Origin of the sequence: Streptomyces gottesmaniae (assembly GCF_031845845.1) — a bacterium.
Lineage (GTDB): Bacteria > Actinomycetota > Actinomycetes > Streptomycetales > Streptomycetaceae > Streptomyces > Streptomyces akebiae.
The window spans coordinates 1-56,057 of sequence record NZ_JAVRFJ010000006.1 but is presented as its reverse complement, the minus strand read 5'-3'; the positions used below and the strand labels follow the sequence as shown (position 1 = coordinate 56,057).

Here is a 56,057-nt window from a genome sequence, read left to right as displayed (position 1 = left end):
GCATCGACCCGCCGACCCCGAGACCCATCGCCGCCGGCGCCCGGGACGGGGCCGCGGAAGCGCTGCGCCGCGGGGCCGCGCCCGGCGCCGCCATCGGGTACGCGGCACCCGGGGGCATCGGCCCGCCACCCGGCGCGGGCGGCAGGGGGGCACTGCCCGGCGCCGGCGGCATCGGAGCGCCGGTGGCCGGAGGTGCCATGGGCATGGCACCCGGCGGCGGCATCGGGACCGGGGCCGCGCCCTCGTAGCCTCCGTATCCACCGACCGGGCCGACGGCCCGCTCCCGCTCGGCCCGCAGCCGCTCCTCCCTGCGCCACACGGCGAGCTGCCGGTCGTTCAGCGGGAACGACTGGAGCTGGACCCCGCCGAACACCTCCTCGCCGGTGACCTGGCCCTCGACCGTGGCACCGAGGCCGAGGGGGACGGCCACGAACTGCCTGACCGTGCCCTTGCCCGAGTTGATGCCGTCCAGCCACGGCTGACGTGGGAGTACGACGTAGTTCTGCGGATCACGGGCGAGCGCACCGGTCCACGGCTTGCCCGACACCGCGCACACCTTGCCGACGCCGACCTGGAGCGCGGCCGGTTCCGTGGAACCGCCGAAGTGCAGCCACATCGCCTCGCGCAGATACACGGGGAGCATCACCCCACCGCGTGCCCGCATCTCCGCGGAAGCGGTGTGCGGATGGTCCTCGACCCGGCGGATCGGGAAGTCGCCCAGCCCGGGCGGGAGTTGGTGCGTGCCCGTCTCCGGCAGGCGCAGGGTGCGGATGAAGCGCACCCGTACGCCACCCGGCAGATGGAGTGTGGTCCCGTCGATCCGCACGGTGCCTTCGGCCATTCCGTACGCTCCCCTCGTCGTCGCGTCGTGCCTTGTCCCTCCCCGGGGCGCCACTGGTACGACGTCCGCGGTCCGGCGTCACTTAGTACGTCCGGCGAGGCCGGAGCGGTTCCGCCGACGGGGGCGCACGATGCGTACGCGGTCGCGCAGGTGCGTGAGCCGGGGGGAGCGCTCGCGCTGTTCACGGGTGCAGCGGTCGAGCTCCTCCAGCAGCCGCTGGGAGCGGTGCTCGGTGTCCAGCTCGTCCAGCATGCGGTTGACCTCCGTCAGCACGGCGCCGTGCAACTGCCAGTGGCTCGCGTCGCGCTGGACGTCCTCCAGGAGCAGTTGGGCGAGCTTGTCGCGGGTCGCGACGGCCGTCGACAGCTCCGCGGCGAGCCGGTCCTCCGCGGACTCGGCGCTGCGGCTGACGTCGGTGGTGACCAGCACGGCGAAACTGACCACCGCGTCGCCGATCTCGGCGAGCAGCCGCTCGATGGCGGCCCCCGCCTGCGCGGAGAACAGCGGACTCGGCTCCCGCTCCTTGGCCAGGTCGGTGAGGGTACGGGCCAGCACCCGCAGGACCACCGTGCAGATCTCCAGCGTGTCCAGGCCGGTCCGCAGCACCACCCGGTGCAGCAGGCCCTCCCGTACGCGCGGATTGAGCTTCAGACTGTCCTCCGCCTGCTTGAGGGCCGCGTCCACCTCGACGATGTCGAAGTCGAGCTCCCGGGCCTCGTGGAGCCGGGCCGCCGCGGCCTCCGCCGGGGTGCGGCCCGCGGCCTCCTCGCCGACCCTTATCATGAGCCGCCGCATCCGCCGGGCGAGGTCCTCGATGGACTCACCGGCCGCCTCCACCCAGACCGGGGGAGCGAGCAGCAGGTTGAAGGCGAGCCCCACGGCCGCGCCGATCAGGGTCTCCACCACCCGCGCCCAGGCCGTGTCGCCGACCCGGGTGACGCCTAGCACCAGCATCGCGCTGATCGCCACCTCGGGTACGAACTCGCTCACCCGCACCAGATGCCCCACCGCGAGCGAGGCCAGGATGATCAGGGCGAGGCTCCACCAGGTGAGGCCCACCAGGACACTGAAGCCGATGGCGATGACGACGCCGGCGACCACCGAGTTCACCCGGCGGATGCCGGTGGTGAGGGTGGCATAGAGGGTCACCTGCACGACCAGGAGCGCGGTCAGCGGAGCCGTCAGGGGCGCCGCCTCCGGACTGAAGTGCAGCGCCACCACATAGGCCACCGTGGCGGCCGCCGCCGACCGCACCGACTGGACGATCACCGGGTCCTGTCGCCATTTGGCGACCCGTGTGCCGATCAGGCCCCATACATCACGTACGTCTCGCATCCTTGCGCTGTTCCCGTTCCGCCGCTCCACCGAACTCCTGACCGAGGACAGTAATCACCTGGGTGATCGCACAGGGGGCCGCCGGACCGCGGGTTCGGGACGGGCTCAGTCGTACAGCTTCTCCAGGAACGCGGACAGGTTGCCCACCGTCCGGGCGATCTGTTCCTCCAGGGTGAGGCTCTCCTCGAACCGGGTTCCGGTGTCGAGGGCCTTCTTGCCGCGCACATAGAGCGAACAGGCGAGGTCGGCGCAGAGGTACACACCGACCGAGTTCCCCTCCCGCCCGGCCGCGCCCGCCTTCCGTGCCGTCATCAAGGAGACCCCGCCGCCCGGATGCGTCGTCAGACACACCGAGCACATGCTGCGATGCAGGAACCCGCGTCGCGCGGAGGGGAGCCGCAACGTGACGCCGACGAGTCCGCTCTCGCGCTCGGCGACCAGGTAACTCCGATCGGGCGCTCCCGGATCCCGCCAGCCGAGGAAATCCAGATCCGCCCACGGACGCTGCTCCAGATCGCGGGGTACGAAGATCCTCTTCGCCTCGCCCTTCGAGCAGTTGACGAACGAGGTGCGGATGTCGTGCTCGGTGAGTGCCTGCATGACGGGCTGTTCTCCTGTGAAGAGCGGTGATCGGAACCAGAACCTAGGGTCACTAGGTTTTCACCTAAGGTACGCGTAGTTTCAGTGAGGGGCCAATGGTTTTCGAGGCGCGGTTCCCGCGCGCGGACCCGACCTGGCACAGTGGGCTCGCACGGCTGTCCGGTTACCAGGGGGACAGGAATGGACGACAGGGAACGGGCGCGACTCGCCCTCGCGGCGGCGGGAGTGCCACCGGAGCGCCTTGCGGAACGACTGCCGCTGGGCGGCGGCACGTACAACACCGTCGAGGAGCTGCGCCTCACCGACGGCACCCGGCTCGTCCTGAAGGTCCCGCCACCGTCGTCCACCCCGGCCCTGGCCTACGAGAGCGAACTCCTCGCCGCTGAGGCCGAGTTCTGCCGGGTCGCCGAGACCGTCGGCGTCCCCGCGCCACGGGTGGCAGGAGTCGCCCTCGACGAGACCGCGCCGGCCGGCCGGCACATCCTGCTCACCCACTGCCCGGGTGGCGGATGGGACGGGCTCGCCGTCGGCCAGGAGGCGGCGCTGCGGCGGGAGTTGGGCGGTCTGCTGGCCCGGCTGCACCAGGTGACCGGCCCCGGTTTCGGCTACCCGTCCGGGACGTTCGGCCCGCTCACCGCCGACTGGCGCTCCGCCTTCACCGCCATGTTCGACGGACTGCTCACGGACGCCCACCGTTACGGGGCCTGGCTGCCCCGCCCCGTGGACGAGGTGGCCCGCACGGCGAAGGCGGCGTACGACGCCCTCGACGAGGTGACCGTGCCGCGTCCGGTCCACTTCGACCTGTGGCAGGGCAACATCCTCGTCGAGCACGGGGAGAGCCCCCGCGTCGGAGGTCTGATCGACGGCGAGCGCATGTTCTGGGGCGACCCGCTCGCGGACTTCGTCTCCCTGGCGCTGCTGGCGGACATCCGGCAGGAAGCCGACTTCCTGACGGGCTATCAGGAAGCGGGCGGGGAGGTCGACTTCACCCCGTCCGCCCGTCGGCGCTACGCCCTCTACCGCAGCTATCTCTATCTGATCATGCTGATCGAGGTGGTGCCCCGCGCGATGGACGACGAGCAGATCGCGTGGCGGCGGGAGGCGGTGGCTCCTCAGCTGACGGCGGCCCTGGACGAGCTGGTGGACCTCGCCTGACGAGCCGGGCCCACCCGGCGCACCGAACACCTGGTTTGAGGTGATCGGACCGAGGTACCCGCGCCCGGTGCACGACAGCAGGAAGGAGCACGCCGTGGACGAACACCGCCTGGAGGGTCCCGGCGAGCACGCGGACCCCATACCGAGGGACATGCCCGACCAGCAGGCGACGGAGGGCGAGGACCCCTGGGAGGCGGCCCCGACGCGTGCCGCCGAAGAGCGGGACGAGAGCGCCCCCGACGAGGCCGAGGACGTGCCCGACACGGACGAGGCCGGCACCGGGCGACAGGGCGCCCCGCAGTCGGGCTCCGTCAACCCCGAGCAGCCCGTGCCGGACGAGCCCTCCGGCTGATCCACGCCGGCCGGACCCCGGCCCTTCGCTCCCCGACCTGTAGAGACTCGGCAAACCGCAGAGACTCGGCGCCTCCCCGGTGGGACCCGGGGAGGCGCCGTCATGTCAGGGACGCGCCGCGAGGGGCGAACTCAGCCGACCTTCCGCCCCCGCAGCGGCTCCGTCTCCGCCCCGGCCCCTTGCCGCAGCCCCTCCAGGAACTCCTCCAGCACCTCCACCGCCGTGCGCTCGGGCCGCCAGCGCAGCTCGTCGCGAGCCTTCGAGCAGTCCATCAGCGGCAGCCGCAGTACGGCGTCGAAGAGATGCGGCGAGGCGGGCAGCAGCCGGAGGTTCCACGCGGCGGCGATCGCCGAGCGGGCCGCGACCCGGGGCAGCCGCACCGGACGGGACCCCAGCACCTCGCTGAGCAGCGTGGCGTCCACGGGCGACTCCGCCGCGAGGTTGAAGGCGCCGCGGGCATCGGAGTGCAGGGCCAGCAGGTACGCCCGGGCGGCGTCGTCGGTGTGCAGGGCCTGCACCTTCAGTCCGGGGATGTCGGGCAGGAACGGCAGCAGGTCGGGCCGGACCAGCTGCCCCGGCAGGAAACGCCCGCCGAAGATACGACGCTGCTCGCTCGCCGACTCCCGCTTGAACAGGAACGCGGGCCGCATCCGCACCACCCGCACCCCGGGGTGCTCGTGCTCGAAGGAGTCCAGGGCACGCTCCAGATACGCCTTCTCCCGGCAGTACGCGGCATCCGGCCAGCCGTGCGTCGGCCACGACTCGTCGACCGCGCGGCCCTTCGGCCCGGGGGAGTAGGCGCCGACCGACGAGGCGTGCACCAGGGTCGGGACCTTGGCCGCCGCCACCGCCTCGAAGACCCGCATGCTGCCCAGCACATTGGTCCGCCAGGTCGCGGCCGGATCGTGGGTCGGCTGGAACGCCCAGGCGAGATGGACGACCGCGTCCGCCCCCTCGAACTCCTTGACCAGGTCGGCCTGCTCGGACCCGACGTCCACGGCCGACCAGTCCGTCTTCGCGGGGGCCAGGTCGGGGACCCGCCGGGCCAGTCCCCGGACCCGGTCGACCCGCGCGTCCTCCGCGAGCAGCCGCACCAGACTCGTCCCGACATTGCCGGTGGCGCCGGTGACCACGATCTTCCCGCCGGATTCTCCGTTCACCGCGGACTCCTCTCTCGCGCTTCGATTGCTCCGGAGCGCCCACGAGTACCCGGCCCCGGGGGATGCACGCGGCCACTACCGGCCACCCCGGAGGGCGGGCGAACCGGCTGCCGGGCGGTCGTCGGCCCGGCCGGAGAAGAAAAAGGGGAAGCCCCGACCGGGACGGGGGAATCACGGTCGGGGCGGTCTGTGTGTGGGTGCGGATGGCGGTCGCCTCTCGGCGAAAGGCTCCACAGGGCTTCAGCCGAACGATCGTCCCTGTGGGCAAAAGGTGAGGCCCGGGGACACTGTCCCATCCACACCCACGGTTGGTTCAACGGGAAAGTATCAGTGGGTGTTCCTTCCGTATCGGGACAATGCCGGTGATCTGTGTCACGTCGCCCCGTGTCACCGCAGCGGCTGTCACCAGGTCATTCCTCCGGGCCCAGCGGACTCTCCTCCAGAGCGGCCAGCAGGTGGGCCGGATTCCGGAACACCGCCTCCGCGCCGGCCGCCTCCAGTTCGGGCCGTGGGATACCGCCGCAGAGCACCGCCACACAGTGCACCCCGGCCCGGACGCCCGCCCGCATGTCCCAGACGGTGTCCCCGACGAACACCGACCGCTCGGGCTCGGCTCCCGCCAGCTCCAGGGCCTGCTCGACCGGATCCGGCGCCGGCTTTCCCTGGGCCACGTCATCGGCGCTCGCCGTCGCCATGACGGCGTCGTCGGCGCCGAGCGCCCTGCGCAACGCGGTCAGCTCGGCCCCGTCCGCCGAGGTCGCCAGCACCACGCTCCAGCCCTGCCCGTCGAGCCGCCGCAACAGCCGCCCCGCGTCCGGCAACGCGGGCAGGCGATCGAAGTACGTCCCGTACAACGCCTTGTGCGCCGCACTCAGCGCGTCCTTCTCCGCGGGGTCCCGCCCCTCACCCAGCAGGTGCGTGACCAGATCACCCGACGGCAACCCCACCGCCCGGTGCACGTCATGCATGGCCACCCGATGGCCGGCCTGCCGGAACGCCTCCCACCAAGCCACCACATGCAGATGGTTGGTGTCGACAAGAGTCCCGTCGACGTCGAACACAGCAGCCTTCTTCATGGCTCACCCTCCTGGGAAACACCGACATCCACACCTGAACTGTTAAGCACCCCCCACCCCCACCCGATCAGGAAGCGACCGGTCCCGAGTCCATCCGAGAAGCTCGTCCACCCCCCACGTCGTCACCACCCGCTCGGCCGGAACGCCGCACTCCTCGGCCCGAGCACACCCGTGCACCTGCCAGGTCAACTGCCCCGGCGCGTGCGCGTCCGTGTCGATCGAGAACAGCGTCCCCGCCTCCACGGCCCGCCGCACCAGCCGCCGGGGCGGATCCAGCCGCTCGGGGCGGGAGTTGATCTCCACGGCCGTCCCGGTCTCCGCGCACGCCGCGAACACCGCGTCCGCGTCGAACTCCGACTCCGGGCGCCCCCGCCCGGTGACGAGCCGCCCCGTGCAGTGCCCGAGCACATCGGAGTGCGGATCACGCACCGCGGCGACCATGCGCCGGGTCATCGCCCGCGCGTCCATCCGCAGCTTGGAGTGCACGGACACCACCACCACGTCCAGCCGGTCCAGCAGCTCCGGCTCCTGGTCCAGCGAACCGTCGTCGAGGATGTCGCACTCGATGCCGGTGAGCAGCCGGAACGGCGCCCAGGTCTCGTTCAGCGCGGCCACCACGTCGAGCTGCTCCCGCAACCGCTCCGGGGACAGTCCGCGGGCGACGGTCAGCCTGGGGGAGTGGTCGGTGAGCGCCGCCCACTCGTGGCCGAGGCGCGCGGCGGCCCGGCCCATCTCCTCGATCGGGCTGCCGCCGTCCGACCAGTCGGAGTGCACATGGCAGTCGCCCCGGATCAGCGCCCTCAGCTCCGCGCCCGCGTCACCCTCGGTGAGGGGGGCCTCGGCCTCCTGCTCAAGTTTCCGCAGGTAGCCCGGCACCTCCCCGGCCAGCGCCTCGCGCGCCACCTGCGCGGTCTTCGGCCCGACCCCCTTCAGCGACTCCAGCGAGCCCGTGGCCGCCCGCTCGGCCACCTCGTCGGCCGGCAGTGCGCCGAGCACGGCGGCGGCCGTACGGAACGCCCGTACGCGATAGGTGGGGGCCCGGTCCCGCTCCAGCAGGAAAGCGATCCGGTCCAGGGCCTCGACGGGATCCATGGCACCTCCAGCCCTCCGCTTCCAGCGTCGCCCAGCCCCCGGGTACCCGCACGGCGGCCGTACGATCACCGGTGCCGTCGGACCGGCCGCACCACCCTCCCGGCCTCACCCGGTCACCGGACGCCGGACCGCTCTACCCTCGAGACATGACCGAAAGCGCGAGCCCCTACATTTCCCATCCCCGGGTCCTGGTGCTCGGGGTGCAGCCCGGTACGCCGCCGTTCCGGATCGTGGAGATCGACGGTCAGGTGGTCGGCGAGGCGAAGCAGCTGACGGACGTCCTTCAGGCGGCCGCCGCGTACGGGATCGTCGTGCACGACCTCGACGACCCCGACCAGGTCCGCTGGGTGGGCGGCGACAAACTCACTTGGACGTTGCGCTAGCCCTCTTGGACGCCGCGCCGGCCTCCTTGCGCCGGCTCACCCGCAGGCGCTGGAGCCAGGCGCCGAGCGGGGTCTTCCGCTGGACCGGTGTCTTTCCCCGAGCGGGTGTCTTTCCGTCGGCGGGCGCCTTCCCCCGAGCCGCTGACTTTCCGCGAGCCGGTGCCCCGCGCCGGTCCGGTGCGGGTTTCGGCTCCCGCGGCGCCCTGGCGTGGACGGCCCGGCCGAGGCGTCGGCCCAGCAGCAGATAGCCCAGCAGTGCGCCCGCCGTGTTGAGGATGACGTCGTCGATGTCGAAGGCCCGCCCGGTGACGAGCGCGCCCTGCACCAGCTCGACCAGCAGCATCATCAGCGCGGTCAGCGCCGGCACCCGCAGCAGACCGCGTGCGCCGGGCGCCAGCACGGGCAGCAGGATCCCGAACGGCAGGCCCAGCAGGATGTTCCCGCCGACCTGCTTGAGCGCGTCACGCGGGTCGGGGTGGTGCCAGTAGAGCTCCAGGGAGGTGCCGGGGCGGAGGTTGCTGTGGGTGAGCGCCTCCGACGCCGGGGACGGCCGGAGGGTGAGCCCGGCCAGCACCGCGCCGAACGCCACCATCGCCAGGAACGCCAGGGCCATCACCAGGAGCCGCAGGGGCAGCGGGAGTGGTCGTCGATCGCGCTCGGCGGCCTGGGTACGGCGGCCGGACGTGGTGGAACGGGATCGTGACGTGGTGCCGGCCATGCGACCCTCCCGATTCAACTTCCCTCTGTCCCAAGGTGGTTACCCCCGAAGAGGCCCGCGATGCCCGCCCCGGCGCCCCTCGCGCGAGAAGTCGCCGACCGGGATTCGCCGGGTTTCGCCCCGCCCCGCGTGGGCACCCGGACCGCGAGTGACAGGGACCCGCTCCCGTTCGAGGGGCGCCCATCGGGCGCCTGGGAGCGGCGGGTCGTGGGAGGGCGTGGACGTAGGCCGGCCGTGGACGGGCCGGCGTACGACGCGCCCTCCCCGCGGCAGGGGAGGGCGCCGGTGTCCGGTCAGGACCCGTAGGTCACCTTCACCTCCTTGAAGCCCAGCGACTTCAGCAGTCCTTCGAGCATGTCGGTGGTGTTGGCCTCGGCGCGGTCCGTGAGTTTGCTCTCCTTCGCCGCGTCCCCGATGTGCTTGACGGCGAGGCGCTGTACCGCCTGTTCGCCGTTGGGGTTGTCCGAGAAGAGGTCGCCGAGTCGGTCGAGCAGGCCACGTTCCTTGGAGACGGCGTAGGAGTGCTCGGTGTCCAGGGCCGGCTTGCCGAGCTGGGCGTGCGGGAGGTCGATGGTGGCCGACGTGCGGTCCTCGTTCATCTTCACGTCGTTCTCGCCGACCTTGCCGAGGTCGACATAGGCGTCCACGGTGCCCGCGCCCACGTACAGCGTACGGGTGCCGCGGATCGCGTCCGGCAGGTACTTGGCGTCCTTCTCCAGGTCGACGACCACCTGGAAGTTGCCCGAGGCGGCGTCGTAGCGGCTCATGTCCTGGATGGACTTCAGGAGCGTCGGTCCCGAGCGGTCGTGCTCCTCGGTGCCGAACACGTCGTCCAGCCCTCCGAAGACCAGCATCCGCAGCGCGGCCAGCAGCACCACGATGAGGATGACCACGGCGGTGAGCAGCTTGGCCCAGCCGGGCAGACGCGTGCGCTTGATGGACGTCGTCATGTCGACGGCCCTCCTTCCTGCTTCAACGAATGCCCTCAAAGTCACTGCGGGAACGCCGGGTTGGTGATTGTCCGCAGTTCGCCGTAGTCCGGGGGTGCGGGCCGTCCGGGGCGGCGTACCGGATCGGCGTACGCGAAGCGGCCAGTAGCATGAGCCGCGCCACCCGTAATGATCATGTTCATACGAGGAGCCGACCGTGCGTGACATCGCCGTTTTCACCGGCAGCGCCCACCCCGAACTCGCGGAGGAGGTCTGCGCGCACCTCGGGGTGCCGCTGAGTCCGTCCCGGGTGAGCCGGTTCGCCAACGACTGTCTGGAGGTGCAGCTCCAGGCCAACTGCCGGGAGAAGGACGTGTTCCTGGTCCAGCCGCTGGTCACGCCGGTGCAGGAGCATCTCGTCGAACTGCTGCTGATGTGCGACGCGGCGCGCGGTGCCTCGGCCGGCCGGATCACCGTGGTCATGCCGCACTACGCGTACGCCCGCTCGGACAAGAAGGACGCGCCGCGGATCTCCATCGGCGGCCGCCTGGTCGCCGATCTGATGGTGGCGGCGGGCGCCGGCCGGGTCCTCGCCATGACGCTGCACTCCCCGCAGGTGCACGGGTTCTTCTCGGTGCCGGTCGATCATCTGCACGCGCTGCGCGAGCTGGCCGCGCACTTCCGGCGCTACGACCTGACGCGTACGACGGTGGTCTCACCCGACCTGGGCAACGCCAAGGAGGCGGCGGCGTTCGCGCGGATGATCGGCGCGCAGGTCGCGGCGGGTGCCAAGCAGCGGTTCGCCGACGACCGGGTGAGCATCAGCTCGGTGATCGGCGAGGTCGCCGGGCGGGATGTGATCGTCCTGGACGACGAGATCGCCAAGGGCAGTACCGTCCTGGAACTCCTGGAGCGACTCAGGGAGTTGGGGCCGCGCTCGATCCGGGTCGCGTGCACCCACGGGCTGTTCGCGGCGGGCGCTCTGAAGCGGCTGAGCGAGCAGCCCGACGTCCTGGAGATCGTCTGCACCAACACCGTGCCGGTGCCCGTGGAGGAGCGCACCGACAAGCTGAAGGTGCTCTCCATCGCCCCCGCGCTCGCGGAGGCCGTACGCCGTATCCACAACGGCGAGTCCGTCAGCGCCCTGTTCGACGCGCCGGCGGGCGACGGGGGACAGCAGGGCTGACGGGCGGGGCGGGGTCATAACGTGCCGGACGCGGCTTCGGGCTGTTCCAGGGCCGCCTCCAGGGACGGGGCGGGCGGCAGCAGCCGGGCGAGGCCGGTGACCTTCAGGACGCGCAGGGTGAGCGGGTGGGTGCAGACCAGGCGCAGTTCGCCGTCGCGGTCGAGCACCCGCTGCCGGGCCCGGTAGAGCAGCCGCAGCCCGGAGCAGTCGAAGAACTCGACGTGCCTGAGGTCGATCACGATCCGGGCGCCGGGGTGGCCGGTCGCCGCGTCGAGATGCGGAATGATCTCCACGGCCGCCGCGATGTCGATCTCGCCGTGCAGTTCGAGCACGGTGTGGCCGCGGTCCGTGCGGACGCGCAGGTACCCGGTCGCGGGCGGTGTGGGGTCGCTCGACACGACGGCATCGCCTCCTACCGGACTCTGTGAGGGGTGCGAGGGCAAATCCCTTCCCCGCCCTGCAAGTTACCCTCGTCAGAGTGAATTTCAGCATGTTCGATTGACATATGTCTTCGATTTCTCCGGCAATCCGTCCGGAGTTTTGCGCAGTGCCCCCTACGACAGCGCGTGCCACGCCTTGGACAGCGCCTGCCGGAACTGCTCGGCCTGGTGTGCGGTGAGGCCGCTGATCATGCGTTCCTCCAGGTCGCGCATGGGCTCGGCATAGCGGGCGAGCACCTCGCGTCCCTCGTCGGTCAGCAGGATCAGCAGCTCGCGCCGGTTGCGCGGATTGCGCTCCCGGCGCACGAGTCCGCGGTTCTCCAGACTCCGTACGAGATCCGCGATGGACTGGGCGGTGACGAACGAGTCGCGGGCGAGCTGGGCGGCCGACAGTCCGTCGTGGCGCTCCAGGACGGTGAGGGACGTGTACTGCAGGGCAGTGATCCCGGCCGGCTTCACCAGCTCGTCCAGGTGCGAGCGGACAACGAGCTCGACCTGCTTGACCATGTAGAGGAGGGAGGGAGGTGCCTTGGTGCCGACCATGGGGTCAGCGTAAGGCATTGACAGGAAACCTGTGTGTAATGAAACTGCGAACCAACAGGAATCCTGTTGGTTGAAGACTTGGCGATCAAGGCTGTATCAAGGCTGAGGAGTGGGCAATGACGACCACCTTCGAGGACGAGCCCGGGCGGCTGTTCATCGGTGGACAGTGGCGTGAGGCGACCGACGGGGCGCGCACCGACGTGATCGACCCGTCCACGGGCCAGGTGGTCACGACGGTCGCGGAGGCGGGCGCCGCCGACGTCGACGCCGCCGTGCGCGCCGCGCGTGAGGCCTTCGACAGCGGCGCCTGGTCCGGGCTGAGCGGCCGTGAACGCGGCCGCGTCCTGAACCGCGTCGCCCAGTTGATCCGGGAGAACGCCGACGAGATCGCGGCCCTGGAGAGCCGTGACGTCGGCAAGCCCATCACCCTGGCCCACGCCGTCGACGTGACGAACGCGGCCAACGACTACGAGTACTACGCCTCCCTGGCCTGGTCCCTGGACGGCTCCGCCCGCGACGTCCCGAACAACCGCCTCGCGTACACCAGGCGCGGCCCGATCGGTGTGGTCGGCGCGATCACCCCGTTCAACTTCCCGCTCATCCTGGCCGGCACCAAGATCGCCCCCGCCCTCGCGGCCGGCAACACGGTGGTGCACAAGCCGGCCGAGGAGACCCCGCTCAGCGCCCTCTACATGGCGGGCCTCCTCAAGGAGGCCGGCGTCCCGGACGGCGTCTACAACGTCGTCACGGGGACGGGCCCGGTCGCGGGCGAGGCGCTGCTGCGCAACCCCGGTGTCGACAAGATCGCCTTCACCGGCTCCACCGCCACCGGCCGGCACGCGGCGAGCGTCGCCGGCGAGGGGCTGAAGCAGGTCACCATGGAGCTGGGCGGCAACGCGGCGCACATCGTCTTCGAGGACGCCGACCTCGAGAAGGCCATCGGCGCCATCATCGGGGGCTTCGTCTACAACACCGGCCAGTTCTGCATGGGCGGCCCCCGCCTGCTCGTCGCCCGTTCGGTCCACGACACGGTGGTCGGCATCCTCGCCGACGCCGTGCCCGGTGTCCCCATCGGCGACCCCCGGCGGCCGGAGACCGTCATCGGCCCGATGGCCGGCGAGCGGCACCTGAAGAAGGTGGAGGAGTACGTCGAGCTGGCCCGCAAGGAGGGCGGCCGGATCGTGTGCGGCGGCGAGCGCCTGGACCTGAACGGCGGCTACTACTACAAGCCGACCGTCATCGCCGACCTCGCCAACGACTCCCGGGTCGTGCAGGAGGAGGTTTTCGGACCGGTCCTCACGGTGCAGCCCTTCGACTCCGAGGACGAGGCCGTCGAGCTGGCCAACTCCACGCCGTACGGCCTGGCCTCCGGCATCCAGACCACGAACCTCACCCGCGCCCACCGCGTGGCCGACCGCCTCCAGGCCGGCATCGTCTGGATCAACGACTGGCCGATGCTCGACCCCGCCGTGCCCTTCGGCGGGGTGAAGGCCTCCGGCTTCGGCCGCGAGTACGGCCCCGAGGCCCTGGAGTCCTACACCAAGGTCAAGTCCGTCGTCGTCTCGCTCGGCTGAGCACCTTCCCCGGGATCACCCCGGTGAGCCGCGGGACGGATCCGGCGGCTCACCGACAGAACAAGGAGTTCATGAGCATGTCCACCACCACACGTGCCGCCGTGGTCGAGTCCGGGGGCGCGCCCTTCACCCTCTCCGAGGTCGTCCTCGACCAGCCGGCCCAGGGCGAGGTCCTGGTCCGTATGGTCGCGGCCGGACTGTGCCACACCGACCTGGGGGTCGCCGGCGGCGGTCTGCCCTTCCCGCTGCCCGGCGTGCTGGGCCACGAGGGCGCCGGTGTCGTCGAGGCCGTCGGCCCCGGGGTCACCTCCGTCGTGCCCGGCGACCACGTCGTGCTGTCCTTCACCTCCTGCGGCGACTGTGCGAACTGCCGTGACGGGCACCCGGCGTACTGCGCCACCTGGCTCCCGCTCAACCTGCTCGGCGGCCGACGCGCCGACGGCACCAGCACGATCAGCCGCGACGGCGAGGAGCTGGGCGGGCACTTCTTCGGTCAGTCCTCCTTCGCCGAACACGCCCTGGTCGACGAGCGCGGCCTCGTCAAGGTCGACCCGGACGTACCGCTGGACTCCATCGCCCCGCTCGGCTGCGGCGTCCAGACCGGTGTCGGCGCCGTCTGGAACGTGCTGGAGCCCCGCGCGGGCAGCACCCTCGTCGTCCTCGGCGCCGGAGCCGTCGGCCTCTCCGCAGTGATGGCGGCGGCCCTCACCCCCGCGACGACGGTCATCGCCGTGGACAAGGTCGGCGGGCGGCTGGACCTGGCCAAGGAACTGGGCGCCACCCACACGGTGAACGCGAGCGAGGTCGCCGACATCACCGAGGCGATCATGGAGATCACCGGCGGCCGGGGCGCCGACGGCGTCGTCGAGACCACCGGCAGCGTCTTCGTGCTCCGCAAGGGCGTCGACGCCCTCGCGGCGCGCGGCACCCTCGTCATCGTGGGCGCCCCGCCGTTCGGCACGGAGGTCTCCCTCGACGTCAACGGCATGCTCGGCGGCAAGCGCGTCGTCGGCCTCACCCTCGGCGACAACGAGATCCAGACCGCCATCCCGGTCCTCGTCCAGCTCGTCAAGGAGGGCAGGCTCCCGCTCGACCGGCTGATCAGCCGCTACAAGTTCGAGGACATCGGCCAGGCGGTCGCGGACATGAGCGGCGGCAGGAGCATCAAGCCGGTACTGACCTTCTGACCGCCGCCGACGCCTGAGAAGCCATCTCCCGCCGGGGCACGTCCTCCCTGCGTGACCTCGGCCCTGTGGGTGACCTGGACACCAGGTCACCCACAGGGCTGTTCGGGCGTCACGATCCCCTTCGGCGCCGGGGGCGGCGCACGTCCTTGCGCTCAGCGGCTGCGGTGCAGTGCGACCAGCAACTGCCACGCCTGGTCGGCGATCTCCCGCGGGGTGCCGTCGAGGAGGCCGTGCAGCCAGTCGGCGAGGACCCCCGCGAAGGTGGCCGCCACAGCGGAGGCCACCAGCGGGGCGTCCGCGGCCCCCGCGAGTTCGCGCTCGCGCAGGCTGTAGGCGCGCAGGTCCCGGTGCAGGACCCGGCCGAGCGGTCCGCCGCCGCCGGGCGGGAGCAGCGCGCGGTACAGGGCGGCGTGCGGTGCGAGACCGGCGAAGAACTCCGGCAGGGCGGCCGGTGCGCGCACCGGGTCGGGGCGCCCCCGCCAGGCGTGCAGCGCCTCCACGGCCTCCCGTACGACATCGGCGCAGGCGTCGACGGCCAGCGCCTCCAGGTCCGGGTAGTGCACGTAGAACGTGGCCCGGCCGACCCCCGCCCGGCGGACCAGCGCGGCCACGCTGACCTCGTGCAGCGGGTGCCGGGCGCACTCGTCGAGGAGGGCCTCCCGCAGCCTGGCCCGGGTGCGGGAGGCCCGGGGGTCCTCCGTGGCCCGGGGCTCCTCGGGGGTCATCCGGCGACGAGGACGGCGGCCAGGGCGAGCGCGCCGGGCAGTGCCTGGGCGACGAGGATGCGGCGGTTGGCGGTGGCGGCGCCGTACACGCCCGCGACGATCACACAGGACAGGAAGAAGATCTGTGCCCGGTGTCCGGTCGGGTCGTCGGCGATCAGGCCCCAGACCAGACCGGCGGCGAGGAAGCCGTTGTAGAGGCCCTGGTTGGCGGCGAGCGAGGCCGTCCGCCGCGCCATCTCGGCGTCCAGCCCGTGGAAGGACATCCCCGGCTTCTTCTGCCACAGGAACATCTCCATCACCAGGATGTACGCGTGCAGCAGGGCCACCAGCGCGACCAGCACGTTCGCCAGGATCTCCATGGTCAGCGGACTCCGTCGTTCACTCGATGCTCACCGAACTTCTTGGACAGGTGTCCACTATAGCGGGACGACTGTCCAGGAAGTCCACCGGGTGGGCGGACCGGCGTCGACGGACTGTCAGAGCCGGCCGCTAGGTTCCGGTCCATGAGTGAGCAAGAGGTGATCGTGCGGCGCGCCCGCGCCGAGGACGTACCGGGGATCGTCGTCTCCAGCTCCCTGCTGTTCGCCGAGGACGGCGGGGAGCGGGACCCGAGCCTTAACGTGGACTGGCCGCGCCTGCACGGCGCAGAGGCCTTCACGGCCGCCCTCCGGGACCCCGGCAGACTGCTGCTGGCCGCCGTGCACGACAGAGAGGTGGTGGGTCATCTGTCGGCGTCGCTGTCCGCCCCCACCGCCATGCGGCCCGTCGGGTCGGCGACCCTCATGGCGCTGTACGTACGGCCCGAACACCGGCGGGCCCGGCTCGGGGCCCGGCTGGTCGACACCTTCCTGGCGTGGGCGCGGGAACGGGGCGCGGCGCACGCGGAGGTGACCGCCTCGGCGGCCAACGCGGACGGCATCCGGTTCTACGAGCGGGAGGCGTTCCGTCCTCAGGCGCTCACACTGCGGCTGAACCTGTAGCCGGCGGGTACCCGGGGAGCGTATGGGCGGCGGCGGACCCTCCCCCGCGCCCGGGATCCCGTACGGAGGAGACATGGCACTGGTACAGGCGGGCCTCGTGGTGCTGGACTGCGCCGAGCCGGAGAAGCTCGCGGTGTTCTACAAGGAGCTGCTCGAAGCCCGGGAGACGGACGCGACCGCCAACCGAGTCGAGATCGAGGGCGCCTGCGGTGCCCGGATGGCGTTCCGCCGGGACGTCAACGCCACCCCGCCCAGCTGGCCCCGCCCCGAGAACTCCCTCCAGGCCCATCTGGACTTCTACGTCGAGGACCTGGACGAGGCCGAACGGCTGATCGTGTCCCTCGGCGGACGTCCCGTCGACACCAAGGAGGCGAGCGGGCCCTTCGAGGAGCGCGGCTACTCCGACCCGGCCGGCCACTCCTTCACCCTGCGCCGCGAACACCCCACGGCCCCCAAGCAGGGCTAGGCCCTGCCTCACATTTCCGCCTGCCCTGCGACGCAGGGCCGCCTTCCGGGCGACGACGGGAATGTGGCGACAGGGCCCGGCGAGCCCGAGAAAGCGGTCGGGCGGCCCACGCGGGGCCGCCCGACCAGCCCCCGAACGTCAGTCCCGGCCTCCCTTCTCGGGGGCCGGCCACACCCCGGTGGACCGCTCGATGGCCTTGGCGCCCGTGCGGTCCACCGCGCTGCGCACGACGGCGAAGATCGCGCCCTGGACGGCCGCGGCCAGCAGGATCTCGCCCCAGCCGCGGTCCTGGTCCAGCGCGTCGGGCGCGTCGTCCTCGTGCCGGATCAGCTTCCAGGTCTTGCGGAACGCGGCCGAGGCCACCGCACCGCTGACCCAGCCCAGCGCGAAGCCGATCGGCTTGTAGGCGACGGGCAGCTTCTTCTTCTTGGACATCTGCTCCTCCTCCTTGGCGTCGTGATGTCGTCCCCTCAGGGACGACCCTGCGGGGCCACGGCCTCGGCGGCCGGCACCGGCCCCGGCGGCGTGCCGTCACCGAACGGACTGCCGCCCAGATCAGCACGCCCGTGGGGGGCGAGCCAGCCCGCCAGATCGGGCCCGAGTGGCACCACGGCGGTCGGGTTGATGCCCGTGTGCACCTGGTAGTAGTGCCGCTTGATGTGGTCGAAGTCGACGGTGTCGCCGAATCCGGGGGTCTGGAAGAGATCACGGGCGTACGCCCACAGCACCGGGTCCTCCGTCAGCTTCCAGCGGTTGCACTTGAAGTGACCGTGGTAGACGGCGTCGAAACGCACCAGCGTGGTGAAGAGCCGGATGTCCGCCTCCGTGATCGTCCCACCGACGAGATAACGCTGCCGCGCCAGCCGCTCCGACAGCGTCTCCAGCCGCCGGAACACCCCGGCGCAGGCCTCCTCGTACTCCTCCTGCCCGGTGGCGAAGCCCGCCCGGTAGACGCCGTTGTTGACGTCCTCGTAGACCTCGGCCATCACCGTGTCGATCTCGTCGCGCAGGGCCCGCGGATACAGGTCGGGCGCGCCCTCGCGGTGCAGGTCGCGCCACTCGGTGGCGAGATCGAGGGTGATGCGCTGGTAGTCGTTGGTGACCAGTCGACCGCTCGGCACGTCCACGACGGCGGGGACGCTGACCCCGCCCGGGTAGTCGCTCTCCCGCGCGTCGTACGCCTCCTTCAGGAAGCGGATGCCGAGCACCGGGTCGCGGCCGTCCGGGTCCAGCGTGAACCGCCAGCTCCGGTCGTCCTGGATCGGGTCGGCGACGGCCATCGACAGGGCGTCCTCCAGACCCAGCAGCCGTCGCGAGATCACCGCCCGGCTCGCCCAGGGGCAGGCCCGGCTGACCACCAGCCGGTAGCGGCCCGGCTCCACCGGCCAGCCGTCGTGGCCGTCGGCGGTGATCCGGTCCGCGAAGTGGCTCCTGGACCTCTTGAAGGTCTTCCGCCCGTACGCCTCGTTGCCCTCACCGACACTCATGCCGTCCGTCCTCCCTGCCCGTCCGGATACGTCTGCCCTGATGAGGGTTCCCCGATTTCCGCGACCCCCACGGTGTGAGCGAGACCGGTCGGGGCAAGCGGCGAAGGTGACCCGGACACCAACAGACACCGAGACGGCGGACGAGCGGGGCGGGGCGGTTCTGGAAGGGCCGGGAACCCCGAAACAGGGCGGGACACGGGCCGACCGCAGGACCCGGATCACGGTCCTCGTCGCCCTGGGCGCCAATCTCCTGATCGCCGTGGCCAAGACCGTCGGCGGGCTCCTCGCCGGCTCGCCCGCCCTCCTGTCGGAGGCCGCCCACTCGGTCGCCGACAGCCTCAACGAGGTCTTCCTTCTCGCCGCGCTGCGCCGCAGCCGACGCCCCGCCGACGCCCGGCACCCCTTCGGCTACGGCAAGGAGCGCTTCTTCTGGTCCCTGCTGGCCGCCGTCGGCATCTTCGTGATGGGCGGCTGCTTCTCCTTCTACCAGGCCGTCCACGCCCTGACGGCCGGGAGCGCGGAGTCCTACGGCGGCTACGTGGCCGGTATCGCCGTCCTCGTCGTGGCCCTCCTCTCCGAGGGCGCCTCACTGCTGCGCGCCCTGCATCAGGTGCGGCGGCAGGGCGGCGTCGACGGGCTGAGGGACCCGGCGCTGCGTACGGTCGTCGCCGAGGACGGCACGGCGGTCCTCGGGGTGACCCTCGCGATCGGCGGGATGGCCCTGCACATGGTGACCGGTCAGGTGATCTGGGAGGCGTCCGCCTCCTTCGCGATCGGGGCCCTGCTCGTGTACGTCGCCTACTGGCTCGGCCGGGACGCCCGCGAACAGCTCATCGGGGTCGCCGCCGACCCCGAACCCAGCCGGAAGATCCGCTCCCTGCTGGAGGCACAGCCCGAGATCGACACCGTCGAGGCCCTGCTCACCATGCAACTCGGCCTGGACTCGACCCTGGTGGCCGCGCGCGTGGACCTCGTGCCCGGCCTCGACAGCGAGGAGGTCGAGCTGGTCGCCGTCCGCATCAAGCGCTCCATCGCCCACGTCGTCCCCGAGGCCGACCAGATCTTCCTCGACGTGACGGAGAAGACGGGGCCGGGGGAGCGGGCAGCGGAAAGCCCCGCCGCGACGGGGGAACGCGGCGGGGCCTGAGACTCAGGTGCCCGGCGAGCCGGGGATCATGCGCGACGAAACGAAGATTCTTTCTTCGGCTTCCCCGCGCCGCGTTCCCCGGCCCGGCCGGGGAACGGTCACCCGTCCACCGGCTCCAGCACGAAGACGGGGATCTCCCGGTCCGTCTTCTTCTGGTAGTCCTCGTACGGCTGATACGCGGCGACCGCCCGGTCCCACCACGCGGCCTTCTCGTCCCCGGTGACCTCACGCGCGGTCATGTCCTGCCGGACGGGCCCGTCCTGGAGCTCCACCAGCGGGTCGGACTTGATGTTGTGGTACCAGACCGGGTGCTTGGGCGCGCCGCCCAGCGAGGCCACGACCGCGTACCGGCCCTCGTGCTCCACCCGCATCACCGGGGTCTTGCGTATCTTCCCGCTCTTCGCGCCGCGCGTCGTGAGCACGACGACCGGCAGACCGGTGTCCAGCAGCGTCGTCCCCTGCGTGCCGCCCGAGCTCTCGTACAACTCGACCTGCTCGCGCACCCACTGGGCGGGGCTGGGCACGTACTCGCCCTCAAGAGGCATGACAACCGTCCCTTTGCTGTCGCGTACAGACTCTTCCCGTATTCAACACCGGCCCCCTCGCGGAATCATCCTCATCGGGCCACGCCGGCGCGGCACTTGTGGCGACGCGGCATCGGCCGCACCGGCGGAACTCGGCGAGCGGATGCACCCGCTACGGCATCTGAACCGCCAGCCCCGCGATCACGGCACTCGACACGAGGCCGGTGACCAGCCGTCCCCGGTGCCCGGTCAGCGCACGGCCCAGCAGGGCGCCACCGCCGGCGAGCAGCAGTTGCCAGCTCGCCGAGGCGAGGAACGCGGCGAGGACGAACACCGCCTGTTCCAGGGGGCTCACGGCGTCGGTGGCGCGGCTGCCGAGCACGAGCGCGGCGAAGTAGACCACCGTGGTGGGGTTCAGCAGGGTGATCCCCAGGAGGGCGACGTAGGCACGCGCCGGGCCGACGGGGTCCCGCTGCGCGCGGGTGGGCAGGCGCCGGGCGCGGTACTGGCGCACGGCCCCGACCGCGCCGCGTGCCGCCAGCGCGAGGAGCACCAGGGCGGAGGACCAGCGCAGGGGAGTCAGTACCGGCTGCAGGGCGTTCGCGAGGGCCGTACCGCCGAGGGCGGCGAGCAGGGCGTACAGGCCGTCGGCCGTCGCGACGCCGAGCGCGGCGCACGCTCCGGTCCGCAGGGACGTACGGGCGGTGAGGGAGACGAGGTAGGTCGCGACGGCTCCGACGGGGATGGCGATGCCATAACCGGCGAGGAGCCCCGCGACGAGGGCGGCCGTCATGACCGGGGCGGTGTCGGCTCCCACGGTCGGCCCGACTGCTGCTGCCCCCGCACCGGCGAGGCGGTGGCGAGGGACGGCGTCGGGGAGGCGTGAGGGATGCGCATGGGCAGATCGTCGGGCCCGGCGCTCCGCCCCCGCAAGCGAATTAGGAGCATGACCGGCGGCGCGCGCGGCGGGTCAGCCGTCGGCCCTTGACCGTGGATTCGACGTCCACCTATCTTGTTTGAATCCAAACGATAAGGAAGGTCCAGGGTGGACGGAGAGGTGCGTCGGGCGTGGAACCGTCACGCCTTCGGGCGGCGGCCACTGCGCCGGGGCGCGGGCTCGGCGCCGTTCAGCAGGGTGCGGCGGCGCTCCTCGCCGTGTTCCTCGACCTGGAGCACGACACTGCGCAGTCCCTCCGCGAGGCTTCGGCACTCCGCGTCGCTGAGCTGCCCGGTGACGAAGGCCTCCTCCTCGTTGAACGCCGGGAACACCCGCCGCATCAGCTCCTCGCCCTCCTCGGTGAGGGCCAGCAGCACCAACCGGCCGTCCGTCGGGTGGTCAGCCCGCCGCACCAGGCCGCGCGACTCCAGCGTCCGGGCCACACCCGTGAGCGTGCCCTTGGAGATGCCCGCCTCCTCGGCCACGTGCCGGGTCTCGGACTCACCCCACACCCACACGACCCACAGCACCACGAAGGCCGTCCAGGTCAGATCGGAACCGCGCAGCACGGAGTTCTCCAGGTGCTGCCGCACCGCCGAGGCGGCCCGGTAGATGTTCGCCACCGCCGCCATCTGGTCCCGGCGGATCGGGAAGTCCCCGAGCTTCGCCGCGGCGAGCTTCTCGGCTTCGGTGATGGATCGCTGGCCGGGCAAGGGTGCTCCTTCGGTGTCACGGCCGAACGGGAGGGCCCAGTGCGGCCACCCCCGGTCCGGGTCCGTCGTTCGCGCGGACGTTCGGTAGTTCGGTCGTACGGTCGTTCGGTCATTCGGGATCAAATTGTACGGAGGAGAGGGAATCCACCATGAGCACCACCCCCCGCATGCTGCTGGTCCTCAGCGAGAACTGGACCCTCACCGGCGGCCGGGCCGACCTGCCCGCCGCCGTACGGTGGGCCCGCCAGGCCGAGGACGCCGGCTTCGACTCCGTCATGGTCAGCGAACACATCGTGCTCGGCCCCGACGCCGCCGCCGACGGCGTCATGGGCAATCCTCGCGACTACGCCCTCCCCGGCAATCAGGACCCGTACACCCCCTGGCCCCACTCCCTTCTCCTGCTCGCCTCCATCGCCTCCGTCACCGAACGGCTGCGCCTGGCCGCCGCGGCCGTCCTCGCCCCGCTGCGCCACCCCCTGCTGATGGCCAGGGAACTCGGCACCCTCGACCTGCTCAGCGAAGGACGGCTGCTGGTGCAGCCCACGGTCAGCTGGAGCAGGGACGAGTACGACGCGCTCGGAGTGCCCTTCGGCAGACGGGGCCGGTTGCTCGACGAGCACCTGGAGGTCTGGGCCAAGGCCTGGGGGCCGTCACCGATCTCCCACGACAGCGAGCACTACCCCTTCCGGGACGTCTACTTCGAGCCCAAGGCGTACCGCCCCGAGGGGCCGAGGCTGTGGTTCGGCGGGCAGCGCCTGCACGGCCCCGTCCTTCGCCGGCTGGTCCGCCACGGCCACGGCTTCCACCCCCTCGGGCGTCCGACCCCGGCCGACCTCAAGGCCCTCGACGAGGCCATGACCGCCGCCGGACGGAACACCGCCGAACTGGAGATGATCGGCGGCACCCAGGCGGTCTTCCCCGACGACCGCTCCCCGGCGGACCTCGGGGCGGCCCTCGCCTCGATTCCCGAGCAGCTGGAGCAGGGCTTCACGACCTTCTGCGTCAAGCCCAACCAGTTCATCGACGACCCCGAGGGGGTCGGCGCCTTCTGCGAGGAGGTCATCCGGCGGGTGACGGCACTGACCGGCTGACCCGCCGCACGACCGACGGCACGACACGACGCGGCCGGCGCCTGGGTCCAGGCGCCGGCCGCGTCGCGTGCCCGCTCAGCGCTCGAAGACGACCCCGCCGTCGAACACCGTCATGTCGACCCCGACGCCGGTGATCTCGTGGGGGTCGAGACCCAGCAACGGCCGGTCCAGTACGCACAGGTCGGCCACCTTGCCCACCTCCACGGACCCCTTCCACTCCTCGGCGAAGTCCTGCCGCGCCGGGTTGATCGTGTACGCCCGCAGCGCCTCGGCGAGTTCCACCCGCTGTTCGGGGCCGCTGACCCGGCCGCTGGCCTTCGACTCGCGCAGCAGCATCCCGGCGACGCCCTGCCGCCAGTCGGGCTCGGTGATCGGCGCGTCCGAACTGGCGCACACCGCCACGCCCGCGTCGAAGGCCGAGCGCGCGGGCCACTGGTACGCCGACCGCTCGGTGCCCACGACCTCCGCCATCAGATCGGAGATCGTCCACTTGATGGCGGGGTTCATGTTGACGCCGTAGCCGTGCGCGGCCAGCCGGGCGAGGCTGTCCGCACCGATGAAGTCGCCGTGGATGACGTAGTGCCGCGCGTCGGCACGCGGCACCGCCTCCTGCGCCGCCGTGAACGCGTCCACCACGAGATCGATGGCCCGGTCGCCGGTGACGTGGACCCCCAGCTGGTAACCGGCCTCGTGCGCGATCCGGATCATGCCGAACAACTCGTCGACCTGCAGGTCGGGCGTGTGCCCGTGCACGCAGAGGGAGCCGTGTCCGCCGCCTGCGTAGGGCTCGTTCATCCAGGCCGTACGGTTCGGCGGCACGCCGTCGGCGAAGATCTTCACGCCGATGGCGTTCAGTCGCCGGGGGTCCGCGGACTCCGGGCGGTGGAGCTCGGCGAGACCCTTGCGGACGTCGTCGGCGGAGCCGCCCATGGGCGCGGGCAGCAGGAGGACGCTGACCCGGGCGTGCAGGGAGCCGACCGCCGCCAGGTCCGCGTACGCCGTCCAGTTGTCCGTGCTCAGCCCGCCGAACAGGGTCTCGGCGCCGCCGGGGCCGAGACCCGGCTCGGTGTAACTGGTGATGCCGCGCGAATGGAGCTCGGCGACGACGTTGCGGATGGCCTGGCGCCGCTGGGCGACCGTGGGGGAGGGCAGGGCGGCCTGGAGGAGGACGCCGGCCGCCTCGCGCAGGATGCCGGTGGGCCGGCCGTCGGGGTCGCGGTCGACGACCCCGCCGTCGGGTGCCACGGTGTCGGCGTCGATCCCGCAGCGGCGCAGCGCCTCGCTGTTCGCCCACACCATGTGCTGGGAGAAGTCGGTCAGACAGACGGGGTGGCCGGGCGCCACCGCGTCCAGGTCGGCGCGGTGCGGGAGCCGCCCCGGCTCGGCGAGGCACTCGGCGAGATAGCCCGGGTCCCAGCCCAGGCCGACGATCCAGTCGCCGGGCGCGGCGGCCCGCGCCGCCGCGCCCACCACCCCCGCGATGTCGGCGATCGACCCCACCGCCGGGTGGCCGACGTCCAGGGCGAACGGGGGCCTGGACAGCCCGTACGCGGCGCCGTGCAGATGCGAGTCGTTGATGCCCGGCAGCACGGTACGCCCGGCCAGCTCCACGATCCGTGTCGTCGGCCCGGCCAGGGCGCGCATCTCGGCGTCCGTACCGACCGCGACGATCTCGCGGCCGCGCACGGCCACACCCTCGGCGACCGAGAAACCGGCGTCGACGGTGATGACCTGACCGCCGGTCAGGACCAGGGTGGGGGAAGTGTCGCTCACGAGGACCTCTCTGGGGTGTCTGCGTGCGGGGGAGTACGGGAAGGCCCCGGAGTGCCGGTCACCGGGCCGCGCGCGGGCCGAAGAAGGCGAGCGCCGCGCCCGCCACCAGCGCCACGCCCTGCGCCATCTGCTGCCAGAACGTCGGCACGCTCAGCAGTGTCAGCCCGTTCTGCAGGCAACCCAGGAACAGCACGCCGAGCAGCACCCCGAGAACCGAACCGGAGCCGCCGCTCAGGGCGACCCCGCCCAGCAGCACGGCCGTGAGCACCGTCAGCTCGAAACCCGCGCCCGAGGTGCCCGCGACCACGCTGTCCAGCACGGACGCCTTGATCGCCCCGGCCAGCGCGGCGGCCGTACCGGTGACCACGAACAGCGCGAACGGCGTACGGCGGACATCGATGCCGGAGAGATACGCGGCCTCCCGGTTGACCCCGATCGCGAACACATGGCGTCCGGTGGGCGTGTACGCCAGGAACAGCGCCCCGGCGACCAGGACGACGGCGGCGATGACCACGGGGGCCGCGATCCCGGCGATCCGTGCCCCGCCCAGCCATGCGAAGCCCTCGCCGAAGCCGCTCAGCGGCAGCGGGAAGAGCTGCTGGGCCAGGCCGCGCACCGCCGCCAGCATGCCCAGCGTCACGATGAACGGCGACAGCCCCAGATAGCAGCAGAGCACTCCGTTCACGGCGCCGACCGCCGCGCCGACGGCCAGCGCCCCGAGGACGGCGACCACGGGCGACTGGGCCTGCTCCCCGGCGAGCCAGCCCGCCGTCAGGGCGCCCAGCGCCAGCGTCGAGCCCACCGACAGATCCAGGTAGCCACTGATGATCAGCAGGGCCAGGGGCACGGCGACGATCGCGAGGGCCGCCGCGTCGGTGGCGATCCCGCGCAGGTTCCCGGCGTCGAGGAAGCTGCCGGTGGACAGCTGGAACCCCAGCACCAGCAGGGTGAGGACGACGATCAGCGGATGGCGTCGCACCGTCGAGAGCCCGTGCGCGGCCAGTGCGCGCGGGCCGGGGACGACGCGCTCGGCGGCGGTCACGGCGGTCATGCTGCTCCTTCGTGGGAGGGGGCGGGCGTGGGCGGCTCGGTGGCGGCGCCGTCCGGGGGGTGGTGCGGCTGTCGGGGCGGGGGCCCCGTGTCGTGGACCGCCGCGAGCAGGGACGCCTCGGTGAGGTCCGGGCCGGAGAGTTCGGCGACGATCCGGCCCCGGTCGACGACCAGACAGCGGTGGGCGAGGCCGGCCGCCTCCTCCGGGTCGCTGGAGGCGAACAGCACGGCCGTGCCGTGCTGTTCGGCGAGTGCGGACACGACGTCGTAGATCTCCTGACGGGCGCCGACGTCGACACCCTGGGTCGGCTCGTCGAGCAGCAGGACGTCGACGGTCCTGGCCTCGTTGATCCAGCGGCCCAGCAGCAGCTTCTGCTGGTTGCCGCCGGAGAACGAGGCGGCCGGTGGCCCCGGCCGCGCGGGCCGCAGCCCCACCGCCTCGGCGAGCGAATCGAACACCCGCCGCTCCGCGCCGAGGGCCCGTACCCCGTGCCGGGCGAGCGTGCGCACGCTCGGCAGCAGCACGTTGTCCTGAGCGCTCAGCCCCGGGAACAGGCCCTGCGTCCGCCGGTCCGCCGGCACCAGCGCGATCCCGGCGGCGAGGGCGTCGGCGGGGCGGGCGGGGGAGACGGCGCGCCCACCGACGTGGACGCTGCCGCCCTCGGCCCGCCGCCTGCCGAACAACGTCTCCAGCACCCGCGTACGCCCGGACCCGATCAGCCCGTACAGCCCCACGACCTCGCCCTCACCGACGACGAGGTCGACGGGCCCGAAGCCGGGGCCGCGCAGTCCGCGCAGGGTGAGACGGGCGGGCACGGGGGAGCGGGGGGCGGCGGGGGTCGAACCGCCACCGGGTGCGGAGGTTCCGCGTGGCCCCGTCCCGGTGGGTGTCGACGGCGCCGGTTCGCCGGCTCCCGTGATGGCCCGCACCAGGTCGTGGCGGCCGTGGACGCCGGTCGCCGTATGGGTGACGCGGCCGTCGCGCAGGACGGTCACCGCGTCCGCGAGGCGTTCGACCTCGGCCAGGAGGTGCGTGACGTAGACGATGGCGAGGCCCTGGGCGCGCAGGTCCTCCACCCGGGTGGCGAGGGCGTCGCTCTCGGCGCCGGAGAGGGCGGCGGTGGGCTCGTCGAGGACCAGAACCGAGGCGCTGCGGCTGAGGGCCTTGGCGATCTCGACCAACTGTTTCTGGCCCATGGGCAGTTCACCCACCCGGTCGCGCGGCGAGCAGCTCGCGGCGACGCGGTCGAGGAGTTCGGCGGCCACCTTCTCCTGGGCCCGGCGGTCGACCCGCCCGTACCGGGTCCACTCCTGGCCGAGGAAGATGTTCTCGGCCACGGTCAGGGAGTCCACGACGCTGAGCGTCTGGAAGATGATCGCCACCCCCGCCGCGATCGACTCGCGCGGACTGAGCCGGGCGTACCGGATCCCGCCCACCTCGATCGTCCCGGCGTCCGGCGGGAACGCCCCGCCCAGGCACTTGATCAGCGTGGACTTGCCGGCGCCGTTGTGCCCGAGCAGGGCGTGCACCTGGCCGGCGGGCACGGTGAGGTCCACCCCGTCCAGGGCCCGCACCCCGCCGAAGGACTTGCCGAGGGAGGAGATCCGCAGGTTCGGCGGGTTCGCCGCCCCGGGGTCCCTGTGGCCCCCGGCCGGCGCGGTCGCCCCTCGCGCGTCGCTCATGTCGGCCATCGCGCGGCCCTACCCGTTCTGGGCGAGCAGCGCGTCGATCTCCGCCGAGTCGCCGCGCCCGAGCAGCTTGACCGGCACATCGATGCTCGGGTCCGCCTTCCCGGCGGCGACCGCGAGCGGCACGTCGACGATGGCGTTGGCGATGTCCAGCGGGGCCAGGGCGGAGGAGGCCCGGTAGAACGTGCCCTGCTTGATGGCGAGGAGTGAGGGGGCCGAGCCGTCCTGGCCGCCGACGAACGTCTTCCTGTCGTCCTTCTTCCGCCCGGCCTGCTGCAAGGCCTTGAACCCGCCGTACGCCGCCGCGTCCGTGATGCCGAGGATGATGTTCAGGTCGGGGTGCTTGGCGAGGAGCGCGTTGGACTTCGACAGCCCCGTGTCGGGGTCGATGGCCTGCTCCTGCGCCACCACGTCGACACCGGGCGCGAGCTTGGTGAAGGCGTCGATCATGCCCTTGGTGCGCTCACGGCCGAGCTCGATCGTGTTGTCGACCAGGAACGCGATCTTCCCCTTCCCGCCCAGCTCCTCATTGGCCCACTTCGCGGCCGACTCGCCGAGCAGTGTGCCGCTCTCACGGAAGCTGAACCGGATGTCGGCGCTCTGGCTCTCCAGTGTCCCGCCGTACGTCACCCAGATCAGGCCCGCGTCGAGGGCGGCCCTGGCGATCGACTCGGTGGCTTCGAAGACCATCGGGAACGACACGATCGCCTGCGTCTTCTGCGTGACCCAGGTGTTGAGGTTGCTCGCCTGGGTGTCGGGGTTGCTCGCGTCGCTCGTCGTCAGCAGCTTGACGTCGTGCTTCTTCGCGGCCGCCGTGGAGAGCTTCACGAGGGTGCTGTAGAGCGGGATCTGGGTGAAGGGGTAGTCGAGGCCGATCTGGGTGAGCTTCGTCGCCGAGGGGGACGCGTCCGCCGCCTTCTCCGCCCCGGAGCTGCTCTCCGGGGCGCTGCAGCCCGCGGTGGCCAGCCCGGTCGCGGTGAGCGCGCCGGCCGACCACGTGAGGAACTGTCTGCGTGAGGCCGGGGGGACGGAAGGGTGGCGTGTGGTCATGGCGGGGATCTCCAAGGGGGACGGGGCCCGTCAGCGGCGGGCGTCCTGCTGTGCCGAACAGGAAAGACCCCGACGCCCCGCCCCACCATCCGTACAAATACCGAGTCCGCGGGCCGCGGTTATTTCACGGATCGGTCACCTTCTTGTCCACCGCACCCCCTCCGCATATCGTTAGGACCCAAAAGACCTGTACCGGTCCCGGGGGCGGCCCCCGGGACCGGTACAGGTCTCGGGGCCGCCCCGGGAGGCTCGCATGCTCACCCACCACCAGCTCGCGGCCGCCACCCGCATCGGCATGCTCACCCGCGAACGCGACACCGCCGCCGCCTGCGCCGAGGCTCTGCGCGAACTCGGCCGCGCTCTGCCCCTGGACGCCGCCACCCTCCTGGAGATCGACCCGATCACCGGCGCCCACGTCCAGGTCGCGGGCGTCGGCTACGACGCCGACGTCTCCGAGGCACTGGCCGCCGAGTTCGTCTCGACCCCCTGGTACACCAACGTCCTGCGCAGCGAGATCCCGCCCTCCATCTGCGAGGACGTCGAGGACCCGGGCGAGCGTTACCGCGACGGCTGGTTCTACGCCGAGCGGATGCGCCCGGCGGGCGTCCGCGACGCGGTCACGGGCGCCCTGCGCCACCACGGGCGGCTCGTCGGTCTGGTCACCCTCTCCACCGCCACCCCCGACGCCTACGACACCGAGACCCGCCACCTGCTGGCGTCCCTGCTGCCCGCCCTGGCCGTCCTCGCCGACCCCACCGCGCACGCGGGCGCCCTCCTCGACCTCCCGGCGGACGGCGGGGCCGGCCTCGTCGTCGACGACGACATCCTCGAACTCCCGGGCCGGGACCCCGCCGTGGTGCTCCGGGACACCGAGTTCCGTCGCCTCCTCGGCGCCTTCGCCGACTCGCACGGCACCCGGTTGCGCCTGCTGTGGCCCGTGGGCCCCGACTGGTACCGCGTCACCCTGCGCCACCACACCCTCGGCACGGCCGTGGTACGCCGCGCGGTCCTCGTCCACGAGACGCCCGCCCCCCTGCCGTACGGACTCAGTCCGCGGGAACTGGAGGTGCTCACCAGGGCTGCCACCGGTCGGACGAACCAGGCCATCGCCGAGGCGCTGTTCCTCTCCCCGCGCACGGTGCACACCCATGTCGAGCATCTGCTGCGCAAGACCGGCGCCGCCTCCCGCGCCGAGGCCACCGCCCTCGCCGTACGGGACGGGCTGCTCCGGCCGACCGCCGCGGACGTCGAACGCTTCGTCGAGAGAGCGCCCGGCGGGTGACCCGGGTTCAGTAGGGTCGACGGGTGACTGCGACTGCGAACACGGCCGGAGGCCGGCCAGGACGAGGCGGGCCCGGACAGGGCGGGCGACCCTTCCTCTACGTCGTCGTCTGCGCGGCCGGCATCGCCGCCGAGGTCAGCAAGCTGATCACCGCCGCCCAGGAGCGCGACTGGGAGGTCGGGGTCATCGCGACCCCCGTCGCCATGGGTGGTTTCTTCGACGCGCCCGCGGTCGAGGCGCAGACCGGCCGCCCGATCCGTTCGGCCTGGCGGCGACCGGGCGACGCCCGCCCCTTCCCGCCGCCGGACGCCGTGGTGGTCGCGCCCGCCACCTTCAACACCGTCAACAAGTGGGCCGCGGGCATGGCCGACACCCTCGCGGTCGGCACCCTGTGCGAGGCGTGCGGCCTGGGCGTCCCGATCGCCGTGCTGCCCTGTGTCGCCGACGCCCTCGCCGCCCACCCGGCCTACCGCGCGAGCCTGGAGCGGCTGCGCGGCATGGGCGTCAGGTTCGGCGACCCGTACGCCGACGGGGCCGAGGAGGACGGCGAGCGCGGGGAGTTCCACTGGGAACGCGCGCTGGACCTGCTGGAGGCGGCCGACGAGGGAGGGGCGCTCACACGCTGAGCTCCGTCGCCGTCCCCATCGGCGACCGGCGGGACGCGTCCCTCACCTCGGCGGGGGCCCCGACCAAGGTCCGCCCGGCCGCCGCGCGGGCTTCACCAGGCGAGCGGTTCGGCGTGCCGGTAGAGCGCCCACATGTCGTCGGTGGCGCCGATCGCCGCGCGGATCCGGAGGCCCTGGGCGTGCAGGTCGTCCGCGAGGGCCAGTTCGCCGAGGTTGGTCTCGTGCGTCACCGAGCAGTACAGGGCGGTGTCCAGCTTCAGCATGGCGCCGGTGTCACGGGCGACGTCGGCGGCCCGGCGCATGACCGCGCGCTGGGTCTCCTCCTCCCGGAGCATCGTCGTCAGGGTGACGGTGGGCAGATACGCGCGGCGCACGTCCTGGTCCGAGGTCCGGGGGTCCCGCAGCATCTCGTGGGCCCGCCGCATGTGCGGCACGGCCCGCTCGTAGCCGTCGGTGACGAGGACGGCGAAGGCGCGCAGCACGAGGTCGACGCCGGTCGCGGGCGCCGTTCGCGGCAGCAGGTCGTCCACGGCCCGCGCGACGTCGGCGAACGTCGTGGCCCGGACGAGGTGTTCGGCGGTGAGCGCGCCCTGGACCGCCCGCAGCAGCGCCTCCCGGAGCCAACTCCGGAGCCCCGTCGGCGAGGGCCCGCGCGGCCCGCAGACACAGCGCGGGCGCCGCCGCGACCGCGCCCAGGGTCGAGCGGTGAAGCAGACTCCCGCCGTCTACCCCCCTGTTCCGCGGGTACCGCAAGCCCGGCACCGAGAACCGGGCGGGCACGGCCTCCGAGGCGGTCCGGCGGGGGCTCCTCGAACTGGGCTGAGGCGGCGGCGCGGCGGGGCCCGCCTCAGTGGGCGCCCATCGCCTCGAACTCCGTCCCGCACGGGCCCGCTCCCTCGCTCTCCGCGAGGGCCACGGGGGCGCCGCTCATCGTCAGCGTCTCGTAGTAGCGGCCGATGCGTTCGGCGGAGCGGCCCACGTAGTGTCCGATGAAGGACCGGCGGAAGCGGTCCGTGGTGCGGTTGGGCTGGGAGCCGTGGACCAGGCTGCCGTTGAAGAAGAGGACGTCACCCGGGGCCATGTCGACGGGCACGGGAGTCAGGCCGGGCGGCGGCGCCACGTACTCCCGGGCGAAGGACACCTCCGAGTCCGCCACCTCCGGGCAGAAAAGATCCATCCGGTGCGTCCCCGGCACGACCTCCAGGCCGCCGTTGTCCCGGTCGATCACATCGCAGGCGATCCACGCGGCCACACAGGTCCCCGGCTCGACCCGCAGATAGAAGTTGTCCTGGTGCAGCGCCTGCCCCCGGGCCCCGGGAGGCTTGAAGTAGAACATGCTCTGCGCAGCCAGGACCTCCTCCCCGAGCAGCCCTTCGAGGATCTCCCGCAGCCGGGTGTCGAGGAGGACCCGCAACGACAGGTCGTCGACGCGGTGCGGGTGCATCACCCGGGGGTGGGTGTCCAGCGGGTCGGCCGGCCCGTCCGCCGCGGGCCGCCGGGGCTGGAAGTGCCCCGGGATCGGGCCGCCCTTCCGCAGCTCCGTGAACCGGTCGCACAGCTCCTCGATCTCGGCGGGCGAGAACAGTCCCCGCACCACCAGATAGCCGCTCTCCTCGAACTCCGCCCTGCCCGTGACTGTCATCCGCGCGTCCCTTCCCACCGTCGTCCCACGTGCTCCACGCTAGGGCCGAGCGCCTTTCGGAAGGATGCCTGTGCGTGCTGACGACCTGCCTGGAACTGCTGCGCCCGCCCATCCGTCGCCGCCGCCGGGTCAGGTGATCATCGGACGCTTCGACCAGCGACCGCCCTACGCCGTGCACCGGCCGCGCGGCGCGGACAGCTGGCTGTTCACCTGGACCACGGGCGGCGCGGGACTGCTGCGGCAGGGCTCGACGCGCACGGAGGCGGCCCCGGGGGACCTCGTGGTCCTCGGCCCGGGGGTGCCGCAGCACTACACCGTCCGGCCGGCCGCCGGGCACTGGGCGTTCTGGTGGGTGCACTGCCAGCCCCGGGCGTCCTGGACGGCCTGGCTGCGCCCGTACGAGACCGGCGACCGGCTGTACGCCGTCCCGTCGGCCCCCGACGGCATCCGCGCACGCGTCGACGCGGCCTTCCGCCGGATGCTCGCCGACGCCCGCTGGTCCGGCGAGGGCCCACCGCCCGCACCCGAGTCCACCGGGCCGGGGGCCGAGCACACCGAGGTCGCCGTGGCCCACGGCACGGCGGCCCGCGAACTCGCCCTGTGTTCCCTGGAGGAGGCGGTGCTGCTCACCGCCGCCCGCTCCGAGCCGCGCCCCTGCGGAGTGGACCCGAGGATCCGCAGGGCGGAGGACCTGATCGCCGCCGACCCCGGAGCCCCGCACACCGTCCGCTCCCTCGCCGAGCGCGTGGCCCTCTCCCCGTCCCGGTTCGCGCACCTCTTCACCGACCAGCTGGGGCACTCCCCGATGCGCGCGCTGCGCCACGCCCGCCTGCGCCACGCCGCCCGTCTCCTGGAGGCCACCGAACTGCCCGTGGAGCGCGTGGCCACCGCCTCCGGGTTCGGCAGCCCGTTCCACTTCAGCCGGGTGTTCCGGCAGCGCTACGGGGTGCCGCCGGGGGAGTACCGGCAGGGGCTGCGGGACGGCGGCTGAGGGAACGCCTCGACAGCGTGCCGATCACCTTCGACGTCCACCTCGACGTCCACCTCTACGTCCAGCCGGAGGGCGGGGAGACCTCGCGCGTGGATCGAGCGCGCCCACAGGGAGGGCTCAGCCCCCGAAGGCGAGCAGCGACAGCCACAGCGCCACCACCGAGGAGAGCAGCGCCGCCGGGACGGTGAGCAGGCCGAGGCGGGTGAACTCGCCCAGGTCCACGTCGTGCTCGTGCTGGTGGACGATGCGCCGCCACAGCAGGGTCGCCAGGGAACCGGCGTAGGTGAGGTTCGGGCCGATGTTGACGCCGAGGAGCACGGCGAGGACGGCGCCCGTGCCGAGCGGGGCGGCGAGGGGGATCAGCACCAGGACCGCCGGCAGGTTGTTGATGACGTTGGACAGGAGGGCGGCGAGGGCGGCCACACCGAGCAGGGCGAGCAGGCCGGTGCCGGACGGCATCACGCGGCCGAGGGCGTCGGCGAGGCCGTTGTCGACCACCGCGCGCACCACGATGCCCAGCGCCAGCACGAACGCGAGGAAAGGCAGCGAGACGGACCGCAGCAGCGCGACCGGCCCGGTGGTGCGGCGTACCAGCGCGCGGACCGACAGCACCACGGCCCCGGCCAGCGCCGCCCACACGGGCTCGATCCCGAGCACGGACGTCAGCACGAACCCGGCCAGCGTGCACACGACCGTGACCAGCGCGAACATCGGGAGTTCGGGCGCCTCGACCGGCTTCTCCGGCGGGGGAGCCACGGCGTCCAGGTCGGCCGCGAAGAACCGGCGGAAGATCACGTACTCGGCGGCCACGGCCACCGCCCACGGCGCCGCCATCAGCAGCGCGAACCGGGTGAAGGTCAACCCGCTCGCCGTGAACGCCAGCAGGTTGGTGAGGTTGGAGACGGGCAGCAGCAGCGACGCCGTGTTCGACAGATGCGCGGTGGCGTACACGTGCGGCTTGGGGCGGGCCCCGAGCCGGGCCACGGTGGCGAACACCACGGGGGTGAGCAGGACGACCGTGGCGTCCAGGCTGAGCACCGCCGTGATGCCGGAGGCCAGCAGGAACGTCGAGCCCAGCAGGTGCCGGGGCCGGCCCGCCGAGGCGCGGGCCATCCATGCCCCGCACGCCTGGAAGAGGCCTTCGTCGTCGCAGAGCTTGGCCAGCACGAGCACGGCGGCCAGGAAGCCGAGCACCGGGCCCAGGAGTTCGGCCTCGGCGCGGGCGTGGTCGAGGGAGACGGCACCCACGGCGACGGTGACGCCGGCGGCCGGGACCGCGACCACCGCCTCCGGCAGTCCGAACGGGCGAGCGACCGCACAGCCGAGGACGACGACGAGCAGGACGACGGACAGGACCTCGGCGAGGGCGGTGTTCAAGGCAGGGCTTTCGGGGTGTTCTTGGCGGGGGAGGTCAGGGCGCGCGACGGCGCGAAGACCGGTGCACCCTACAGCTGCCCCTCGACGCCCGGCGAACACGCGTGCGGCGAGGGCTCTTCTGATGGATCTCCGCGGCGTCGCGACGCCCGGCACGCCCTCTCGCCGCACCGCGCGAAAGCCCACGTACGTCCAGTACGCGGGCTTCCGCGCGGCACGCCGAGAGCACGCTCCCCCAGTCTCGGCTTCGCTCGACCGGGAGGGGCCCCCACGACGCCGCTCCTTCTCCCACGGAGATCCGTCAGAAGCGCCCTGGCGGTGAGAGCCGGCTCACGGCGACGACGTCGTGCTCACTCCTCCGACAACGCCAGCTCCGCCCAGATCGTCTTGCCGTCCTCGGTGTGCCGGCTGCCCCAGCGCTGGGTCAGCTGGGCCACGAGCAGCAGACCGCGTCCGCCCTCGTCGAAGGTCTTGGCCCGGCGCAGATGCGGGGCGGTGCCGCTGCCGTCCGACACCTCGCAGATCAGGGTGGTGTCGTCGTGGATCAGACGCAGCTGGATGGGCGGGGCACCGTGCCGGATGGCGTTGGTGACCAGTTCGCTCACGACCAGTTCCGCCGTGAACGCCGACTCGCTGATCCCCCACAGCGCCATCTGCGTCAGCACGTACTGGCGGGTCCGGGCGACGAACGCGGGGTCGGCGGGTATCGACCAGGTCGCCACCCGCTCCGCCGGGAGCCCACGGGTGCGGGCCAGCAGCAGCGCCACGTCGTCGGGGGCGCCGTTCGCGGGGAGCAGGGACTGGACGACGTCCCGGCAGATGTCGTCGAGCGAGCCCTTGCGGCCGGACAGCGCCTCCGCCAGCAGCTCCTGGCCGGCGTCGATGTCCCGGTCCCGGGTCTCGATCAGGCCGTCGGTGTAGAGGGCGATGACCGTGCCCTCGGGCAGTTCGAGCTCGGCGGACTCGAAGGGCAGTCCGCCGAGGCCCAGCGGCTGTCCCGACGGCACTTCCACCTCCATGGGCCGCCCGTCGGGGTCGAGCACCACCGGCGGCGGATGCCCGGCACGGGCGAAGGTGCAGCGCCGGGTCACCGGGTCGTAGACGGCGTACAGGCACGTGGCGCCCACCTCGCCGGTCACCCCCTCGCCGCCGGCCTCGGCGGACAGGCGTACGACGAGGTCGTCGAGGTGGGTGAGCAGCTCGTCGGGGGCGAGGTCGACGTCGGCGAGCGTGCGTACGGCGGTCCGCAGGCGGCCCATGGTGGCGGAGGCCTGCACGCCGTGGCCGACGACGTCGCCGACGACCATGGCGACCCGCATCCCGGAGAGCGGGATGACGTCGAACCAGTCGCCGCCGACCCCGGCCTGGGCCGCCGGGAGATAGCGGGAGGCGGCCTCCAGGGCGGGCATGCGGGGCAGGGTCTGGGGCAGGAGGCTGCGCTGGAGGGCGAGGGCGGTCTCCCGTTCGCGGGAGTACCGACGGGCGTTGTCGATGCAGACGGCGGCGCGGGCCGTGACCTCCTCGGCGAGGAGCTCGTCGTCGGCGGTGTACGGGTCGAGCCGCTTGAAGCGGGTCAGGACGGCCACACCGAGGGTGGTGCCCCGGGCCCGGATCGGGACCGACATCGTGGTGTGGACACCCAGCTCCTTGACCCGCCGGCCGCGTATCGGATCCCAGGCGAGCCATTCGGCGAGCGTGTTGGCGGGGTCCGCCGCCACGACCGTGTGCCCGACCGACAGCGACGCCGCCTGCGGGGAGGACGCCGGGTAGACATCGGTCCGGCCCACCTCGACCACCGCCTCGGGGCAGCCGGGGGTCACCGACTGGTGGGCGGCGCGGCGCAGGGTGAAGGGCGCGGAGAGGGGGCCCTCGTGCGGTTCGTCGCCGTGGTCGAGGGACTGCATGAGGTCGACGCTGACGAAGTCGGCGAGGACCGGGACGCACACGTCGGCCAGCTCCTGGGCGGTGCGCCGCACGTCGAGGGTGGTGCCGATGCGGATGCTCGCCTCGTTCACCAGCTGCAGCCGCTGCCGCGCCAGGTACTGCTCGGTGATGTCGTGCCCGGTGACACAGACCCCGATCGGCACCCCGGTCTCGTCCAGGAGCGGGGCGATCGCCGCCGACCAGGCATGGGCGCGGTTCTCGTCGGCGGCCCGCAGGAAGGTCTGCACGTCCTTGCGGCGGCCCAGGGCCAGCACCTCGCGCAGCTGCTCCTCCAGCTTCTCGCCCTGGCGGCCGCCGATGATCTCGGAGATGTGCAGGCCCCGGAGGTTCTCCTCGGGCATTCCCACGGCGTCCGCCATCACGTCGTTGATGCCGCGCAGCCTGAGGCGGTCGTCGAAGACGGCCATGGCGCACGGCGACTGGACCATGACGGCCGCCGTGAGCGGATCGTCCCGCACCAGCGGGCCGGGATCGTCCAGTGGACAGAGAACCAGCCAGCTGCCGCCGCCGTCGGCGTTCTTCAGGCCCCGGTGGTGGGCGAGCAGCCACGCGGTCACCGTACGGCCGTCGCGGTGACGCAGCGCGAGTGTCCCGTTCCAGCTGCGGCTGCCCGGCGGGGGCGGCAGGAAGGAGCCCCCCGGGGCCAGCAACTCCTCGGCGGGGCGGCCCACCACCTCCGTCGCGTGCCAGCCCAGCAGACGTCTGGCGCCCTCGTTCCACTCGACGATCGTGCCGTCGCCGTCCATGGCCGCCCGCGCCGTGGCGGCACCGTCCAGGGCATACGCAGGGGTGTCACCGTGCGTAACCTTGCGGCTCCTCATCGTAGCGAGTTCCATTCCGCCGGACCGAACGGGCTTACGGGCGAATTCCAGCCTATGCGCTCCGCCGGAAAAGCGGATGGGAAACCGTACCTCCGAGCGATTCGCTGAACTGGTGTTCGCCAAGTGGGGTGAGGGGCCCTTGACGACCCGTGGGACGGGTCGTCAGATTTTGTTCGGTCACGATCGCATGTGATGGCTTGTGGGGTTGCGCTCCACGGCTCCCCGGAACGTCCACCCGCACGTTCGACGAAGGGAACACCATGACCGTCACCCGCAGATCCTTACTCGTCGCGGGCACCTCCGCCCCGATGGTGGGAGCACTGGCGGGCACCGCGGCCGCAGCCCCCCGGTCGAGACCCGCCTCCGCCCGCCGGACCGTGCCGCTCCACGACGGTTGGCGCTTCGCCCTGGTCAACCCCGGTGGCATCACCGACCCGACCGGCGCGTACGCCGACGCCGCCCGCCCCGAGTTCGACGACTCCGCCTGGCGACAGGTCGCCGTCCCCCACGACTGGTCCATCGAACTCGCCCCGACCACGGAACACGGCACCACCAGCGGCACCGGCTTCTTCCCCGGCGGCCTCGGCTGGTACCGCACCACCTTCACCCTGCCGCCCTCCCTCGCCGGCAAGCGCATCTCGGTCGAGTTCGACGGCGTCTACATGGACTCCCACATCCACTGCAACGGCACCGAGGTCGGCCGTCACCCCTACGGCTACACCGGCTTCGCCTTCGACCTCACCGATCTGCTGCACACCGACGGCACCACCGAGAACGTCATCGCGGTCAAGGTGCAGAACCGCCTGCCCAGCAGCCGCTGGTACTCGGGCAGCGGCATCTACCGCGAGGCCCGACTGGTCGTCACCGACCCCGTGCACGTGGCGCGCTGGGGCACCTACGTCACCACCCCGGACGTCACCGACAAGCGCGCCCTGGTCCGCGTCCGTACCTCCGTCGTGAACGCCTCCGGCGGCACCGCCGACGTCGAGGTCGTCTCCCGGGTCGTCGACGGTCGTGGCCGGACGGTCGCCCGTACGTCCTCCGCGGTCGCCGTCACCGACACCGCGACCGAGACCCACGAGCTGACCGTCCGCGAGCCGAGGCTGTGGGACTTCGCGGACCCGCACCGCTACACGCTCACCACCGAACTCCGTGTCGGCGGCAGGACCGCCGACGTCCACCGCACCCCCTTCGGCATCCGCACCTTCCGCTTCGACCCCGACGAGGGCTTCCACCTCAACGGCACCCCGCACAAGATCAAGGGCGTCGACCTCCACCACGACCTGGGCGCGCTCGGTGCCGCCGTCAGCGTCGACGCGATCCGCCGACAGATGACGATCATGAAGTCGATGGGGGTCAACGCCTTCCGCACCTCCCACAACCCGCCCTCGCCCGAGATGATCGAGGTCTGCGAAGAACTGGGCATCGTGATGACGGTGGAGGCCTTCGACTGCTGGCGCAGCCCCAAGACCCGTTACGACTACGGCCGTTTCTTCGACGAGTGGGCCGACCGGGACATCACCGAGATGGTGCTCGCGGCCCGCAACTCGCCCGCCGTCGTCATGTGGTCGATCGGCAACGAGGTCTCCGAGTTCACCTCCACCTCCGGCCTCGCCATGGCCGACCGCCTGATCGCCGCCGTCAAGGCCTCCGACGACACCCGCCCGGTCGTCATCGGCTCCCACCGCCACCGCAGCGTCCCCGCCCCCGGCACCCCGGGCGATCTGATCCTGGCCAAGCTCGACGGCCTCGGCCTCAACTACAACACCGCCAAGTCGGTGGACGCCCTGCACGCCCGCTACCCGCACCTGTTCCTCTTCGAGTCGGAGTCGTCCTCGGAGACCTCCACGAGAGGCGTCTACCAGGAGCCCGAACGCCTCAACACCGGCGAGAACCACACACCCGGCAGGCGGGGCGTCTCCTCCTACGACAACAACCTCGCCTCCTGGACGATGAGCGGCGAGTACGGCCACAAGAAGGACCGCGACCGGAAGTGGTTCGCCGGGCAGTTCCTCTGGTCGGGCATCGACTACATCGGCGAGCCCACGCCGTACGACGTCTTCCCGGTGAAGGCGTCCTTCTTCGGCGCGGTCGACACGGCCGGCTTCCCGAAGGACATGTACCACCTCTTCCGGAGCCAGTGGACCAGCGAGCCCATGGTCCATCTGCTGCCGATGACCTGGAACCACGACAGGGGCGACACCGTCGAGGTGTGGGCCTACTCCAACGTCGCCACCGTCGAACTGTTCCTCAACGGAAAGTCCCTCGGGACCAGGAGGTTCGACGAGAAGAAGACCCTCGACGGGCGGACCTACCTGGAGACCACCGAACCCACCGGCGACGACAAGACCTTCACCGACGGCCCGTACCCGGGCAGCTACACCAGCCCCAACGGCAGCGCGGGCAAACTCCACCTCACCTGGAAGGTGCCGTACGCCCCCGGCGAGTTGAAGGCGGTGGCACGGCGCGACGGCAGGGTCGTCGCCACCGATGTCCTGCGCACGGCCGGTGCGCCGCACGCCGTACGGCTCACTGCCGACCGCGAATCCATGACGGCGGACGGGCGTTCGCCGGCCTTCGTCACCGCGGAGATCGTCGACGTCCGGGGTGTGGTCGTCCCCGACGCCGAGCACCTGATCACCTTCGACGTACGGGGAGGTTCCCTCGCGGGCGTCGACAACGGCCGACAGGAGAGCGCCGAGCGCTACCAGGCATCCACCCGGACCGCCTTCGGCGGCAAGGCGCTCGCGATCGTACGGTCGGGCGTCGAGGCGGGCGCGGTGCGCGTGACGGCACGGGTGAAGGGGCTGCGCACCGGGAAGGTGAGCGTGCGTGCCACGGCGGCGCGCGACCGGTCGACGACCCCGGCCGCCGCGTTCGAGCCCGAGCACCCGGCTGCCGTCACCTACCCCCACGCCGACGCCAGTTACTCCGGTCGCCCCGACACCCTGCCCGCCGCCGTCCTCGACGGAGATCCCGCCACCGGCTGGTCCAACGCCTTCCACAAGGCGGCCACCGCCCTGCTGCCCGCGTTCAGCGGGGCCCGGCCCGAGGACTGGATCTCGGTCGACTGGGGGCGGCCCGGGACGGTCGACCGGGTCGAGGTCTCCTTCACCGTCGACGCGGGGCACACCCTGCCCGAGGCCGTCGGGGTCGAGGTGTGGGACGGCGGACGGTACGTCCCCGTCGAGGGCGCGACGATCGACTGGGCCACCGCCTCCGACGCCCCCACGGCGATCACGTTCACCCCGGTGCGCGGCTCCCGCGTCCGGCTCACGCTGACGAGCCGTCATCCGGGCGAGGCGCGCGGCGCGGTGCGGATCAGCAGGCTGGACGTTCTCGCTGTCTGACCGCGTGGCGCCCGGAGGCTGGGAGGTGCCGCTCCGGTCCGGACGGGAAAACCAGTCCCGTCCGGACCGTTGACGGGCTGTCATGTCTCTAACAGCATGGCCAACGTCCGCATCTGGGAGCGCTCCCACGCCCTGTCCCGCACACACTCCACCCCGCACCACCCGTCACCGACTGCGCCCCCACCTCCTCCGAGGAGCCCAGACGTGAAACGACGCAGAACGACCCTGCTCGCCCTGACGACCCTTCTCGCGGCCGCGCTCACCGCGCTGCCCGCCGGCCCGGCTCAGGCCGAGGAGGTCGAACAGGTCAAGAACGGCGCCTTCGACACCACCACCGCGCCCTGGTGGACGACCGGCAACGTCACCGCCGGCCTCACCGACGGCCGCCTCTGTGCCGAGATCCCCGGCGGCACCACCAACCGCTGGGACGCCGCCGTCGGCCAGAACGACCTCACCCTGGTCAAGGGCGAGTCGTACCGCTTCAGCTTCTCCGCCTCCGGCACGCCCCAGGGCAACGTCCTGCGGGCCATCGTCGGCCTGTCCGTGGCCCCGTACGACACCTACTTCGAGGTCAGCCCGCAACTGAACGTCTCGGGCGACTCCTACTCGTACACGTTCACCTCGCCCGTCGACACCACCCAGGGCCAGGTGGGCTTCCAGGTCGGCGGCAACGCGGACCCGTTCACCTTCTGCATGGACGACGTGTCGCTGCTCGGCGGGGTGCCGCCGGAGGTGTACGAGCCCGACACCGGGCCCCGGGTGCGGGTCAACCAGGTCGCGTACCTGCCCGCCGGGCCCAAGAACGCCACCCTGGTGAGCGACGCGACGGCGCGGCTCCCCTGGCAGTTGAAGAACGCCGCAGGGGCCGTGGTCGCCCACGGGCGGAGCACCCCGCGCGGTCTCGACGCCTCCTCCGGGCAGCACGTCCACTCGATCGACTTCGGCGCCCACCGGGGGCGCGGCACCGGCTTCACCCTGGTCGTCGACGGCGAGACCAGCCGCCCCTTCGACATCGACCCGGCCGCCTACGAACGCCTCCGCCTGGACTCGCTGAAGTACTACTACACCCAGCGCAGCGGCACCCCGATCGACGACGACCTGCGCCCCGGCTACGGCCGCGCCGCCGGCCATGTCGACGTGGCCCCCAACCAGGGCGACGGGAACGTGCCCTGCCAGCCCGGCGTCTGCGACTACCGACTCGACGTCAGCGGCGGCTGGTACGACGCGGGCGACCACGGCAAGTACGTCGTCAACGGCGGTATCTCCACCTGGGAGGTGCTGAGCACCTACGAGCGCGCGCTGCACGCCCGCACGGGGAAGGCCGGAAAGCTCGGCGACGGCTCGCTGGACATCCCCGAGAGCGGCAACAAGGTGCCCGACCTGCTGGACGAGGTCCGCTGGGAGCTGGACTTCCTGCTGAAGATGCAGGTGCCGCAGGGCGAGCCCCTGGCGGGCATGGCCCACCACAAGATCCATGACGAGCAGTGGACCGGCCTGCCGCTGATGCCCGCCGACGACCCGCAGAAGCGCGAACTGCACCCGCCGAGCACGGCGGCCACCCTGAACCTGGCGGCGACGGCCGCCCAGGCGGCCCGCCTCTACCGCCCCCACGACCCCGCCTTCGCCGCGAAGGCCCTCACCGCGGCCCGCACGGCGTGGGCGGCGGCCCTGGAACACCCGGCCGTGTACGCCTCCGAGAGCGACGGCATCGGCGGCGGCACCTACGCCGACAACAACGTCACCGACGAGTTCTACTGGGCGGCCGCCCAGTTGTACCTGACCACCGGCGAGAAGGCCTTCCAGGACCACGTCCTCGCCTCACCCGTGCACACCGCCGACATCTTCGGACCCATCGGCTTCGACTGGGCCCGCACGGCCGCCGCCGGCCGCCTCGACCTCGCGACCGTGCCGAACAAGCTGCCCGGCCGCGACAAGGTCCGCCAGTCCGTGGTCAAGGCCGCCGACCGCTACCTGGCCACCCTGAAGGCCCACCCGTACGGCATGCCGTACGCACCCGACAACAACCTCTACGACTGGGGCTCCAACCACCAGATCCTCAACAACGCGGTCGTCGTCGCCACGGCGTACGACATCAGCGGGGCGTCCAAGTACCGGGAGGGCGCGCTCCAGAGCATGGACTACCTCTTCGGCCGCAACGCCCTCAACATCTCCTACGTCACCGGCTACGGCGAGGTCGACGCCCGCAACCAGCACGCCCGCTGGTACGCCCACCAGCTCGACCCGGACCAGCCCAACCCGCCGAGGGGAACCCTCGCGGGCGGCCCGAACTCGGGCATCCAGGACCCCTACGCGCAGAGCAAACTCCAGGGCTGCGTCGGCCAGTTCTGCTACATCGACGACATCCAGTCCTGGTCGACCAACGAGCACACGATCAACTGGAACGCGGCGCTGGCGCGCATGGCGTCGTTCGTCGCGGACCAGAGCTGACACCTCACCGCGCACGCGTGCGGCCGATGTCCTCCGGGACGTCGGCCGCCGTGTCTCCGGGGCCCGGCCGTCCCCCACGCTTCGGTACCGCCCTCCATCGCCTCCGACCTGCGATTATTTACGGGTAAGTACCCTAGCGGTACCGTTGGCGCATGCCAGCTCTGAATGTGGAGTTCAGCGACCGCGAGCTCGAGGATCTGCGGCAGATGGCCAAGGAGCGCGGTACGTCGATGAAGGCGCTCGTGCGCGAGGCCGCCGCGGCCGACATCGTGCGGCACCGGGCGCTGAAGGAGGGCGCGGAGGCCTTCCGGGAGTTCTTCACCGCGCACGCCGACGAGTTCGCCGCCGCCTTCCCGGACGACGAACCCGCCGCCAAGGCGGAGGGGCGGGCCGTCTGACCGATGGCTCCCGTCATCCACATCGACGTGCCCTGGCTGCTCCAGCGACACGAAGAGGTCATGCCCGAGCAGCCCACCGTCAACGACTTCTCGGCACTCGTCGCCGCCGTGGCCCGGCACCGTGTCGACCCGCCGCGCCTCGGGGTCGACTCCGACCCGGCCTGGCGGGCCGCGGCGCTGCTGCACACCCTCGCCCTGCTCAAGCCCCTGCCGGCCGCCAACGCCCGTTTCGCCTGCGCGACGGCCGTGGCGTACATGTTCGTCAGCGGTGTCGGCATCGATCCGCCGTACGGGGCCCTCGTGGATCTCGCGCGCGACCTGATCTCCGGGAAGACCGACGTCTACGGGGCGGCGGACCGGCTGCGGTCCTGGCAGATCTGAGCGGGCCGGAGAGTCCGGGGAGTGGGCGGAGGGCGTTGTCCCGTGGAGGGTGTCGCCCCCCGGGGCCGCCGACCGAGGGCGGGAGGATCAAGGTCGGCGGCCGTTTCGCGCGGGAGAGCCGCCGTCCCGAGCGGGGCCTTCCGAGGTGGCCGGGTTCAGTGAACAACGGACTGTCGGCGTGCCGGGAGCGTGCGCGGGCCGCCGAGGTGTGCGTGCGATTCACACGGGGTGCTTGAAGGCTTGAGCATTATGGAACCGGAGTGGTTCGTTCTGCGAAGCGGAAGCATTCGTACCGGTCATCTGACCTGCTTTTAGTGATGCGGATGTTGCCCAGGTGCCTTGTTAGTCATGAGTAACTTGTGCAAGGGTGAACTTCCTGCGCAGGGGCAATGGCCCGGCCGGAAAGGCCATTTGGCTTTCCCGGTCGCCGAAGGGCCCAAAAGGCTCACGGAAGGCGGCCATCGTGCGGCTCCGTCCCCGGCCGCATTCCCGGCGCCCGCCAAAAAGGTACGCACCAATCCAGGGCCCTTTTCGGCGGCCACAACTCCGTGTGCCATCTTGTGCCTTGGAAGGAACCCGCTCTGTGCACACCCCCCACCCTCCCCGCCCCACTTTTCCGCCCGCCCCCGGGCCGGTGCCCGGAGAGTCCGACGAGACTCTCGCCGCCCGGCTGAGGGGATGGCCGGAGGGCGGTACCGGCGATCCCATCGCCCTGTTGATGGCACGGCACTGGCAGCCGACCTACGACTACGCGGTCATCTGCCTCGCCACCCAGTCGCAGGTCGCCTCGATGGTCACCGCGACCGCCTTCCACCGGGTGCTCGACGGGCTGATGCGGGGCGAGTCGGGTGTCGCCCTGCGGCCCCGGCTGCTGGTGGCCGCGCGCGACACCGTCAAGGAGTGGTCCGCGGAAGGGGGCGTCTCCGGCGTGCTGCCGGATCTGCGCAAACCCGCCGGCGGGCGCGGTATGCGGGCGGCGAAGTCGATGACGCCCGAAAACCGCAAGCTCATCGAGCGCTCATTCCAGGCCCTCCCGGCGGTCGCCCAGTGCCTGTTGTGGCACACCGAAGTAGAAGCCGAAACGATAACCATACCCACTGGTCTTCTCGGGCTGGACACCGACAGCGCGGTCGCCACCCTGGAGCAGGCACGGGACAAATTCCGTGAGGGCTGCGTCCGGGCCCACCGGGAACTCGCGCCCTCCAAGGATTGCCGCTTCTACAACCGACTGCTGGACGTGCCCATTCGCCGCGGCGGCGCCCTCCTGCCGGACGTCCAGCAGCATCTGCTGGAGTGCCGCTACTGCCGTTACGCGGCCGAGCAACTCAGCCATTTCGAGGGCGGACTGGGCGGGGTCATCGCCGAAGCCGTCCTCGGCTGGGGCGCCCGGCGCTATCTCGACTCCCGGCCCGGCCGGATGCCGCAGAAGGGCGCGTCGAGGCGCCCCGGGAGCGGCGGCCGGCACCGGCTGCTCTCCCAGATCCCCGCGCAGCGCCGCCGGATCACCTCCGGAGCGCGCAACCCCCGCGCCCTGCTCACCGTCGGCGTCTCCTCGGGCGCCCTGATCGCGGCGATCCTGGGCGCCGCGTTCCTCTCGGACGACGGCAGCGGCGCCGACCCCGCCGCCTCCACCAGCGCCACCGGGGGCGTCGCCACGGCGCCGGACACCGGCAACGAGGCCACCAGCGGCAGTGCTTCGCCCACCCCGCCGGCCTCGGCCGGACGCCCCACGGCACCCCAGCAGACCCGGCTGCGCAACCAGGCCGCCGACCTGTGCCTCGACATCGCGGGCGGCAAGGCCGTGAAGGGCGCCTCGACCGAACTCGCGGTGTGCGACTCCGCCTGGACCCAGAAGTGGTCCTACGAGGAGGACGGTCTGGTGCGCAGCGTCGCCAACCCCGAGCTGTGCCTGGACTCCCAGGTGGACGCCGGCGTCGTCGTCCTCGGCGGCTGCGCGGACGAGCGCTCCAAGCGGGGCGACGACGTCCGCTACGACTTCACCGTCCAGGGCGAGTTGCTGCCCCGGTGGGGCGAGGGGCTCGCCATGGCCCCCATCGGCACGGAGCCCAAGTCGGACGTCGTCGTCAAGGTCCGGGACAGTTCCACCGAGCAGCGCTGGCTCACCGACGGGGTGACCGCCAGCCCCGAGTCCTTCTCGGTCTCCGGCTCGGAGGCGCCCACGCCCGAGACCGAGCCGGTCTCCGAGGAACCGGACACCGACGACGCCTCTCCGACGCCGGGCACGAAGAAGTCCGACACCCCGGCGCCGAACGCCACGCCGGAGGCCGAGGTCGGACAGGGCGGGTCCGTCCTGTCGGTACGCGACGAGGCGGAGGCCGAGGGGTCGGAGCCGGTGAGTCCCCTGACGCCGCTGACGTCCGTCGACGTCCCGGAGCTGCTGACGGGCCTCGGGCTGTAGGAGGGTCGTTGTCCGGGTGCTGGGCCGGTGGGGGGCTGGTCGCGCGGTTCCCCGTGCCCCTGAACAGGCCTTGCGGTCCTCATCAAAAAAAGCACGGGACGCGGCCCCTTCAGGACGAGGTGCCCCCGGCCAGGCAGCCCGCGTCCACGGACCCAGGGGCCCGATGCCCGGACAACGCCAGCGTGAGGTCGAACTCGGCGAGCAGGCAACGGACGACGTGTTCCACCCCCGCCTGCCCGTCGAGCGCCAGCCCGTACACGTACGGCCGCCCCAGCAGCACGGCGGACGCCCCGAGCGCCAGCGCCTTGAAGACGTCGTCGCCCGTACGCACACCACTGTCGAAGAGCACCGTCAGCCGATCACCCACGGCCCGGACCACGTCCGCCAGCGCGTCCGCCGCTCCGACACCTCCCGCCACCTGCCGCCCCCCGTGGTTGGAGACGACCACCCCGTCCATCCCCGCGTCCGCGGCGAGCCGCGCGTCGTCGGGGTGCAGCACGCCCTTCAACACGATCGGCCCGTCCCAGTGTTCACGCAGGAACGCGAGGTCGGGCCACGTCTTCCCGGGATCGCCGAACATCCCCGCGAAATGCAGCACGGCCGCGTTCGGATCCTCGTGGACCGGTTTGTCGAGTCCCGCTCGGAACGCCGGGTCGGAGAAGTAGTTGGCGGTGCCGACGCCGTGCAGGAACGGCAGATACGCCCGCTCCAGATCGCGGGGCCGCCAACCGAGCAACGGCGTGTCGAGGGTGACGACGAGCACGGAGTAGCCGGCGCCCTTCGCCCGCTCCAGGAAGCTCCGGGTGACCTCACGGTCCTTCGCCCAGTACAGCTGGAACCAGCGCTCCGCGTCACCCATGGCTTCCGCGACCTGCTCCATGGGCGTACTGGACGCCGAGGACAGGATGTACGGCACGCCCTGCGCGGCGGCGGCCCGTGCCGCCGCCGGCTCCGCCTCCGGGTGCACGATCGACAGGACGCCGACCGGGGCGAGCGCCACCGGCGCCGGCAGCGCGCGGCCCAACACCTCCACGGACAGGTCGCGTTCGCCCACGTCCCGCAGCAGCCGGGGCACGATCCGGTGCCGCTCCAGGGCCTCCCGGTTGGCGCGGGCCGTGCTGCCGTTCCCCGCGCTCCCCGCCACGTAGCCGGCCGGACCGGCATCGAGCCGGTGCTCGGCCAGCTCCTCCAGCCGGGTCAGGTCCATGGGCAGCCGGGGCACGGCCCCGCCCATCCCGCCCAGGTAGATCTCGTACTGGAAGTCCGCCCAGTGCTTCGCCATCCGTCCGCCCTGCCCCTCACCGTAGACAACGCCCCGCGCCCGACAACGCCTCGTGTCGCCGACGATCCTGACGAGCCGTGCGGGCGCCGTCCACCTCCCGTCCACCTCCCGGGCGCCTCGCGGACGTCTTCGCAGGTCCGATGGATGAAGCGTCCACCATCCCCGGTCGCTTCGGGGGCCGTTCGGGCGGTTGTCGCGGGCCGAAGCGGAATGTTTCAGGCCGATTGCCCAGCGGTGGAGATCCGGCCATTCATGATCATGGGGCGGTCGAGAACCGCTCAGAATCGGGGTTTGCATGTTCGAATTCCGTGACTTCTAGCCACTGATTCAATACTCAAAGTTACCGAAACCCATGGGTTCGATGTGTGTTCCGGCCTGCGACCCGGCAGACTCGCGCTCGCCGAACCGGCACCGTCCGGGCCGGCTTCGTACACGCGACCGATGTGACGGGGCCGTCCGGGCACTCCTGCAGAGCGGAAGGATGCACACCATGCCGAAGACCGCGCGCCTGGCAGCGACTCTCACCCTGACGGCCGCCGTCGTCTGCGGTCCCCTCGCGGGGCCCGCGCTCGCGGCCCCCGAGCCCGCCGCGAAGGGGCTCTACGCCCCGTCGGCCCTGGTGCTGACCGTGGGCCACGGCGAGACCTCGGCCACCGTCACCCCCGAGCGCGCCGTCACCCTGAGCTGTGCGCCGAAGCCCGCCGGCACCCATCCGGCGCCCGTCGACGCCTGTGCCGAACTCAGCTACAGCGACGGTGATTTCGAGGCCCTGAGCCGCAGCGCCGGGGCGATGTGCACCAAGCAGTTCGACCCGGTGATCGTCACCGTGCACGGCGTCTGGCAGGGCAAGCGCGTCGCGTACGAGCGCACCTTCGCCAACGAGTGTCTGAAGGACTCCGCCGCGAGCGTGCTGTACGCCTTCTGAACCTCCCGTACGACACGGTCGCCCGACGGCGGCCGTAGGACCGGGGTTGCGTGGCCCCGTGAGTGATGAGCGAGGGCCCGTGGCTGGGGAGCGCGAGCCCTGTCGCGGTGTGCCACGCGATCCCCGTCCGGGGGCCGGCCGAAGCGGAGTGGGGCCGCGGGCCGGCCCCCGGCATCATGCCGGGGCCCGGTGGGTCACTCGGCGGTGACGGTCCAGCGGCCGACCTCCTGGTGACCGGAGTCGTACAGGGGCTGCCCGTCCCCGGGGCTGATCTCGCAGTGCCTGAGGTTGCCGCCCCAGTAGCGCAGGATGCGCTCCAACTCCTGGACGGTGGTGCCCTCGTCCCAGTCCGTGCTGTCCAGGTCGACTTCGAGAAGGAACTTCACTTCGCGCGTCTCCACTTCTGTGTCCCTCTGATTCCGCGCCGGTGTCCGCCGGAACGGTGTGTGCCTGCCGCAGGTCCTTCAATCGTTTCATTGAAGTGCTACTTGAGACTTGGCCGTTGGGGAGGAGGGGACGGGGGAGACGCGGGCGGGACGCCCGGGAGCGGCGGGAAACGGCCCAGCAGACCGGCGGCGCGCAGCAAGCGGTGCATCCGGGGCTGGTCGGAGACGAGACGGAGCCGCCCGCCGCGTGACCTGGCGGTGGCCTCCGCTCTGCAGAGCACGCGCAGCCCCGAGCAGTCGAAGAAGGCGACGCGGCGCAGGTCGACGAGCACGTCCGGCGGGGCCGCGCCGGTGGCGGCGGCCGTCAGATGGTCGGCCAGGGACCCCGCCGACGCCATGTCGATCTCACCCGAGACCTCGACGACGACGAAGGGGCCGATCCGGCGGGTGCGGGCATACGGGTTGGCCGCCACCGACCCGGACTCCGGCCCGGATCCGGACTCTGGGGCCGTGCCCTCGGGGCGAGGGGCGGCGCGGTCATGGGCATCCGGAGTCATGGCGGCTCCACCTTGTCAGGGGTAGGGCGCATTGGATCCGATTAGCTACCCCGGCGCGGAGCAGGCCATCCCTTTCGCGCCCCGTGCAAGATCTACGACACTCGAAAAGGTGAATTGACGCCCCGCGTATTGACTTTTGGGAAGGGGTTGTCGCCCAGGCCAGGCCAGGCCAGGGGTCCTAGTCGTGGTGGGACTCCTCCTGGGCCCGCTCGTTGGGCGTGATCGCGTCGCCCGCCTCGCCGTGGTGGCGACGGCGCCTCTCGGAGTCGGTGACGTCCGTCTCGGCCCGCTCCGCCTCGTGCAGGACCTCGTCGAGGGCGGTGTCGGGCTTGTCCTCCCCGGTGTGCCTGCCGTGCCGGTCGTGACCGTGGTGCTTGTCGTGCTTGTCGTCCGGGTTCCGCTTGTCGTGGTGGGTCATGGGGTGCTCCTTCCCGTGCGGTCGGGTGAGGTTGGGTCGGTCGGAGTGGGATGAGGGGGAGTGAGGCGGGCTCGGCCGGCCGCGCTCAGCGGGCCGGTGCCGCGATCCGCAGGGGGACCGCGCCCGGCGTGCCGGAACCGGCCGACTCGGTGGCCTCGACGTCCCGGGACACCTCCGACCACCACGCCGGACCGTCCTCGATGTGCCGCAGCAGGACGCCCTCGCGGATCGCCCAGGGGCAGATCGTCACGCTCTTCAGGCCGGCGAGCTTCATCGTGGTGTGCCCGACCAGAGCCCCGGCGAGGCTCTGTGTCGCGCGGGGCGCGGAGATGCCCGGCAGGGTGGCCCGCTGGGCCGCGGGCAGGGCGGCGAGACGGGTGATGGCCTCGCCGAGGTCCGCGCACCGCAACTCCCGTTCCACGAACGGCCCGTGGCGGCCCGGCGCGGATCCGCACAGCCGGGAGAGTTGCTGGAAGGTGCGCGAGGTGGCCACGGCCGTGCGCGGCCCCTCCCAGCGGATGCGCGCCGAGACGTCCCGGAGTTGATGACGGACCTTGCGGCGCAGCGCCTTGATGCTGTCCGGCGACGGCGGGTCCTGCCCGTGGAAGAACTCGTGCGTCAGCCGGTTCGCGCCCAGCGGCAGCGAGGCCACGAAGTCCGGCAACCGTCCCCGCCCGAAGGCCACCTCCAGCGAGCCGCCGCCGATGTCCAGCAGCGCCAGCGGCCCCGACCGCCAGCCCATCCACCGCCGCGCCCCGAGGAAGGTGAGCTCGGCCTCCACCTCGCCGGGCAGCGTGCAGATCGGCACGCCGGTCTCCGCGCGCACGGTGCGCAGCACCTCCCGGCAGTTCGGCGCGGACCGCACCACGGCGGTCGCGAACGCCAGCGGCGTCGCCGCCCCCCATCTCTCCGCCGTCCGGGCCGCCGCCGTGACCGCCTGGCACAACCGCCGTACGGCTTCGTCGGGCACATCACCCCCGGGTGGTACCTGCTCGGACAACCGCAGGCGCCACTTGGCGGTGTGCACCGGCAGCGGCACACCTCCCTCGGCGTCCGCCACCACGAGCCGTACCGTGTTCGATCCCACATCCACCACGCTCATCCGCATGACCTCCGGAGTACCCGGTAGTCGCCTCAACACGCGTGTCCCGTACGGCGGCCGGTGGCGCGCCGTCGCATCCAGGCCGACCACGCGCCGCGGGGCACCACCGCGCGGAAGGGCCGCGATCCGAACCCCTGATCGGAATGATCAGACTTATTGCATATGATGCGCAGGTGCAGCACTACGACATCAGGGTGGCAGGGCCCGAGGACCTCGACGGCGCGCGGACGGTGATGCTCGACACCGTCTACCGGGACTTCGGCACGGGTTATGTGCCGCGCTGGCACGGCGACATCATCGATCTGCGGAGCGCGTACGTCGCCCCGGAGCGCCATGTGCTCCTGGTGGCGGTCGACGAGCGGGACGGCGCGGTCGTCGCCACGGGCGCACTGGACTCCCGGGGTCCCGCCCATCCGCCCAACCCCCGTTGGCTGGCCGAGCGTTACCCGTCCGGGGAGACCGCCCAGCTGCGCCGCGTGTACGTCCGCGCCGAGCACCGGCGACGCGGGCTGGCCCGGCGGCTGGTCGCCGCGCTGCTGGACTTCGCGGCGGCCGACGGTGGTTACCGCTCCGTGTATCTGCACACCGACCCCGGGGTGCCCGGTGCCGAGGACTTCTGGCGTTCGCAGGGTGTGGCCGTGTGCGACGAGCGCGAGACGACCGGGGAACGGGTGGTGCACTTCGAGGTCCCGGTGCCCATGGCGGCGATCCCCGCGCCGGTTAGATGAAAATCATTCCCATGTAGTCTGCGTGCGCGCCCGCCCGCCGCCCCATGCCCCACCGCCCGTCCCCCACAGAGAACCAAGGACCATGCGCTCTCCCCGCCGCCGTCGCGCCGTCGCCGGCCTGCTCCTCGCCCCCCTGCTGACCGGTTGCTTCGCCTCGGGCGGGGGGACGGCCGACGACGCCTCCGGCGACGGCTCCCGGCTGCGCGTGGCCCTCGCCTTCCCGCCCGCCGAGAACCTCTCGCCGTACGGCGCCGACGCCACCCTCCTCAGCCGACTGGGTGTCACCGAAGGACTCACCAAGCTGGACGCCAACGGCGTCGCGGCCCCCGCGCTCGCCGAGTCCTGGACCCGCGAGAACGACCGGAACTGGCTCTTCACCCTGCGTGAGGCCACCTTCCAGGACGGCACCGAGCTCACCCCGGCCACTGTCGCCGCCGCCCTCACCCGGGCCACCGAGGCCGAGCCGGTCACCGCCGCGCTCTCCGGCACCGCGCTCACGGCGAAGGCCGACGGCGACCGCCGGGTGCGCGTCACCACCGAGGAACCGGACCCCGCCCTGCCGTTGCGGCTCAGCAGCCCGGGCCTCGCGATCCTGTCCGCCAAGGCCTACGGCGCCGAGCGCGTGAACCCGGTCGGCACGGCCACCGGCCCCTTCGAGATCACCGAGGTCACCGGCACCAGCGGGGCCACCCTGGACCGCTTCGACGGGTACTGGGGCGGGCGCGCCCAGGCGAGCGGCATCGACGCCAGGTTCATAGCCGACGGCTCCGCCCGCACCAACGCGCTGCGCACCGGCCAGGTCGACCTGGCCGAGGCCGTCCCCGTCTCGCAGGCCGCCACCCTCGACAAGGGCACCCGCCGCGAGACGGCCACCACCCGCACCACCAGCCTTCTCCTCAACACCGAGTCCGGCGCCTTCGAGGACCCGAAGCTACGGGCCGCCGCCCGCGAGGCCGTCGACGGCTCCGTCCTGGCACAGGACGTGTACGAGGGCCACGCGGACGCCGGCGTCGGCATCTTCGGCCCCGCCGTGACCTGGGCCGCCGGCAAGCGAGTCGAACCGGCCGGCCGCGCCGAGGCCGCCGACCCCGACGGCACCTCCGTGACCATCGCCACGTACGACAACCGGCCCGAACTGCCCGAGGTCGCCCAGGTGCTGCAACAGCAGCTCAGGGAGGCCGGGTTCGAGGTGAAGCTGGAGGTCCGCGAGTACTCGCGGCTGGAGAGCGACGCCCTCGCCGGCAAGTTCGACGCGTTCGTCGGCGCCCGCAACTCCCTGCTCGACACCGGCGACCCCGTCTCCATCCTGGCCAGCGACTTCACCTGCGACGGCAGCTACAACCTCGCCCTGCTCTGCGACAAGAAGGTCGACCGGGCCGTCGCCGCCGCCGAGAAGGAATCCGACACCGCCGAGCGGCAGCAGGCGGCCATGAACGCCGAGGCAGCGATCCTCGGCACCGACGCGACCGTCCCGCTCGTCCACCAGCGGATCATCACCGGCGTCGGCGACTCGGTGCGGGGCGTGATCCTCGACCCGTACGAGCGCACGCTGGTCGGAACGGGGACCCGGCGCTGATACGGGCACTCTGGCGGGCCCTGCTCGCCGCCGGTCTCCTGTGCGGCATCGGCCTGCTGCCGTGGCTGTCACGCACCGACCCGGCGCTCACCGTCCTCAAGGCACGCTCGGCCGAACGCGACCCGACGCCGGAGGTCCTGGCGGCCGTACGCGACGAACTCGGCCTCGACGCGGGCCCCCTGAGGCTCCTGGGGGAGTGGTTCGGCGGCCTGGCGCGCGGTGACGCGGGCCGGTCATGGATCTCCGGCGCCGAGGTCACCCCGTCCGTCGTGCAGGCCCTCGGTGTCTCCCTGCTGCTGATGACCGCCGCGCTCGTCGTCGCGGCGGCCACGGCCGCGGCGGTCTGCGCCCGCACCCTGTGGCTCGGCGCGCACCGCCGCCTCGACGACCGCCGAGGCGGCGGCAGCGGAGCCGCGATGCTCGCCGCGCTGCCCGAGTTCCTCACCGCCTCCGTGCTCGCCGTCGTCGTCGGGGTGCACCTCGGCTGGCTGCCCGCGCTCGGCTGGTACGGGCCGCGGTGGACGGTGCTGCCCGCCCTCGCCCTGGGCCTGCCCGCCGGCGCGCTGCTCGGCCGGATGCTCGGCGACCTGCTGCCCGGCGCCTTCGCCGAACCCTGGGCGCTGGCCGCCGCCGCACGAGGCATACCCGGGCGGGCCACCGCCCGCCACGCCGTACGCCGCTGCGTACCCGGACTGCTGCCGAACCTCGGGCTGTTCGTGGTCGGCCTCACCGGCGGCGCCGTCACCGTCGAGCAGGTCTTCGACATACCCGGCCTCGGCCGCACCACCCTCCAGGCCGCCCTCGCCCAGGACCTCCCCGTCCTCCAGGCCGGCACCCTCGCCCTCGTCCTGCTGGCCGCCGTGGCCGGGACCCTCGCCCGCCTCGCCGCCCAGCGCCTCGTCGGCCCCGCCCTCCGCGACGGCGCGCTGCACTCCCTGCACCGCCCCGTCCCATCGGCCCCGAGCCGCGCCCCCCTGCTGCACGGCGCGCTGCTGCTGGCGGTCGTCGCGGTCGGCCTGCCCCGCGACCCGCTGGTCCTCGACACCGGCGCCCGGCTCCGGCCCCCGTCCTGGGCCCACCCGTTGGGCACCGACGCACTCGGACGCGATCTCCTCGCCCGCATCGGGCACGGCGCCTTCACCACCCTCGCCCTGGCCGTGGCGATCAGCGCCGCCGCGCTGCTGACGGGCGTCCTGTTCGGGCTGCTGCCCCGCTTCTCCGGGCCCCTCGTCGACACCGTCAACGCCGTGCCCGCGGTCCTCGCGGGTCTCCTCGTCGCCGGCGTGGCGGGCGGCGGAGCGGCGACACCCGCGCTGGCCGTGGCCGCCGTCGCCTGGGTACCGCTGGCCGCGCACACCACCGCCCTGCTCGAACAGGAACGGGCCACGACCCACATCACGGCCACGAAGGGGCTGGGCGCGGACGACGCCTATCTGCTCCGCCGCGAGCTGCTTCCCGCCGTGCTGCCACCCGTAGCCCGCCACGCCCTCCTGCGCCTGCCCGGCGTGGCCCTCGCCCTGACCTCCCTGGGCTTCCTCGGCCTCGGCGCGCAGCCGCCGGACCCGGAATGGGGCCTCCTCCTCGCCGAGAACCAGCCCTACGCCGAACGCGCCCCCTGGGCCGTCCTCGCCCCCGCCGCCGCGCTCGCCCTCCTCGGCGCGCTCGCGGTCACGGCGGCGGGCGGGGTGCGGTGGCCGCGCCGTCCGCTCGCCGGGGCCGTACGCCGACCGAAGCCCACCGCCGCCCCCACCGTCGGAGAGACCGGATGACCGAGCCCGAGCAGCGCCCCACCGCAACGCCCGCGGGGCGAACGACCGGAGACAGGGCCGAGAAGGAGCAAGGCACACGCGAGCCGGTCGGGAGCGCGGGCGCCGGGAGGCGGGCCGACCAGAGCGAGGCGGCCGGGGGCGCGGTCGGCAAGGAGTCGCGGCGCGGTACGTGGGCCAGGCTCAACCCCCTCCTGCGGCTGCTGATCCTCACCCAGCTCGCTTTCAACGTCGGCTTCTTCGCGGTGCTGCCGTTCCTCGCCGAGCACCTCGGTACGGCGATCGGCATGGCCGGCTGGATGGTCGGCTTCGTGCTGGGACTGCGCACCTTCAGCCAACAGGGGCTGTTCGTGGTCGGCGGCGCCCTGGCCGACCGGTACGGCGTACGGCCCGTGGTGCTGGCCGGCTGCGTGCTGCGGATCGCCGGGTTCGCGTGGCTCGGGTACGCGGACGAGACCTGGTCCGTCATCGGGTCGGTCCTGCTGATCGGTCTCGCCGCCGCGCTCTTCTCCCCGGCCGTCGAGTCCGAGGTGGCCCGGCAGGCGGTGGTGTGGGAGGAGTCGGGCGGCGGCCCCCGTACGAGCGTGCTCGCGCTGTTCACGGTGGCGGGGCAGGCCGGGGCGTTCGTCGGCCCGCTGATCGGCGCGCTGTTGCTGGCCGTGGACTACCGGGTGGTCTGCCTCGCGGGCGCGGGTGTCTTCGTCCTCGTCCTCGCCGGGCACTTCAGGTTGCTGCCGCAGCACATTCCGGGGCGGGAGCGGGTCGAGGTGCGCGGCGGTCTCGGCGGGCTGCTGCGCAACCGGCGGTTCCTGGCCTTGTGCTGCGCGTACGGGGCGTACCTGCTGGCGTACAACCAGCTGTACCTGCTCCTGCCCGACGAGGTGGAGCGGGCCACGGGATCGCAGGCGGCGCTGGCCTGGCTGTTCGGGCTGTCGTCGCTGCTGGTCGTGGCGGCGCAGCTGCCGGTGACGCGGTGGGTGGCGGAGCGGCTGGACCTGCGTCGGTCCATGACGGTGGGGCTGTCGCTGATAGCCGCCGGGTTCGTGGTGGTGGCTGTGGCGTTGCCCGCGGGGTGGACGGGTGGCGCGGGGCTGCTGCCTGCCGCCGGGTTCGTGGTGTTGCTGACGGTGGGGCAGATGCTGGTGGCTCCGGCCGCGCGGGCGTGGGTGCCGGATCTCGCGGCTGAGAGGCGGCTCGGGCTCTACACCGGGGCGATGTCGTCCGTGTCGGGGTTGATCGTGTTGGTGGGGAGCGCGGGGACGGGGGCCTTGATGGACGCGGGGGTGCCGGGGGTCGTGCCGTGGGTGGTGCTCGCGGTGGTTCCGGCCGCCTCGGTGCTGCTGCTGCCGCGCCGGCGTTCCGCTCGACCGTAGACGGGTCCGCTGTCGGGTGCGGGTGGGTGGGGGCTGGTCGCGCAGTTCCCCGCGCCCCTGAAAAG

At 72.5% G+C, this 56,057-nt stretch carries 54 protein-coding genes (1 of these 54 running past the window's edge); 23 read left to right on the top strand and 31 right to left on the bottom strand.

The features are described 5' to 3' along the window. From RM704_RS09035 to RM704_RS09025, 3 genes are all read right to left on the bottom strand, one after another. On the bottom strand, positions 1–841 hold the 5' portion of the coding sequence (locus RM704_RS09035; protein ID WP_033528541.1) for a membrane protein. It extends 347 nt beyond the left edge of the window; the window shows 841 of its 1,188 coding nt (coding positions 1–841); the start codon lies at positions 839–841; its stop codon lies beyond the left edge, outside the window. Between the two features lie 78 nt (positions 842–919). Then, on the bottom strand, positions 920–2,176 hold the full coding sequence (locus RM704_RS09030) for an FUSC family protein (RefSeq protein WP_033528542.1): 1,257 nt from the start codon (positions 2,174–2,176) through the stop codon (positions 920–922). Positions 2,177–2,281: 105 nt separating this feature from the next. Beyond that, positions 2,282–2,776 (bottom strand): FBP domain-containing protein, encoded by a 495-nt coding sequence (locus RM704_RS09025; protein WP_033528543.1) that lies wholly within the window; start codon positions 2,774–2,776, stop codon positions 2,282–2,284. Positions 2,777–2,956: 180 nt separating this feature from the next. Here RM704_RS09025 and RM704_RS09020 point away from each other — a divergent pair, with 180 nt between their 5' ends. Both RM704_RS09020 and RM704_RS09015 read left to right on the top strand, forming a co-directional pair. After that, on the top strand, positions 2,957–3,931 hold the full coding sequence (locus RM704_RS09020) for a phosphotransferase family protein (protein ID WP_033528544.1): 975 nt from the start codon (positions 2,957–2,959) through the stop codon (positions 3,929–3,931). Between the two features lie 94 nt (positions 3,932–4,025). Then, a complete protein-coding gene (locus tag RM704_RS09015; protein ID WP_033528825.1) occupies positions 4,026–4,283 on the top strand; it encodes a hypothetical protein in 258 nt (85 codons plus the stop codon). A gap of 131 nt (positions 4,284–4,414) precedes the next feature. Here RM704_RS09015 and RM704_RS09010 read toward each other — a convergent pair whose 3' ends face one another. The 3 genes from RM704_RS09010 to RM704_RS09000 form a co-directional block, all read right to left on the bottom strand. Then, the gene (locus RM704_RS09010; protein WP_033528545.1) at positions 4,415–5,443 is read right to left on the bottom strand and encodes an SDR family oxidoreductase; all 1,029 of its coding nucleotides are present in this window, start codon (positions 5,441–5,443) and stop codon (positions 4,415–4,417) included. Positions 5,444–5,853: 410 nt separating this feature from the next. After that, positions 5,854–6,519 carry an HAD family hydrolase gene (locus tag RM704_RS09005; protein WP_033528546.1) on the bottom strand — a complete coding sequence of 222 codons (666 nt, stop codon included), beginning with the start codon at positions 6,517–6,519 and terminating at the stop codon, positions 5,854–5,856. Positions 6,520–6,561: 42 nt separating this feature from the next. Next, the gene (locus RM704_RS09000; protein ID WP_033528547.1) at positions 6,562–7,611 is read right to left on the bottom strand and encodes a PHP domain-containing protein; all 1,050 of its coding nucleotides are present in this window, start codon (positions 7,609–7,611) and stop codon (positions 6,562–6,564) included. 146 nt (positions 7,612–7,757) lie between these two features. On the opposite strand from RM704_RS09000, the gene RM704_RS08995 reads away from it, so the two are divergent. Beyond that, positions 7,758–7,994: a hypothetical protein gene (locus tag RM704_RS08995; RefSeq protein ID WP_033528548.1), complete on the top strand. Its 237-nt coding sequence runs from the start codon at positions 7,758–7,760 to the stop codon at positions 7,992–7,994. On the opposite strand, the gene RM704_RS08990 is transcribed toward RM704_RS08995, so the two are convergent. The 3 genes from RM704_RS08990 to RM704_RS08980 form a co-directional block, all read right to left on the bottom strand. Then, positions 7,975–8,712: a VanZ family protein gene (locus RM704_RS08990; protein ID WP_033528549.1), complete on the bottom strand. Its 738-nt coding sequence runs from the start codon at positions 8,710–8,712 to the stop codon at positions 7,975–7,977. The genes RM704_RS08995 and RM704_RS08990 overlap by 20 nt on opposite strands. Before the next feature lie 293 nt (positions 8,713–9,005). After that, positions 9,006–9,662: a DUF4230 domain-containing protein gene (locus RM704_RS08985; protein WP_033528550.1), complete on the bottom strand. Its 657-nt coding sequence runs from the start codon at positions 9,660–9,662 to the stop codon at positions 9,006–9,008. A gap of 41 nt (positions 9,663–9,703) precedes the next feature. Continuing rightward, on the bottom strand, positions 9,704–9,844 hold the full coding sequence (locus RM704_RS08980; protein ID WP_157856720.1) for a hypothetical protein: 141 nt from the start codon (positions 9,842–9,844) through the stop codon (positions 9,704–9,706). A 14-nt stretch (positions 9,845–9,858) separates the two neighbouring features. Here RM704_RS08980 and RM704_RS08975 point away from each other — a divergent pair, with 14 nt between their 5' ends. Then, positions 9,859–10,827, top strand: a complete 969-nt coding sequence (locus RM704_RS08975) for a ribose-phosphate diphosphokinase (protein ID WP_033528551.1) — start codon at positions 9,859–9,861, stop codon at positions 10,825–10,827. A 14-nt stretch (positions 10,828–10,841) separates the two neighbouring features. On the opposite strand, the gene RM704_RS08970 is transcribed toward RM704_RS08975, so the two are convergent. Together RM704_RS08970 and RM704_RS08965 are read right to left on the bottom strand one after the other, a co-directional pair. Continuing rightward, positions 10,842–11,225: an anti-sigma factor antagonist gene (locus RM704_RS08970; protein ID WP_033528552.1), complete on the bottom strand. Its 384-nt coding sequence runs from the start codon at positions 11,223–11,225 to the stop codon at positions 10,842–10,844. 156 nt (positions 11,226–11,381) lie between these two features. Further along, entirely contained in the window at positions 11,382–11,810 is a 429-nt protein-coding gene (locus tag RM704_RS08965) for a MarR family winged helix-turn-helix transcriptional regulator (protein WP_033528553.1), read from the bottom strand. 116 nt (positions 11,811–11,926) lie between these two features. Between RM704_RS08965 and RM704_RS08960 the strand changes: the two genes are divergently transcribed. Continuing rightward, the gene (locus RM704_RS08960; RefSeq protein WP_033528554.1) at positions 11,927–13,384 is read left to right on the top strand and encodes an aldehyde dehydrogenase family protein; all 1,458 of its coding nucleotides are present in this window, start codon (positions 11,927–11,929) and stop codon (positions 13,382–13,384) included. Between the two features lie 77 nt (positions 13,385–13,461). Continuing rightward, a complete protein-coding gene (locus RM704_RS08955; protein ID WP_033528555.1) occupies positions 13,462–14,571 on the top strand; it encodes an NAD(P)-dependent alcohol dehydrogenase in 1,110 nt (369 codons plus the stop codon). A 152-nt stretch (positions 14,572–14,723) separates the two neighbouring features. Here RM704_RS08955 and RM704_RS08950 read toward each other — a convergent pair whose 3' ends face one another. Beyond that, on the bottom strand, positions 14,724–15,296 hold the full coding sequence (locus RM704_RS08950; protein ID WP_311590448.1) for a TetR/AcrR family transcriptional regulator: 573 nt from the start codon (positions 15,294–15,296) through the stop codon (positions 14,724–14,726). Then, positions 15,293–15,655, bottom strand: coding sequence for a DUF1304 domain-containing protein (locus tag RM704_RS08945; RefSeq protein WP_033528556.1), 363 nt, complete (start codon positions 15,653–15,655; stop codon positions 15,293–15,295). Before RM704_RS08945 ends, RM704_RS08950 begins: the two co-directional genes overlap by 4 nt. A gap of 144 nt (positions 15,656–15,799) precedes the next feature. Here RM704_RS08945 and RM704_RS08940 point away from each other — a divergent pair, with 144 nt between their 5' ends. Both RM704_RS08940 and RM704_RS08935 read left to right on the top strand, forming a co-directional pair. Then, positions 15,800–16,276 carry a GNAT family N-acetyltransferase gene (locus tag RM704_RS08940; RefSeq protein WP_033528557.1) on the top strand — a complete coding sequence of 159 codons (477 nt, stop codon included), beginning with the start codon at positions 15,800–15,802 and terminating at the stop codon, positions 16,274–16,276. A gap of 73 nt (positions 16,277–16,349) precedes the next feature. Continuing rightward, complete coding sequence (locus RM704_RS08935) at positions 16,350–16,742, top strand: VOC family protein (protein WP_033528558.1); 393 nt, start codon at positions 16,350–16,352, stop codon at positions 16,740–16,742. A 138-nt stretch (positions 16,743–16,880) separates the two neighbouring features. Here RM704_RS08935 and RM704_RS08930 read toward each other — a convergent pair whose 3' ends face one another. After that, the gene (locus RM704_RS08930) at positions 16,881–17,177 is read right to left on the bottom strand and encodes a DUF4235 domain-containing protein (RefSeq protein WP_033528559.1); all 297 of its coding nucleotides are present in this window, start codon (positions 17,175–17,177) and stop codon (positions 16,881–16,883) included. 35 nt (positions 17,178–17,212) lie between these two features. Next, on the bottom strand, positions 17,213–18,229 hold the full coding sequence (locus RM704_RS08925) for a glutathione S-transferase family protein (protein WP_033528560.1): 1,017 nt from the start codon (positions 18,227–18,229) through the stop codon (positions 17,213–17,215). 106 nt (positions 18,230–18,335) lie between these two features. Between RM704_RS08925 and RM704_RS08920 the strand changes: the two genes are divergently transcribed. Further along, positions 18,336–19,376, top strand: coding sequence for a cation diffusion facilitator family transporter (locus RM704_RS08920; RefSeq protein WP_033528561.1), 1,041 nt, complete (start codon positions 18,336–18,338; stop codon positions 19,374–19,376). A 98-nt stretch (positions 19,377–19,474) separates the two neighbouring features. Here RM704_RS08920 and RM704_RS08915 read toward each other — a convergent pair whose 3' ends face one another. The 3 genes from RM704_RS08915 to RM704_RS08905 form a co-directional block, all read right to left on the bottom strand. Further along, a complete protein-coding gene (locus RM704_RS08915; protein WP_033528562.1) occupies positions 19,475–19,921 on the bottom strand; it encodes a nitroreductase family deazaflavin-dependent oxidoreductase in 447 nt (148 codons plus the stop codon). Positions 19,922–20,072: 151 nt separating this feature from the next. Beyond that, entirely contained in the window at positions 20,073–20,693 is a 621-nt protein-coding gene (locus RM704_RS08910; protein ID WP_033528827.1) for a LysE family transporter, read from the bottom strand. Positions 20,694–20,977: 284 nt separating this feature from the next. Continuing rightward, positions 20,978–21,550 carry a MarR family winged helix-turn-helix transcriptional regulator gene (locus tag RM704_RS08905; protein WP_033528563.1) on the bottom strand — a complete coding sequence of 191 codons (573 nt, stop codon included), beginning with the start codon at positions 21,548–21,550 and terminating at the stop codon, positions 20,978–20,980. 149 nt (positions 21,551–21,699) lie between these two features. Between RM704_RS08905 and RM704_RS08900 the strand changes: the two genes are divergently transcribed. Next, positions 21,700–22,641, top strand: a complete 942-nt coding sequence (locus RM704_RS08900) for an LLM class flavin-dependent oxidoreductase (protein WP_033528564.1) — start codon at positions 21,700–21,702, stop codon at positions 22,639–22,641. Between the two features lie 75 nt (positions 22,642–22,716). On the opposite strand, the gene RM704_RS08895 is transcribed toward RM704_RS08900, so the two are convergent. Genes RM704_RS08895 through RM704_RS08880 form a run of 4 tightly spaced genes read right to left on the bottom strand, consistent with a single transcriptional unit; the run spans position 22,717 to position 28,203 of the window. Continuing rightward, positions 22,717–24,414, bottom strand: a complete 1,698-nt coding sequence (locus RM704_RS08895) for an amidohydrolase (RefSeq protein ID WP_033528565.1) — start codon at positions 24,412–24,414, stop codon at positions 22,717–22,719. Positions 24,415–24,472: 58 nt separating this feature from the next. After that, on the bottom strand, positions 24,473–25,465 hold the full coding sequence (locus RM704_RS08890) for an ABC transporter permease (RefSeq protein ID WP_033528566.1): 993 nt from the start codon (positions 25,463–25,465) through the stop codon (positions 24,473–24,475). Further along, a complete protein-coding gene (locus RM704_RS08885; RefSeq protein ID WP_033528828.1) occupies positions 25,462–27,147 on the bottom strand; it encodes a sugar ABC transporter ATP-binding protein in 1,686 nt (561 codons plus the stop codon). Before RM704_RS08885 ends, RM704_RS08890 begins: the two co-directional genes overlap by 4 nt. Before the next feature lie 18 nt (positions 27,148–27,165). Next, positions 27,166–28,203, bottom strand: a complete 1,038-nt coding sequence (locus tag RM704_RS08880) for a sugar ABC transporter substrate-binding protein (protein WP_033528829.1) — start codon at positions 28,201–28,203, stop codon at positions 27,166–27,168. A 253-nt stretch (positions 28,204–28,456) separates the two neighbouring features. Here RM704_RS08880 and RM704_RS08875 point away from each other — a divergent pair, with 253 nt between their 5' ends. Then, positions 28,457–29,485, top strand: coding sequence for a helix-turn-helix transcriptional regulator (locus RM704_RS08875; protein ID WP_033528567.1), 1,029 nt, complete (start codon positions 28,457–28,459; stop codon positions 29,483–29,485). Positions 29,486–29,508: 23 nt separating this feature from the next. Further along, the gene (locus RM704_RS08870) at positions 29,509–30,111 is read left to right on the top strand and encodes a flavoprotein (protein ID WP_033528568.1); all 603 of its coding nucleotides are present in this window, start codon (positions 29,509–29,511) and stop codon (positions 30,109–30,111) included. Positions 30,112–30,203: 92 nt separating this feature from the next. Here RM704_RS08870 and RM704_RS08865 read toward each other — a convergent pair whose 3' ends face one another. Together RM704_RS08865 and RM704_RS08860 are read right to left on the bottom strand one after the other, a co-directional pair. Beyond that, positions 30,204–30,641 (bottom strand): hypothetical protein, encoded by a 438-nt coding sequence (locus RM704_RS08865; RefSeq protein WP_033528569.1) that lies wholly within the window; start codon positions 30,639–30,641, stop codon positions 30,204–30,206. Positions 30,642–30,958: 317 nt separating this feature from the next. Next, positions 30,959–31,753, bottom strand: a complete 795-nt coding sequence (locus tag RM704_RS08860; RefSeq protein WP_033528570.1) for a phytanoyl-CoA dioxygenase family protein — start codon at positions 31,751–31,753, stop codon at positions 30,959–30,961. Between the two features lie 64 nt (positions 31,754–31,817). On the opposite strand from RM704_RS08860, the gene RM704_RS08855 reads away from it, so the two are divergent. Continuing rightward, a complete protein-coding gene (locus tag RM704_RS08855; RefSeq protein WP_052146151.1) occupies positions 31,818–32,744 on the top strand; it encodes a helix-turn-helix domain-containing protein in 927 nt (308 codons plus the stop codon). Between the two features lie 117 nt (positions 32,745–32,861). Here RM704_RS08855 and RM704_RS08850 read toward each other — a convergent pair whose 3' ends face one another. Together RM704_RS08850 and RM704_RS08845 are read right to left on the bottom strand one after the other, a co-directional pair. Then, a complete protein-coding gene (locus RM704_RS08850) occupies positions 32,862–34,121 on the bottom strand; it encodes an SLC13 family permease (protein WP_033528572.1) in 1,260 nt (419 codons plus the stop codon). A 347-nt stretch (positions 34,122–34,468) separates the two neighbouring features. Then, positions 34,469–36,883: a SpoIIE family protein phosphatase gene (locus RM704_RS08845; RefSeq protein WP_311590437.1), complete on the bottom strand. Its 2,415-nt coding sequence runs from the start codon at positions 36,881–36,883 to the stop codon at positions 34,469–34,471. A gap of 260 nt (positions 36,884–37,143) precedes the next feature. Between RM704_RS08845 and RM704_RS08840 the strand changes: the two genes are divergently transcribed. The 5 genes from RM704_RS08840 to RM704_RS08820 all read left to right on the top strand — a co-directional run bounded on the left by RM704_RS08840 (position 37,144) and on the right by RM704_RS08820 (position 45,879). Then, complete coding sequence (locus RM704_RS08840; RefSeq protein WP_033528573.1) at positions 37,144–40,233, top strand: glycoside hydrolase family 2 TIM barrel-domain containing protein; 3,090 nt, start codon at positions 37,144–37,146, stop codon at positions 40,231–40,233. 204 nt (positions 40,234–40,437) lie between these two features. Further along, entirely contained in the window at positions 40,438–42,681 is a 2,244-nt protein-coding gene (locus tag RM704_RS08835; RefSeq protein ID WP_033528574.1) for a glycoside hydrolase family 9 protein, read from the top strand. A 152-nt stretch (positions 42,682–42,833) separates the two neighbouring features. Then, positions 42,834–43,079 carry a hypothetical protein gene (locus RM704_RS08830; protein ID WP_033528575.1) on the top strand — a complete coding sequence of 82 codons (246 nt, stop codon included), beginning with the start codon at positions 42,834–42,836 and terminating at the stop codon, positions 43,077–43,079. 3 nt (positions 43,080–43,082) lie between these two features. Next, on the top strand, positions 43,083–43,460 hold the full coding sequence (locus RM704_RS08825; RefSeq protein ID WP_033528576.1) for a toxin Doc: 378 nt from the start codon (positions 43,083–43,085) through the stop codon (positions 43,458–43,460). Between the two features lie 583 nt (positions 43,461–44,043). Then, on the top strand, positions 44,044–45,879 hold the full coding sequence (locus tag RM704_RS08820; protein WP_033528577.1) for an RICIN domain-containing protein: 1,836 nt from the start codon (positions 44,044–44,046) through the stop codon (positions 45,877–45,879). A 109-nt stretch (positions 45,880–45,988) separates the two neighbouring features. Here RM704_RS08820 and RM704_RS08815 read toward each other — a convergent pair whose 3' ends face one another. Next, positions 45,989–47,161: a lactate 2-monooxygenase gene (locus tag RM704_RS08815; protein WP_033528578.1), complete on the bottom strand. Its 1,173-nt coding sequence runs from the start codon at positions 47,159–47,161 to the stop codon at positions 45,989–45,991. 481 nt (positions 47,162–47,642) lie between these two features. Between RM704_RS08815 and RM704_RS08810 the strand changes: the two genes are divergently transcribed. Further along, positions 47,643–48,086, top strand: coding sequence for a protease inhibitor (locus tag RM704_RS08810; protein WP_033528579.1), 444 nt, complete (start codon positions 47,643–47,645; stop codon positions 48,084–48,086). A gap of 194 nt (positions 48,087–48,280) precedes the next feature. Here the strand turns inward: RM704_RS08810 and RM704_RS08805 are convergent, their stop codons facing one another. From RM704_RS08805 to RM704_RS08790, 4 genes are all read right to left on the bottom strand, one after another. Then, positions 48,281–48,472 (bottom strand): hypothetical protein, encoded by a 192-nt coding sequence (locus RM704_RS08805; RefSeq protein ID WP_033528831.1) that lies wholly within the window; start codon positions 48,470–48,472, stop codon positions 48,281–48,283. A gap of 98 nt (positions 48,473–48,570) precedes the next feature. Continuing rightward, positions 48,571–49,029 (bottom strand): STAS domain-containing protein, encoded by a 459-nt coding sequence (locus RM704_RS08800; protein ID WP_033528580.1) that lies wholly within the window; start codon positions 49,027–49,029, stop codon positions 48,571–48,573. Positions 49,030–49,207: 178 nt separating this feature from the next. Continuing rightward, positions 49,208–49,447: a hypothetical protein gene (locus RM704_RS08795; RefSeq protein WP_033528581.1), complete on the bottom strand. Its 240-nt coding sequence runs from the start codon at positions 49,445–49,447 to the stop codon at positions 49,208–49,210. An 85-nt stretch (positions 49,448–49,532) separates the two neighbouring features. After that, on the bottom strand, positions 49,533–50,555 hold the full coding sequence (locus RM704_RS08790) for a Ppx/GppA family phosphatase (protein ID WP_033528582.1): 1,023 nt from the start codon (positions 50,553–50,555) through the stop codon (positions 49,533–49,535). A gap of 167 nt (positions 50,556–50,722) precedes the next feature. Between RM704_RS08790 and RM704_RS08785 the strand changes: the two genes are divergently transcribed. From RM704_RS08785 to RM704_RS08770, 4 genes are all read left to right on the top strand, one after another. Then, positions 50,723–51,277, top strand: a complete 555-nt coding sequence (locus RM704_RS08785; protein WP_033528583.1) for a GNAT family N-acetyltransferase — start codon at positions 50,723–50,725, stop codon at positions 51,275–51,277. A gap of 82 nt (positions 51,278–51,359) precedes the next feature. After that, positions 51,360–52,853 (top strand): ABC transporter substrate-binding protein, encoded by a 1,494-nt coding sequence (locus RM704_RS08780; RefSeq protein WP_033528584.1) that lies wholly within the window; start codon positions 51,360–51,362, stop codon positions 52,851–52,853. Positions 52,854–53,152: 299 nt separating this feature from the next. Then, positions 53,153–54,622, top strand: a complete 1,470-nt coding sequence (locus RM704_RS08775; protein WP_033528832.1) for an ABC transporter permease subunit — start codon at positions 53,153–53,155, stop codon at positions 54,620–54,622. Then, positions 54,619–55,992 carry an MDR family MFS transporter gene (locus RM704_RS08770; protein WP_438828905.1) on the top strand — a complete coding sequence of 458 codons (1,374 nt, stop codon included), beginning with the start codon at positions 54,619–54,621 and terminating at the stop codon, positions 55,990–55,992. Before RM704_RS08775 ends, RM704_RS08770 begins: the two co-directional genes overlap by 4 nt. The last annotated feature ends 65 nt before the right edge of the window (positions 55,993–56,057 follow it).

Coding starts and splice junctions, on each gene's coding strand:
- RM704_RS08980 (WP_157856720.1), bottom strand. CDS start 9,844: ATGAACATGATCATTACGGGTGGCGCGGCTCATGCTACTGGCCGCTTC.
- RM704_RS08815 (WP_033528578.1), bottom strand. CDS start 47,161: ATGGCGAAGCACTGGGCGGACTTCCAGTACGAGATCTACCTGGGCGGG.
- RM704_RS08775 (WP_033528832.1), top strand. CDS start 53,153: ATGACCGCCGCGCTCGTCGTCGCGGCGGCCACGGCCGCGGCGGTCTGC.
- RM704_RS08900 (WP_033528564.1), top strand. CDS start 21,700: ATGAGCACCACCCCCCGCATGCTGCTGGTCCTCAGCGAGAACTGGACC.
- RM704_RS08830 (WP_033528575.1), top strand. CDS start 42,834: ATGCCAGCTCTGAATGTGGAGTTCAGCGACCGCGAGCTCGAGGATCTG.
- RM704_RS08940 (WP_033528557.1), top strand. CDS start 15,800: ATGAGTGAGCAAGAGGTGATCGTGCGGCGCGCCCGCGCCGAGGACGTA.
- RM704_RS08995 (WP_033528548.1), top strand. CDS start 7,758: ATGACCGAAAGCGCGAGCCCCTACATTTCCCATCCCCGGGTCCTGGTG.
- RM704_RS08810 (WP_033528579.1), top strand. CDS start 47,643: ATGCACACCATGCCGAAGACCGCGCGCCTGGCAGCGACTCTCACCCTG.
- RM704_RS08915 (WP_033528562.1), bottom strand. CDS start 19,921: ATGCCTCTTGAGGGCGAGTACGTGCCCAGCCCCGCCCAGTGGGTGCGC.
- RM704_RS08790 (WP_033528582.1), bottom strand. CDS start 50,555: ATGCGGATGAGCGTGGTGGATGTGGGATCGAACACGGTACGGCTCGTG.
- RM704_RS08855 (WP_052146151.1), top strand. CDS start 31,818: ATGCCTGTGCGTGCTGACGACCTGCCTGGAACTGCTGCGCCCGCCCAT.
- RM704_RS09000 (WP_033528547.1), bottom strand. CDS start 7,611: ATGGATCCCGTCGAGGCCCTGGACCGGATCGCTTTCCTGCTGGAGCGG.
- RM704_RS08990 (WP_033528549.1), bottom strand. CDS start 8,712: ATGGCCGGCACCACGTCACGATCCCGTTCCACCACGTCCGGCCGCCGT.
- RM704_RS08930 (WP_033528559.1), bottom strand. CDS start 17,177: ATGTCCAAGAAGAAGAAGCTGCCCGTCGCCTACAAGCCGATCGGCTTC.
- RM704_RS08795 (WP_033528581.1), bottom strand. CDS start 49,447: ATGACCCACCACGACAAGCGGAACCCGGACGACAAGCACGACAAGCAC.
- RM704_RS08860 (WP_033528570.1), bottom strand. CDS start 31,753: ATGACAGTCACGGGCAGGGCGGAGTTCGAGGAGAGCGGCTATCTGGTG.
- RM704_RS08960 (WP_033528554.1), top strand. CDS start 11,927: ATGACGACCACCTTCGAGGACGAGCCCGGGCGGCTGTTCATCGGTGGA.
- RM704_RS08880 (WP_033528829.1), bottom strand. CDS start 28,203: ATGACCACACGCCACCCTTCCGTCCCCCCGGCCTCACGCAGACAGTTC.
- RM704_RS08985 (WP_033528550.1), bottom strand. CDS start 9,662: ATGACGACGTCCATCAAGCGCACGCGTCTGCCCGGCTGGGCCAAGCTG.
- RM704_RS09030 (WP_033528542.1), bottom strand. CDS start 2,176: ATGCGAGACGTACGTGATGTATGGGGCCTGATCGGCACACGGGTCGCC.
- RM704_RS08770 (WP_438828905.1), top strand. CDS start 54,619: ATGACCGAGCCCGAGCAGCGCCCCACCGCAACGCCCGCGGGGCGAACG.
- RM704_RS08910 (WP_033528827.1), bottom strand. CDS start 20,693: ATGACGGCCGCCCTCGTCGCGGGGCTCCTCGCCGGTTATGGCATCGCC.
- RM704_RS08885 (WP_033528828.1), bottom strand. CDS start 27,147: ATGAGCGACGCGCGAGGGGCGACCGCGCCGGCCGGGGGCCACAGGGAC.
- RM704_RS08780 (WP_033528584.1), top strand. CDS start 51,360: ATGCGCTCTCCCCGCCGCCGTCGCGCCGTCGCCGGCCTGCTCCTCGCC.
- RM704_RS08935 (WP_033528558.1), top strand. CDS start 16,350: ATGGCACTGGTACAGGCGGGCCTCGTGGTGCTGGACTGCGCCGAGCCG.
- RM704_RS08965 (WP_033528553.1), bottom strand. CDS start 11,810: ATGGTCGGCACCAAGGCACCTCCCTCCCTCCTCTACATGGTCAAGCAG.
- RM704_RS09020 (WP_033528544.1), top strand. CDS start 2,957: ATGGACGACAGGGAACGGGCGCGACTCGCCCTCGCGGCGGCGGGAGTG.
- RM704_RS08890 (WP_033528566.1), bottom strand. CDS start 25,465: ATGACCGCCGTGACCGCCGCCGAGCGCGTCGTCCCCGGCCCGCGCGCA.
- RM704_RS08800 (WP_033528580.1), bottom strand. CDS start 49,029: ATGACTCCGGATGCCCATGACCGCGCCGCCCCTCGCCCCGAGGGCACG.
- RM704_RS08875 (WP_033528567.1), top strand. CDS start 28,457: ATGCTCACCCACCACCAGCTCGCGGCCGCCACCCGCATCGGCATGCTC.
- RM704_RS09005 (WP_033528546.1), bottom strand. CDS start 6,519: ATGAAGAAGGCTGCTGTGTTCGACGTCGACGGGACTCTTGTCGACACC.
- RM704_RS08840 (WP_033528573.1), top strand. CDS start 37,144: ATGACCGTCACCCGCAGATCCTTACTCGTCGCGGGCACCTCCGCCCCG.
- RM704_RS08955 (WP_033528555.1), top strand. CDS start 13,462: ATGTCCACCACCACACGTGCCGCCGTGGTCGAGTCCGGGGGCGCGCCC.
- RM704_RS08845 (WP_311590437.1), bottom strand. CDS start 36,883: ATGAGGAGCCGCAAGGTTACGCACGGTGACACCCCTGCGTATGCCCTG.
- RM704_RS08825 (WP_033528576.1), top strand. CDS start 43,083: ATGGCTCCCGTCATCCACATCGACGTGCCCTGGCTGCTCCAGCGACAC.
- RM704_RS08925 (WP_033528560.1), bottom strand. CDS start 18,229: ATGAGTGTCGGTGAGGGCAACGAGGCGTACGGGCGGAAGACCTTCAAG.
- RM704_RS09025 (WP_033528543.1), bottom strand. CDS start 2,776: ATGCAGGCACTCACCGAGCACGACATCCGCACCTCGTTCGTCAACTGC.
- RM704_RS08950 (WP_311590448.1), bottom strand. CDS start 15,296: ATGACCCCCGAGGAGCCCCGGGCCACGGAGGACCCCCGGGCCTCCCGC.
- RM704_RS08945 (WP_033528556.1), bottom strand. CDS start 15,655: ATGGAGATCCTGGCGAACGTGCTGGTCGCGCTGGTGGCCCTGCTGCAC.